Here is a 54,795-nt window from a genome sequence, read left to right as displayed (position 1 = left end):
GCGCCCGACTCGAGCAGGCGCATGGCCTCGGTGAAGTCGGCCGGCAGATAGGTCGCGCTGCCCTGGATGCGCAGCTGGGCGTCCTGGATCAGCGGCAGCGGGATCGTCACGTCCGCGGGCGGCACCCCCACGACCACGACCGTTCCGCCCTTCATCACCATGGCCATTGCCTGGTCGCTGGTCGACTGCTCGGCGACGCAGTCGAAGGCCACGTCGGCGCTCTCACCCAGGGCGTCGCGCACGTCGTCGGCGGCCGACGGCGAGGTCGCGTCGATCGCCGCGTCCGCGCCGAAGCTCAGCGCCCGCTCCCGGGAGGCGGCCGACCGCGCGGTCATCACCACGCGGGTGGCCCCGCCGGCCCGCGCGGCCTGCACCATCAGGATGCCGATGGTGCCGGCCCCGAGGATGGCCACGGCCTTGTCGCGTACGCCGCCGGCCAGCCCGATGGCGTGCACCGGCGTCCCCAGCGGCTCGATGAAGGCCGCCGTGCGCCAGTCGAGCCCGTCGGGGATCACGTGGAGGCGCCGCTGGTCGATCGTGAACAGGTCGGCCATGCCGCCCTGGTCGTGGGCGCAGCCGAAGAAGCGCAGGCGCTCGCAGATGTTCTGCCGGCCGGCCCGGCACTGCTTGCAGGCCCAGCAGGGCAGGAACGGCTCGAGGGTGACCCGCTGACCGACCGTCACCGCGGTCACCGACGGCCCGACCGCCTCGACCGTGCCGCAGACCTCGTGCCCGGGCGCGTACGGCAGCTCGATGAACGGGTGCGAGCCGGCCAGCGCGTGCGTGTCCGACCCGCAGACCCCGGCCACCGCCGTCCGCACCAGCACCTCGCCCGGCCCCGGTCGCGGCACCTCGGCCGCCACCACCGAAACCGCGCCACCCGAAACGCCGCCACCCGAAACGATCACCCGCTGCATGGTCACGCCCAGACCCTAGACCCCGTACGCCGTCGGGGGTCATGCTGCGGGAATGCTGTCCTATGCCTCGGGTGTGTCGGAGCTGCCCCTGCTCGGCGAGACGATCGGCGCCAATCTGGAACGCACGGTCGCGCGCTTCGGCGAGCGGGAGGCGCTGGTCGACGTGGCGGCCGGCCGCCGCTGGACCTACGCGGAGCTCGACGCCGACGTGAACCGGCTGGCCCGGGGTCTGCTCGCGCGCGGCATCGGAAAGGGCGACCGGGTCGGCATCTGGGCGCCGAACTGCGCCGAGTGGGTCATCACCCAGTACGCCACCGCGAAGATCGGCGCGATCCTGGTCAACGTCAACCCGGCCTATCGGACGCACGAGCTGCGCTACGTCGTCGAGCAGTCGGGCCTCAAGCTGCTGGTGAGCGCCGAGTCGTTCAAGACCAGCGACTACCGGGGGATGGTCACCTCGATCGGATTCGCCGAGGTCGCCTATCTCGGCACGCCGGGATTCACCGAGCTGTTCCTCGACGGGGACGACCCGGACATGTCGGATCTGGCGTTCGACGACCCGATCAACATCCAGTACACGTCGGGCACGACCGGCTTCCCCAAGGGCGCGACCCTCTCGCACCACAACATCCTCAACAACGGCTACTTCGTCGGCGAGCTGATCAACTACACCGAGCACGACCGCGTCTGCCTGCCGGTCCCGCTCTACCACTGCTTCGGCATGGTGATGGGCAATCTCGCGGCCACCTCGCACGGCGCCTGCATCGTGCTGCCCGCTCCCGGCTTCGACCCGGCGGCCACGCTGGCCGCCGTGGCCGCCGAACGGATCACCTCGCTCTACGGCGTGCCGACGATGTTCATCGCCGAACTCGGCCTGCCCGGCTTCGCCGACTACGACCTGTCGACGCTGCGCACCGGCATCATGGCCGGCTCACCGTGCCCGGTCGAGGTGATGAAGCGCGTGGTCGCCGAGATGAACATGGGCGAGGTGGCGATCTGCTACGGGATGACCGAGACGTCGCCGGTGTCGACGATGACCCGCCCCGACGACACCCTGGCCCGCCGCACCGAGACCGTCGGCCGGGTGATGCCGCATCTGGAGTCCAAGGTGGTCGACCCGGACACCGGCCGGCCCGTGCCGCACGGCGAGCCGGGCGAGCTGTGCACCCGCGGCTACTCGGTGATGCTGGGCTACTGGAACCAGGCGGACGCGACAGCCGAGGCGATCGACGCGGCCCGCTGGATGCACACCGGCGACCTGGCCACGATGGACGCCGAGGGCTACGTCAACATCGTCGGGCGGATCAAGGACCTGGTGATCCGGGGCGGCGAGAACGTCTATCCGCGAGAGGTCGAGGAGTTCCTCTACACCCACCCCGACATCGCCGACGTGCAGGTCATCGGCGTGCCCGACGCCAAGTACGGCGAGGAGCTGATGGCCTGGGTCGTCATGCGCCCCGGCGCGGCACCGCTGACCGCCGACGACGTCCGCGCCTTCTGCGCCGGCGAGCTCACCCATTACAAGGTGCCGCGTTACGTGCATGTCGTCGACGACTTCCCGATGACGGTGACCGGCAAGGTGCGCAAGGTCGAGATGCGCGAGCAGGCGGTCGGCCTCCTCGGCCTGCAGGACGTCGCGGCCACCCGCAACGCCTGAGCGTCAGCGGCGATAGATCGTCATGGAGTGGCCGACCTGGTCGATCGGGGTGCTGGTGTCGAGCAGGCGCTTGAGCTGGTTCTGGGCCTGGGCGACCCGGGAGTCCGAGACCACCAGCAGGCCGCGCACCTGGGCGACCGGCACGGTCAGCGGGTCGCGGGCCTCGATGCCGTAGTAGGCCGGCACGCCCGCGCCCTTGTAGACCAGCCAGATCTGTTCACCCGGGTACTTCGTGCGCAGGCGGTCGGCCAGGCGGGGCAGGTCCTGGCCCCAGTCGACGTTCGAGTCGTGCAGGTTGTTGTGGGTGTTGGCGGTGCCGCCGAAGGCCTCGTTCGAGTAGGGCAGGTAGTACGGGAACGTCCTCAGCGAGCTGACCGCGACAAAGGCGACCAGCGCGGCCGTCGGGATCCAGGCCCAGCGCCACCGCAGGAGCACCACCGCTCCGGCCGCGACGGCGAGCAGCATCGGCGCGAAGATGACGTAGCGGGTGCCGTAGTCGCGGGCGCCCGACATGGCCACCAGGAACAGCACGCCGGCCGGCAGCAGCAGGTACAGCGCGGCGATCCACTTCTTGAGCAGCAGGGTGACCGCGCCGGCCAGCCACAGCAGCAGCATCCCGATCGGCGTCTTGATCAGCAGCGCGACGGGCAGGTAGTACCACTTCGCGCCGCGGTAGGCCTCGCCGAGCAGGAACCCGTTGAACGTGCGCGACTCGAACTCGAACTGCATCAGCACGCCGTCGCGGTATGCCCGCGGGAACGGCAGCAGGTCGACAGCGAGGCCCTTCAGCCCGCCGGGGTGGGCCAGGCCGGCCGGAGCCGTCCACCGCAACCGCGGATCGATGGCCAGGTAGACGAGCCACACCACCGCCACCGCGATCAGCCCCATGCCGGCCGCGCCGAGCAGGCGAAATCCCAGCCCGCGCCCGGTGGCCCCCGACCGCAGGAGGCCCAGGGAAGAATGTGAACCCCGAGGAGCCGTCCCGCCCCCGGCCGAAACCGCGCCGGCGGAAGGCGACGCGGCGGGCATGCTGGATGTGGGCGATGCCGAGGGCGCGCTGGATGTGGGCGACGCGGCGGGCACGTCGGAAGCGGGCGGTGCGGCCGGTGGGCCCGACGATAGAGCCGGGGCTGGGACTCGTGCGGATGAGCGGCGGCCGGCGACCGGCGCGAGCAGGGCCAGGAGCAGGGCCATCGGGACGACGGCGAGCGTGTTCATCCGCGTTGCGAGGGCCGCGCCCAGGGCCAGACCGGCCAGCGCCAGATACAGACGTGGCCGCTCGCGGGCCCGCCACAACATCCAGAAGGTCACCAGTACGAACCCGGCCGCGGGCACGTCCAGCGTGGCCAGCGAGCCGTGTGCGATCACGTCGGGTGAGAAGGCGTACAGGGTCAGGGCGACCAGCCCGGCCCACGGCCCGGCGAGGTCGCGCGCGAAGAACAGGACCGCCAGCCCGAACAGCAGCGTGAGCAGGATGATCGGCAGCCGGGCGGCCAGCATGAGCTCGGACGGGTTGTTGCCGCTCTCGTAGAGCAGCTGCCGCCCCAGGGTCGTCTGGTCGGCCCCCGCCGGCTCGTCCAGGCGCGGGCTGGTGAAGGCCAGGCCGGCCGCCATCGCCAGCTTGGCCAGCGGCGGATGCTCGGGGTTGAGGGCCAGGCTGTGCTGCTGGCGGTAGACCTCGGCGGCGGCCACGTAGACCGGCTCGTCGATGGTCGGCGACTGCTGCACGGCCGTGGTGACCATGGCGAACGCCATCTGCCCCAGCAGCAGCGCCACAGCGAGCGGATAGAGCAGGCGCCGTCGGAGCATCGCGCCAATCTATCCGGCGAATTCTCCGGGGGGCTCGGCGGCCGGGTCGGCGTGCTTGTCCCGCTCGGCGGCGCGCAGCTCGACCCGGCGGATCTTGCCGGAGATCGTCTTGGGCAGGTCGGCGAACGCGAGGCGGCGGATCCTCGCGTACGGCGGCATGTGCTCCCGGGCGTACGCGAAAAAGGTCTCGGCCGTCGCGGCGTCGGCCGGTCAGCCCTCGGCCGGCACGACGTAGGCCTTGGGCACGGCCAGGCGCAGCGGGTCGGGCGAGGGCACCACGGTCACCCCGGCGTACGCCCGGGCCCGCAGCCAGGTGGCGACCCGGGCCCGCAGCCAGGTGGCGACCCGGGCCGACCGCCGCGACATCTCGGCGAACGAGAACCGCTGATCGGAGCCCTGAGCCTCCTCGCTAGATGCTCATGGTCCTGGTCGCCACGAGGCCACGGCCAAGATCCCCGGTGACGGTGGCCATCGCCAGGTCGCCACCGTCCTCGGCCATCGGGTGGGCCAGGGCGAGGTGGGTGGCGCTCTCCTCGTAGCCCCGCACCGCGTAGACCCTGGCGCAGACGTCGCTGGGCAGGGCCACCTGGCCGGTCACCCCGGCGGCGGCCTCGAAGTGCAGGTGCGGCCACCGGCCGCCGGACGCGCCGGGGAAGATCGTCGTGAAGGTGACCCAGCCGTTGTCGTCGGTGCCCTGGACGCCCCGCAGATAGTTCTGCCCGGTCAGGCCGGGGGAGTGCAGCGAGTACGCCCCGTCGCGGTCGGCGTGCCACAGGTAGACGGCGTGGCCGCTCAACGGGCGGCCGGAGTTCGCGCTGACCAGGCGCAGGCGGACCGTCAGCGGTACGCCGCGGGCGACCCCGGTGGCCGTGCCGAAGCTGCGGCGCAGGTCGGGGCGCACGATGCCCGACCGGGTGAGACGGTCGGTGCCGCCGCCGGTCAGGCTGGCCACCGTGACGCCGTTGACCAGGCCCATCATGCGGCGCCGGCGCAGCGCCGCGAAGTCCCGGGCCAGTTCGCCGGGCTGCTGCTTCTGCTGAATTTCCACCTGCACGGTCATACGGCCCCCTCCGCCGACGGTCAGGGGTCCATTACGCCGTCGCCGGGTTGCGGCCCGGGTGGTCCAACGGTTGCCAACCGGGTGCAGACACGGCCCTGGTTCGTTACAGAGTCGTGCGGTTACCAAGCGCGACGCGAACTAGTACTGTCCGTTTCATGGGCGATGATCGATCTTCGGGACGTCTGTCCACGATGGACGCTCTGCAGTACGACGACGAGGAGCTGCCCGCCCGCGACCTCAAGGGGCGCGTCGGGCTGGGCGTGGGCGTCGTCGCCTTCGCGGTGGCCGTGCTGGTGCTCTGGCAGGTCTTCCGTCCCCTCGCCCGCGGCAGCCAGTACTACCTGATCATCTTTCTGGCCGGCACGCTTCCGCTGGTCTTCCTGGCCTACCGATCGCGGCTGTTCCAGCGGGAGAGCCGCGACGCGCAGCGGGAGAGCCGCGACGCGCAGCGGGAGAGCCGCGACCGGCCGACCGTGCCCGACTGGATCCTGGCGGTCACCGCCCTAATCGTCTGCCTCTATCCGCTGAGCCCGATCGGTGGCGGCTACGACGGCTTCCTCGACCGTCAGGGGCTGCTCGAACCGGCCGACATCGCCTTCGGCGCGGTGCTGCTGCTCCTGGTCGTCGAGGCCTGCCGGCGGACGACCGGGTGGGTGCTGCCGGTGGTCTGCCTGGCCTTCCTGGCGTACGGGTACTACGGCGGGCTGCTGCCGCAGGAGTGGTCCGTCGCCCACGCCGGCCTCGACTTCGCCCAGATCGTCGACGCGCTCTACAACTCGGGCAGCGGGTTCTACGGCACGCCGCTGGACGTCGCGGCCACGTACATCGTGCTGTTCACCATCTACGGCGCCGTGCTCGACCTGTCCGGCGCGAGCCGCTTCTTCGTCGACCTGTCGGTGGCCGCCTTCCGCAAGTCGCGCAGCGCGGCCGGGCGGACAGCGGTCGCGGCCGGCTTCCTGCTGGGCACCGTCTCGGGCTCGGGCACGGCCACCGCGGTCAGCGTCGGCGCGGTCACCTGGCCCCTGCTGCGCCGGGCCGGCTACCCGGCCGAGCAGGCGGGCGGCATGCTGGCCGCGGCCGGCGTCGGCGCGATCCTGTCCCCGCCCACCCTGGGCGCGGCCGCGTTCATCGTCGCCGAGTATCTGGACGTCTCCTACCTGACCGTCCTGGGCTGGGCGATGATCCCGACGGTTCTCTACTACCTCGGCATCCTGCTCGCCGTCGAGATCGACGTCCGCCGTTTCCGGGTGCGCGGGCTCGACGCGCCGCCGGTCAGCACGCTGCGGCTGCTGGGCCGCTTCGGCTACCACTTCTCGTCGCTGGTGCTGATCGTCGTCCTGCTGGCGCTGGGCCAGAGCGCCACCCGGGCCGTCGTCTACGCCACGCTGCTGGCCTTCGCGCTGTCGTTCCTCGACCGGCGGTCCTGGCTGACCCCGCACCGGCTGTTCACCGCGCTCAGCGCCGGCGTCCGCAGCGTGCTGCCGGTCGTCGCGGTCTGCGCCGCCGCCGGCATCATCACCGCCACCACGACCAAGACCGGTCTCGGCGCCCAGCTGGCGTCGCTGCTGGTGCGCGGGGCCCAGGCGGTCACCTCGAACCCGACGGCGGTGCTGGCGCTGACCGTCGTCCTCGCGGCCGTGGCGCTGGCCATCCTCGGGCTGGCCGTCCCGGTCACCGCGAGCTTCATCATCGGCTGGGTCATCATCGGCCCGGCGTTGCTGGCCCTGGGCGTCCCGGCCCCGGCCGCGGCGATGTTCGTCTTCTACTACTCGGTGCTCTCCGAGGTCACCCCGCCCACGGCCCTGGCCGCCGTCGGGGCGAGCGCGATCACCGGCGGGCGCACGATCCCGACGATGTGGCAGGCCCTCAAGTACGCCCTTCCGGCGTTCCTGGCCCCGATCGCGTTCGTGCTCACGCCGTCGGGGTCGTACCTGCTCGCCCGGGGGCCCTTCGTCGACGTCGTCTGGGCCACCGCGGCCGCGATGGCCGGGGTGGCCGCCCTCGCGGTCGCCACGGGCGGCTGGGTGCTGGGCATCGGACGCGCGGGCACCGGCAGCCGGGTGCTGGCCGCGCTGGCCGGGCTGCTGCTGCTCTACCTCGAGCCGCTGACGATCGGCCTCGGCGTCGCCCTGCTGCTGGCCGCCGTGGGCTGGGCCGCCGCCGACCGTAGGCACCCCGACCCGCCGCCGTCCGATGCGGCGCCGCCCTCCGCTTCGACCGAGGACGACCCGGACTCCGGACCGGGCCGCCGGCCCGGCCGCGACACCACGCACACCGAAGAACGGGGTTGATATGAGACGCATGGCCATGACCGCCGGGCTCGCTCTCGCCCTCACCGGGGCGCTGACGGCCTGCGGCGGACGGCAGGACGCCGCCTCCACGGACGCGGGGGGCGAGGTGACCTGCGACGTCGCCGCCGAGACCCGGCTCGGCATCGCCACCGGCAACGCGACCGGCGTGTACTTCGCGCTCGGCAACGCGTACGCCGAGCAGCTCGGGGAGGCCGGCGGCAAGGTCCAGGCGACCGCCTCCGAGACCGGCGCGTCGGTCCAGAACATCCAGCAGCTCGTGGCCGGCAGCTACGGCATCGCCTTCTCGCTGGCCGACACCGCCGCCGACGCGATCAACGGGACCGGCAGCTTCGACAGCAAGCAGCCGATCGCCGCCCTGGCCCGCATCCACACCAACTACACCCAGGTGATCGTCCGCAAGGCCGCCGGCATCAAGGACGTCGCCGGCATGAAGGGCAAGCGGGTCTCCACCGGCTCGCCCAAGTCCGGCACCGAGGTCATCGCCAACCGGCTGCTGACGGCGGCCGGCCTCGACCCGGCCCAGGACGTCAGCGCCCAGAAGCTCGACCTCACCAAGACGGTCGACGGGATGAAGGAGGGCTCGATCGATGCCCTCTTCTGGTCGGGCGGCCTGCCCACGCCCGGCATCACCGACCTGCTCACCACCTCTGGCGATCAGGTCGAGTTCCTCGACGTCACCCCGTTGCTGCCGGAGCTGCAGAAGATCAACCCGGTGTACGAGGCCGGCGCCATCCCGGCCGCCACCTACAAGCTGGCCGGCGACACCCCGACGATCGTCGTCCCCAACCTGCTGCTGGTGAAGGACGACCTCGATGCCAACGTCGCCTGCGTGCTGACCAGGACGCTCTTCGACCGCAAGCCGCAACTCGAACAGGCCAACGCCGCGGCCAAGGAGATCAGCCTCGACCAGGCCCGCAAGTCCGATCCCGTGCCGCTGCACCGCGGCTCGGTCAAGGCCCTCGACGACCTCGGCGCCCCGAAATAACCGCTGGACACGCCGCCCGTTCCGGGGGAAGCTGACCTCATGATCTTCTCCCGGAAGGGCGCGTGCGCCCTCGCGCTTTGATCGCGCCCGCGCGGCGACAGGCCGCGCTTCGTCAGGAGCTGTGGGATCGGGCGGCGGCCGTACGCCGCGAATGGCTCGAGGTGGCGCTCTCCACCAAGCCCGCCGACCACAGCAGCACCGAAGAGACAATCACTTCGCTGTACGCCCGTCACGGCCGCCCGCGCCCGGAGTTCGTCCGGGTCCCGTCGCCCCGCGCGGCCCTCCCGTACCTCGAAGGTCTGCCCATCCACGACGACCTGCGGTCCTGGCTGGGCGACCGCCGGCCACCCGGCCGTTTCCCCCTGGCCGGTGACATCGCGGCGGGCCTGTCCCGCCTGCGGTCCGCTCTCGAGGCCGACCACGCCGAGCCGCCCGCCGATCGTCCGCCGCCGAACGCCGCAAGGGCGAAGCGTGGCCCGTCCTGCCGCCCGGCCCGGCCCTCGACTCCGGGCTGCCGTTCCACGAATTGCTCACGCAGGGCGTACGGAATGCGCTCTTCCGCAGTCTGGCCGGTCTCTATCTGCCGGTGCGGGCCGCGCTCGGCCCCGTGCCGGTGGGTTGGTACGGCCATCAGGACGCCCATTGGGTCGCCCACATCGACGCCATCCGGCAAACGGTGACACCCCGCCTGAGCCGCGAGCGCGAATTCGCCGAGTGGTCGGCGCTCACCCGGTCGGCCGGCTGGTGGTGGCCCGGCGAGCACCGCTGCGTCCTGGTCGACCGGCCGGTGATCCTGCGGACCGAGCCCGTGCCGGGCGCCTGGCACGAGGAGATCCGTCCCGTCCACATCGCCTACGCCGACGGCTGGTCGGTGACGCCGGCCGCCTGACGCTACGACAGCGAGGTGCGGGCCTCGGCCAGCACCTCGCACTGTCGCCGCCAGCCGTCACCGGCCAGACCGATCACCACGTGGCTCGCGCCGGCGCTCTCGTACTCCGCGAAGCGGCCGGCGATCTGCGTGGCGCCGCCGGTGATCGGCAGAAGCTCGGCCTGCGCGGGCTCCTTCCCGTACGCCCGGATCAGGTTCGTGGTCATCTCGGCCGCATCCGGCAGGCCGGGCCCGTCGCCCAGGGCCCCGGCCGCCCCGATGGTGATCGCCGGGACCGGGCGCCGGAACCGGGCGGCCAGCTCGGCCAGGCGGGTGGCGCCGGCGGTCAGCTCGGCCGGTGTGATGAGCGACGGGAACCAGGCGTCGCCGTACCGCGCGGCCCGGCGGACGGCCAGGTTGCCGATCCACAGTGGCGGGACGGGCACGGCCGGGGCCAGCGTCACCCGGGGGCGGCCCTCCTCGTCGGGCAGCTCGACCTCGTCGCCGCCGAGCAGGGACGGCAGGAGCTCGAGCGCGGTGTCGGTGCGGGCGGCCCGCTCGGCATAGGGCACGCCGGCGGCCGCCCACTGGGCTTCGCCACCGCCGGAGCCGATGCCGAGGATTAGGCGACCGGCCGACACGTGCTGGAGACTCGCCACCTGCTTGGCCGCCCAGGCCAGCGGGCGGATCGCCGGGATGAAGACACTCGCCCCGACCCGGATCCGGCTGGTGGCGGCGGCCGCCGCGGCCAGCGCCACCGCGCAGTCCAGCGACGGCATGCCCGTGGCCAGGTGGTCACCGTGCCAGACACTGTCGAGCCCGAGCTCCTCCGCGTGGCGGGCCGCCGCCGGCAGATCGAGTCCTTCGCGCTGTTGCGCCGCCACCGAAGGCAGAATGACACCGATGTCCACGACGACTCCCCAGCTGTACGCCACGCTGACTTTCGGTGAGTCTCCAAGGTGAACCGAGCTTCAAGTCAAGCCCTCGGAATCGCGCTGGTAAAAGGGATTGCCGCCCTGCTCGGGCCGACACATCAGTCGTCGTCGCGGACCAGGCAGAAGGGGTGACCGGCCGGGTCGAGCAGGACCCGGACGTGCGGCTGCGGCTGGTGGCCGGCCAGGTCGGCGCCCAGCGCCCGCGCCTCGGCCACGGCGGAGTCGAGGTCGGCGACCTGGAAATCGAAGTGCATCATCGGCCGTTGGTGGCCCTCCGACGGGGGCCAGACCGGCCGTTCGTAGTCGGTCGCCTGCTGGAACACGACGAAGGCGGAGCCGTCCGCGGCGGTGGCCAGGACGGTGGTGCCCGGCTCCTCGTGGACGACCGGCCAGCCGATCAGCTCGGAGTAGAACCGGGCCAGCGCGGCGGGGTCGGGCGCCTCGACGGCCATGCCCCACCACATCCCTTTGATCCTCGACTGCATCAGCACACCGTAGAACGGGAAGTGGACGATCCACTTCCGGAACCGACGACACCATCCGTCCGGACGTTGAACTTTCTGGTTCAGTTTCGTAAGGTGAACCACGTGGTTCAGCATGAGGGATTGGATCGGGTCTTCGCGTCGCTTGCCGACGCGACCCGGCGCGGCGTGCTGGTGCGACTGGGGGCGGGGCCGGCGACCATCGGGGAGCTCGCCGAGCCGGCCGGCATGACCCTGACCGGCATGAAGAAACACGTCCAGGTGCTCGAGGACGCCGGTCTGGTGGTCACCGAGAAGGTCGGCCGCACCCGGCAGTGCCGCCTCGCCCCGGCGCCGCTCGACGACGCGCTGGCCTGGATCAGCTTCTACCAACGCCTCTGGGCCCGTCGCCTCGACGGCCTCGACGCCTACTTCACGCTGCGCCGCGGCGCGGACGACACCGACCGGAGCAAGGAGCAGGGGACATGACACTGGACATGCGGGTCACGCGGGAGCTGCCGGCCACGCCCGAGGAGGTGTTCGACGCCTACACCGACGCCGAGAAACAGAAGATCTGGTTCAGCATCCTCGACGACGAGCCGGGCATCGTCGAGATCGAGGTCGACCTGCGGGTGGGCGGCCGGCAGACCGCCGTGTGGGGGTCCGACCGGGACACCCTCTTCCGGGAGACCCAGACCTTCCTCGAGATCGACCGGCCCCGCCGGCTGGTCACCGAGTCGACCGGTTCGGGGCCCGACGGCCAGGAGATGACCACCCGCATCGAGGTCACCTTCGAGGAGAAGGGCGACGGCACGCTCATGACGGTCACACAGAGCGGCTTCCCCGTCCCCGAGATCCGCGACTTCTTCGTCGGCGAGGTCTGGCAGGGCGCCTTCGCCCGCATCGAGGCCTATCTGAAGCGCGGAACCGATGCGTAGCCGGCCGGCGATCATCGCCCTGGCCTGCGTGGCCGCCGTGATCGTCAACCTCGTCGTGTACGGGGTGGGCCGCGCGGCCGGCGGCAGCTTCCGCTTCACCACCGGGGGCGTCGTCAACGAGGTCGACGCCGTCACGGTGGCCGGTTTCAGTGCCGTGCCTCTGCTGGTCGGGCTGGTCCTCGTGGCGGTGCTCGCGCGGCTCGGCCCGTGGGTCGCCCGGGTAGCGGCGATCGTCGCCCCCGTGCTGGCGGTCGTGACGATCCTCGTGATGACGCTGCCCGCCGATCTCGACGGGACGAGCACGATCGCGCTGGCGCTGTGCCACCTGACCCTCGCGCCGATCAGCTTCCTGGCGATCCGGGCCCTCGGCCGGCGTGCCGCGATCGGCAATTCCGCCGAGGCCGCCACCCGGGCCCCGGCCCATCAGGGGAGGGGCTGACGGCGTCGGGTTGTCCACCGGGGGCGAAGCTTCGGCCGGCGCCGAACCGTTGCGCCGCACACTGGACACATGGCCACCGCCGGAGACCTCGCCGCCCTCGCCGGGCTGCTCGCGGACGAGACGCGGGCGGCCGTCTGCCTGGCGTTGCTCGACGGGCGGGCCTGGACGGCGGGCGAGCTGGCCCGGCACGCCGGGGTCGCGCCGTCCACCGCCACCGAGCACCTGCACCGGCTCGTCGCCGGCGGGCTGCTGGTCGAGCGGCGGCAGGGCCGGCACCGGTACGTGCAGCTGGCCGACGAGTCGGCGGCCCAGCTCATCGAGGACCTGGCCGCGCGGCTGGAGCCCCGCCCGGCGCCGGTCACCGGCCTGCGGGCCGTCACCGCGAGCGCGGCCCTGCGGCGGGGCCGCACCTGCTACGACCATCTGGCCGGGCGGCTCGGGGTGGCCGTCACCGAGGCGATGGCCGGGGCGGGGATGCTCGACGTGGACGGCGGGTTCGCGCTCACCCCGTACGGGAGAACGGTGTTGACCTCGGTGACCGGGGCCGAGCTGCGGCCGGGGCGGCGGCCGCTGGCCCGCGGCTGCCTCGACTGGACCGAGCGGCGGCAGCACCTGGCCGGGGTGGCCGGGGCGCGCCTGTGCGAGGCGGCCCTCACGCGGCGCTGGGTCACCCGGATCGGCTCGGGCCGGGCCGTGCGGCTCACCCCCGGCGGCGAGAGCGCGCTGCGGGACCTCATCGGTCTGGACGCGGCACAGCTGTAGGGCGGTACGGGCTAGGCGGGCGGCTCGGCCGCGACCAGACCGGCCGCGAGCAGCCCGACCGCCGCGTGCAGGCCCGCGCGGGGAGCGTCGGCCCAGTGCGGGGTGATCGGGGGGAGGGCGGCCGAGAGCGGGAACGATTCGGGGATCGCCGCTGCCCGGGCGCGCCACTGCTCGAGATCGTTCTCGGTCAGACGCCGGTAGGCCGCCGCGGTCTGCGCGGTCGCGCGCGTCGTCGCGTACAGCATGGTCACCGCGGGCGCCCGCGACCCGGCCGGCACCGCGAAGCGCTCGAAGATCCCCAGCAGCGCCTCCAGCCAGTCCTGCTCGTGTGGCCCCTGGCTGGCCTGCGACCAGGGCCGCTCGGTCAGCCACGGATGAGCCAGATACACCTCGAAGAGCGCCGTGGCCCACGCCCGCAAAGCCTCCGCCAGCCCGCTCGGTGACAGATCGAGAACGGGCATGGCCGTCGCCTGGTCCTGCATCAGCGCGAGCAGGTTCTCCTTGGTTCCGACGTACGGATAGAGCGCCATCGCCGTCTTGCCGAAGCGCGCGGCCACGGCCCGCGTCGACACCGCCTCGAGCCCGGAGGCGTCCGCGATCTCGATGCCGGCGGCGAGGATCTCGTCGAGGTCGAGTTGCTGTCTCGGCCCGCGGCGGGGCGTGGGCAGCGTCGCCCCACGATGCCGCCAGAGCCGCCTGAGGTGGTCGTCCATAACTCCTGACAGTGTATAGTGTTTTGCATGCCGACTGCTCGACTCCACGACGGTTCCACCATCGACGTCCAGGTCCACGGCACCGGTCCGGCCATCCTCCTCCCGGTCAGCACGGTGATCGCCGACGGCGCGCAGGCCGAGGCGATGCGGGCCTGGGGCGGCGACCCCGCTCTCGGCCACACCCTCGCGTCCGGCCTGGCCGAGGCCGGCTTCCGGGCCGTCACGGCCGACTACGAGGGCCACCGCAACGACCACCCGGCGCCCCTGACCCTCACCGCCGACGCGGCCACGGCCGACCTGCTGGCCATCGCCGACGCCGCCGGCGCCGACCGGTTCGCCTACTACGGCTACTCGTGGCTCGCCCTGTGCGGACTGCAGCTGGCCCTGCGCACCGACCGGCTCACCGCGCTGGCCATGGGCGGCTTCCCGCCGCTCGGCGGCCCCTACGAGGCGATGCTCGCGGTCACCCGCTCGGCCCACCGGATGGCGATCGACCCGCCGCCCCCGCCGACCGGCGAGCCCGTCCCGGGCGACTGGGATTCCGTCGCGTTCACCCAGACGCCCGGCCAGACCCGCCAGTTCGTGACCCTGTACGAGTCGCTTCGCGCATTCGACGACACCGCCGTGCGTCTCGACGTGCCCCGGCTGGCCTTCGCCGGCGAGGACGACAACATCCGGTACGGCCCGGCGTGGGACAACGCCTACGTCGCCCTCGCCGAGCCGCTCCGGGCCAACCGTGCGCGGCTGCGGACGTACGGCTGGGAAGTGGAATTGATTCCGGAGGCCGACCACCTGGCCGCGATGCAGGCGGCCGTCGTCCTGCCGTTGCTCGTCCCGTGGCTCAGGTCGTCACTTTGAGCCAGCCGCCGTCCACATAATGGGTCGAGCCGACCGAATAGGCGGCACGCTCGGAACAGAGGAAGACGAAGAAGTCCGCCACCTCCTCGGGGGTGGCGAACCGTCCGATCGGCGCGTTGTCCTGGGCGATCCCCTCCAGGTACTGCTCCCACGTCTGATCGGTGCCGGCGGTCAACGCCTTCGCGGTCTTGATCCAGTCCCCGGTCATGACCAGGCCGGGGTTCACCGTGTTGACCCGGATGTTGTCCCCGATCAGCTCGTTCGCCAGGCACTTCGAGAACATCACGAGCGCGGCCTTGGTGACGTTGTAGATCGGCTCGTAGCCGAGCGGCTGGGTGGCGCAGATCGACGCGTTGTGCAAGATCACCCCGCCACCCCGGGCCTTCATGCCCGGCGCTATCTCGCGGGCCAGCCGGACGGCCGCCATCACGTGCAGCTCCCAGTACTCCTGCCAGCGCGAGTCGGGCGCGGTCAGGATCTTCTCGTCGCTGCCGGTGCCGGCGTTGTTGATGAGGATGTCCGCGCCGCCGAGCTCGCCGACGGCCGCGGCCACCCGCGCCGCGCCGTCGGGCCGGGTCAGGTCGGCGGCGACGGTCACCACCCGGACGTCGGGGATCGAGGACGCGACGGCCCGCAGGCGATCCTCGTCGCGGCCGCACAACACGAGGTGCACGCCCTCGGCGGCCAGCCCGCGCGCGACAGCCTCGCCTATTCCGGCGTTACTGCCAGTGACGACCGCCACCTTATCGGTGAGACGCAGATCCATTTACCGCTCCGTTCACGCATTCGTCCGCTCGGGTACCTCACGCACATTCGCACGACGGCGGGAGGCCGCGGTGTTCGGTAAGGGAAAGACAGTCGCCGACCAGTTGGTCGAGGTGCTCGTCCAGGCCGGGGTGAGCAGGATCTACGGGCTGGTGGGGGACAGCCTCAACGCCCTGTCCGACTCGATCCGGCGCAACGACGCCATCGAGTGGGTCCACGTGCACAACGAGGAGGCCGCGGCGTTCGCGGCCGCGGCCGAGGCCCAGCTCACCGGCAAGCTCGCGGTCTGCGCGGGCAGCTGCGGGCCGGGCAACACCCACCTGATCCAGGGGGTCTTCGACGCGCAGCGCTCGGGCGCTCCCGTGCTGGCGATCGCCTCGCACATCATCTCCAGCGAGATCGGCGGCGGCTTCTTCCAGGAGACCGACCCCAAGCAGTTGTTCGGCCAGGCCAGCCACTGGGCCGAGATGGTCTCGTCGGCCGGGCAGATGCCCCGGATGGCGCGCATGAGCATCCAGCAGGCGGTCGGCAAGCGGGGCGCGGCGGTGCTGATCATGCCGGGCGACGTGCTCGCCGCGGACGCGACGAACGACACCGGCGTGGGGCACGCGGTGGCCGGCCCGGTGCTCGGCCCGCCGTCCGACTACGTGCTCGAGGACCTGGCCGAACGGATCAACGCGGCCGGGACGGTGGCGATCTTCGGTGGGATCGGCTGCGCCGGCGCCCGCGGCGAGGTGCTGGAACTGGCCGAGGTGCTGGGCGCGCCGGTCGGGCACACGCTGCCGGGCAAGGACGTGCTGCAGTACGACAACCCGTACGACGTCGGCATGTCGGGCCTGCTGGGCTATGGCGCCTGTTATGAGGCGAGCCACGAGGCCGACCTGCTCCTGCTGCTCGGCACCGACTTCCCGTACCGGCAGTTCCTGCCGCAGAAGAACACGATCCAGATCGACATCGACCCGGCCCGCCTGGGCCGCCGGACGGCGCTCGACCTCGGGGTGGCCGGCGACGTCCGGGCGACGCTGCGGGCGCTGCTGCCCAAGCTGGAGCGCAAGGACCACAAGTTCCTCAACCGCATGCTCAAGAAGCACGTCGACGAGCTCGAGCGGGTCGTCGGCGCCTACACCAGGAACGTCGAGAACCTGGTGCCGATCCATCCCGAGTACGTGGCTTCGGTGCTCGACGAGGAAGCGGCCGGCGACGCGGTCTTCACCGCCGACACCGGCATGTGCACGAGCTGGGCGGCCCGCTACATCACGCCGAACGGGCGTCGCCGCCTGCTCGGCTCGTTCGTGCACGGCACGATGGCCAACGCGCTGCCGCACGCCCTGGGCGCGGCGAAGCTCGACCCCGGCCGCCAGGTGGTCTCGATGTCCGGCGACGGGGGCCTGGCCATGCTGCTCGGCGAGCTGCTCACTGCCAAGCTGCACGACCTGCCGGTCAAGGTGGTCGTCTTCAACAACTCCAGCCTCGGCATGGTCCGCCTCGAGATGCTCGTGGCCGGCGACCCACCGTACGAGACCGACCACGACCACGTCGACTTCGCGGCGATCGCGCGGGCCGCCGGCCTGCACGCGATCCGGGTCGAGAAGCCGGACGAGGTGCGGGGCGCGCTGCGCTCGGTGCTCGACCACGACGGCCCGGCGCTGCTCGACGTCGTCACCGACCCGAGCGCCCTGGAGATCCCGCCGCACATCACCAAGGAGGAGGCGGCCGGGTTCGCGCTCGCCGCCGGAAGGTCGGTGCTCTCCGGCGGCGTCGGTCAGATGTTGCACCTGGCCCGCACGAACCTGCGCAACATCCCCCGTTAGCGGCGGGCGGCGCGGAGATCGGCGCCGACGTCGTGCAGGTGGCTCAGGGCCTGCCGGTACGAGTCGGTCAGGCCGGTCATCTCGTACGGGACGCCGATCTCCGCGCAGTACTGCCGCACGATCGGCTGGGCCCGGCGCAGGTTCGGCGTGGGCATGGCCGGGAACAGGTGGTGCTCGATCTGGTAGTTGAGCCCGCCCAGGGCCGCGTCGACGAACCGGCCGCCGCGCACGTTGCGCGAGGTCAGCACCTGCTTGCGCAGGAAGTCCTCGTCGCCGGTGGGGTGCGGCATGCCCTTGTGGTTGGGGGCGAACGTCAGTCCCAGGTAGACACCGAAAATCGCCTGGTGCACCACGAGGAACGCCAGCGCCTGCAGCGGGCTCAGCACCAGCAGCAGCGCGGCGGCGTAGGCGATGAAGTGCAGGCCGATCAGGACGGCCTCGGTCCGGCGGCGCTTCTCGACGATCCACCGCACGCTGTCCCGCTTGAGCGACAGGCCCAGCAGGGTCAGCAGCGGGAAGAAGAAGTACGCCTGGTAGCGCGCCAGGAACCCGTGACCGGCCGCCGCCTCCCGCGACCAGACCAGCACGCCCGGCCCGACGTCCGGGTCGAGGTCGTCGTGGTTGGGGTTGGCGTGGTGCTTGGTGTGCTTGTCCATCCAGTAGCCGTAGGACATGCCGATCGCGACGTTGCCGGCGATCAGCCCGGCCCGGCCGCTCGGCTTGTTGGTGCGGAACACCTGCCGGTGGGCGAGGTCGTGGGCGACCAGCGCGGTCTGCGCGAACACCACCGCGAGGAAGGCGGCCACGGCCAGCGTCCACCACGACGCACCGACCACGAAGAACGCGCCCCAGCCGAGGATCAGCGCGCCGCCGACCAGGCTCAGCCGGGCCACGTAGTACGCCGGACGCCGGCGCAGCAGCCCCGCCGCGTTGATCCGTCGCCCCAGCTCAGCGAAGTCGCTCCCGGCCGTCGCGCGCGGCCGCTCTGTCGTTGTCGTCATGCCCTCCAGCCAACCGTGCCGGCCGCTCGAGGTCAGGAGTGCCAGAACCCGTCTGGTGGTAGGGCTAGCACTACTGAGTTGCGAGCGCCGGTGGGCCACGATGAGAGGCGTGGAGACAAGAGACTGGCTACGTGAAGGGCTCCGGGCGGTGGCGTCCGGCATTCTGGCGGTCGCCCTCGCCGTCCTCAACTTCCCGCTCTTCGTGCTCTTCGTGGTGTCGCTGGTGCTGACCCCGGTGCTCGGGATCGGCCTCATGCTGCTGCCGGCGGTGACCGCGCTGATCCGGCTGCGCGCCGACCTGGCCCGGCGGGTCGCGGGCTGGCATGGCGTGCCCATCGCGCGGCCCTACCGCCCCAAACCCGCCGGCCTCGCGCCGATCGGCTGGGGCCACTGCAAATGGATCCTCACCGACCCGGCGACCTGGCGGGACTTCGCCTGGCTGCTGCCCGGGGCGATCGCCGGGCTGGCCATCGGCATCGTCACGCTGGCCCTGCCGGCGTACGGGGTCGAGGGCATCGTCCTGCTGCCGCTCTGGATGTATCTGGGCGGCGAGTGGTCCGGCTACGGCGTCAACTGGCCGATCGAGAGCGTCGGCGAGGGCTTCCTCTCGCTGCCCCAGGGCGCGGCCATCCTCGCGCTCGGCCTGGCCGTCGCGCCCTACCTGCGCCGCTTCGACGCGCTGTTCGGCCGGCTCTTCCTGGCCCCGACCCGCGCCGCCGAGCTGCGGCTGCGGGTCACCCAGCTCACCGTCACCCGGGCCGACACGGTCGACGCCCAGGCCGCCGAGCTGCGGCGCATCGAGCGTGACCTGCACGACGGCGCCCAGACCCGGCTGGTGTCGCTCGGCATGACCATCGGCCTGGCCGAGGAGTTGGTCGACCGTGATCCGGCCACGGTCCGCAAACTTCTCGCCGAGGCCCGCGAGACCAGCTCGACCGCGCTGATCGAGCTGCGCCATCTCGTCCGCGGCATCCACCCGCCGGTGCTGGCCGAGCGCGGCCTCGACGGCGCGGTGCGCGCCCTCGCCCTGACGTTGCGCATCCCGACCACTGTGGACTCGGACGTCACCGGACGCCTCGAGACGCCGGTCGAGTCGGCCGCCTACTTCGCGGTCGCCGAGACCCTGACGAATGTGCAACGGCACAGCGGCGCCACCTTCGCCTACGTCAGCATGCATCACACCGGTGGCGTGCTGCGCCTCGAGATCGGGGACGACGGCCGGGGCGGGGCCGACCCGAAACGTGGCACGGGCCTGGCCGGAATGGAACGCCGCCTCGCCGCCTTCGATGGCACGATGACCATGTCCAGCCCGCCGGGTGGACCGACCATCGTCACCATGGAGCTGCCGTGCGCGTCGTCATCGCCGAGGACCATGCTCTCCTCCGGGACGGACTGACCCGCATCCTCGAGGCGTTCGCCTTCGACGTCGTCGCGGTCGTCGACCGTGGCCCCGACGTGCTGCCGACCCTGCTCGAGTACAAGCCCGACGTTGCCGTCCTCGACGTGCGGCTGCCGCCCACGTTCACCGACGAGGGCCTGCAGGCGGCGATCGCGGCCCGCCGTCAGGCGCCCGGCCTGCCGATCCTGGTGCTCTCCCAGCACGTCGAGGCGCTCTACGCCCGCGAGTTGCTCTCCGACCGCCGCGGCGGGGTCGGCTATCTGCTCAAGGACCGGGTCTCCGACGTGGCGCAGTTCGTCGACGCGGTGCGGCAGGTGGCCGGGGGCGGCACGATGATGGACCCCGAGGTGGTGGCCCGGCTGCTCGACCGCAGCCGGCCGCTCGACGTCCTCACCGCCCGCGAGCGCGAGGTGCTCGGCGAGATGGCCGCGGGCCGTTCCAACGCGGCGATCGCGGGGCGCCTCTTCGTCACGGAGAAGGCGGTCAGCAAGCACATCAACAACATCTTCACCAAGCTCGGCCTGCCGCCGTCGGAGGACGACAACCGGCGTGTGCTGGCCGTGCTCGCCTACCTGGACAGCTGAGGCAGGACAGCGCCGGCGATCAGGTCCACGTGGTCCAGATCGTCCATCTCGGTCAGCCGCAGGTGCACCCGGGTCGCGCCGATCTCGCGCATCTCGCCGATGCGCTGCACGAGCTGGTCGGGCGAGCCGACCACCGGGTCCTCCGGCGGCAGCGCGCTCTTGACGTGCAGCGGGGCGGCGCGGCGGGCGGCCTCGGCGTCGGTACGCCCGATCGCCACCACGATGCCCGCGGAATACGTGAGCTTCCGGCCGGTCTTCGCGGCCGCCGCGCGTACGCGATCGAACGCGGCCGCCGTCTGGGGAACGGTCTTGAACGGCATGTTGAACTCGTCGGCGTAGCGGGCCGCGAGCTCGGGCGTCCGGCGCGGGCCCCTGCCTCCGACGATGATCGGGGGGTGCGGCCGCTGGACCGGACGCGGCAGCGCGTGCGCGTCCACGAGGTGGTAGTGCTGTCCCTCGTACGTGTACGTATGGCCCTCCGGGGTGCCCCAAAGTCCCGTGAGGATCTCGAGCTGCTCCTCGAGACGGTCGAAGCGCTCACCCAGGGCGGGGAAGGGGATGCCGTACGCGGTGTGCTCGCGCTCGACCCACCCGGCGCCCAGCCCCAGCTCGACCCGGCCGCCGCTCATCTGGTCGACCTGCGCCACGATGATCGACAGTGGACCGGGCAGCCGGAACGTCGCCGAGTTGACCAGCGTGCCGATCCGCAGCGTACGGGTCTCCCGGGCCAGTCCGGCCAGCGTGATCCAGGCGTCCGTCGGCCCGGGCAGTCCCGGCTCGGGGGTCAGCGCCCGGTAGTGGTCGGCTCGCAGCAGGCCCTCGAAACCGGCGTCCTCAGTCTGCCGGGCGAACCTCAATTGGGTGTCGTACGTCGCACCACGGTGCGGCTCGATGAACAGACAAACGCGCATGGTCGTCCCTCATAAGCCGAGCTGGGCGCATACCCGGCTCATCATGATCGATGGTGTGGGATACGTCTACTTCGGCTTTTGAGACGAACCTGTCATCGATGCATGTGCCAGTTTGCCCTACGATCCCCGTCGGGACACCACTGCCCCACGTTCGGCCACTCACGGCCCCGGTGCGCCATTTGCCGGGTTGCCGACTTCTCCATCGACCGGACCAGGTCGGGAAGGATCACGGTGTACAGAAGGACCCTCGTACGTTCCGTTGTCGCCGGCGCGCTCGCTCTCACCATGAGCGCCGCCGCCGGGTGCAGCGACGACTCGGCTGACAACGACGGTGGCAGCGGCGGCACCTCGCTCGAAAAGATCACTTACCTGACCTCGTTCGGCACCTTCGGCCGCGACTCGTACGCGTACGTCGCGCTCGACAAGGGCTACTTCAAGGACGCCGGCTTCGAGGTCGACGTCAAGCCGGGCAAGGGCTCCGGCGAGAACATCAAGTCGATCGTGTCCGGCCAGGCCCAGTTCACGCCGATCGACCTGACCGGTGGCCTGATCGCCGCCGGTGGCGAGGACAAGACCAGCGGCTTCACCGCCGTGGCGGCCATCCAGCAGCGCACGATGGCCGCGATCATCGCGCTCGAAGGCAGCGGCATCAACGCCCCCAAGGACCTCGAGGGCAAGACGCTGACCGACCAGCCCGGTTCGGTCGTGCGCACGCTGTTCCCGACCTACGCCAAGCTGGCCAACGTCGACCCCAACAAGGTCAAGTTCCAGAACGGCCAGGCCCAGGAGCTGATCGGCCTGCTCGCGTCCGGCCGGACGCAGGGCATCGGCCAGTTCGTGGTCGGCAAGCCCACCGTCGAGACCGTGGCCAAGGGCAAGAAGGCCGTCGTCCTGCCCTACAGCGACTACCTCCAGGACCTGTACGGCAACGTCCTGATCACGTCGTCCAAGTACGCCACGGACAACCCGGAGAAGGTCCGGAAGTTCACCGAGGCGCTGCTCAAGGGTCTCGCCGATTCCATCGCGAACCCGGCCGAGGCCGGCACGATCACGCAGAAGTACGTGCAGACGGCCAAGCCCGAGGGCGTCGCCGCCGAGCTCACCCTGATGGGCCCGTACGTGAAGTCGGCCGCCGCCGGCATCCCGGTCGGCGCGCTCGACGCCGAGCGGGTCGCCCGGAGCATCGCGATCCTGCAGGGTTCCGGTCAGATCGAGCCCGGCCTCAAGCCCGAGCAGGTCATCACCTTCGACCTGACTCCCAAGGCCTGATCCTGTCTACGCGGGGTGCGTCGGACGACCGGCGCACCCCAACGCCTGAGGAGCACCCCGGTGCAAGAGACGCTGACACCCCCGACGGAGGCCGCCGTGGCCCGTCCCGCCCGCCCCGCCCGGCGGTGGTCACCGGCCGTGGTGGCCTGGCCGGTGCTCGGCATCGTCGCCACCATCGCGGTGTGGTGGGCCGTCGTCGAGATCTTCGACATCCAGCCGATCATCCTGCCGTCCCCGGTCGACGTCTACGAGGGCTTCCGGACGTACCCCGAGCTGCTGCTGCAGACGACGTGGGACACGCTGCGGGTGACCCTGATCGGCTTCGGCCTGTCGGTGATCATCGGCGTGGGCCTGGGCACGGCGATCGCCGCGTGGAAGCCGTTCGAGCGCGCCTTCGGCCCGTTGCTGGTGGCGCTGAACGCCGTACCGAAGGTCGCCATCGCCCCGCTGATGATCGCCTGGTTCGGCTTCGGCACGAAACCCGTGCTGGCCATGGCGTTCCTGCTCTGCTTCTTCCCGATCGTGCTGTCCACCGCGACCGGCCTGGCCAGCACCCCGGCCGACCTGGCCGAGCTGGCCCGCTCGCTCGACGCGACCCGCACCCAGACGTTCCTGCGCGTCCGCGTGCCGGCCGCCCTGCCCCAGATCTTCGTCGGCCTCAAGCTGGCCATGCCCCTGGCCGTCATCGGCGTGGCCGTGGGCGAGATGCAGTCCGGCGGCGTCGACGAGGGCCTGGGCACGATCATCGTCCAGACCGCCGGCCAGGGCGACACGGCGACGGCCTTCGCCGCCCTGACCCTGATGGCCGTCGTCAGCATCATCCTGTATTACGCCCTGGTCCTGATCGAGCGCCTCGCGCTCCCGTGGGTCCGCGGCACTACCGCCTGATTTGCTTCTCATGCGCGTCGCCCTGGGGCTCTTGGCCGGTGTGGTGTTCGGCACGGCGACCTCCGTCGTCAACAACGTGCCGGGCCTGCTGGGCGAAGTGGGGCAGGCCCATACCGAGGACAGCGCGGCGACCTGGACGGCGATCTTCGTCAGCCTGATCCTCGATTCCGGCTGGGCCTGGGCCGCGCTGGCCTTCGTCCTCGGCTGGGTGACCGGCACCCACCCGCGCCCGAGGGTTGCCCTGGTCGTCGCCGCGGTCACCGCGGCCGGCGGACTCCTGGCCGCAACCCTGGCCTACTACGCCACGGACGTGCTGTTCGGCATCGACGCGTACGCGCGGATAGTCAGCTACTGGCTGGTGCGGGCGGTCGTGTTCGGTCTGGCCCTGGGCGTCGCCGGCGCGCTGGCCCGACGCCCGGGCCTGACCGGGTTGCTGGCCCTGCTCACCATCCCCGCCGGTGCGGCGGCCAACCTGATCGTGTTCCCGCTGCGGAACGGTCTGCCCGGCGAGAGCTCGGCCGCCGGCTGGGCCGAGGCAGCGGTCTGGTCTCTGGCCGCGGCCGGTGTCGTTCTCGCCGTCCTCCGCTACGCCCGCAATCGACACAGCGGGTGCGGAGCCGCCGGACTGGCCGGTCGGCGGGCTGAGCTCCCGATGAAAGGAACCTCCACGGACTGACCCCGGACGGCCGCGTCGCCGACGCCGGCTGAGGGCGCTGCCCGCCGGGTCTCGAGGAGCCGGCGGGCAGCGGGACAGACGGGCGGATCAGTGCTGGTGGGTCAGTTTGGCCACGCGGCCCTTTTCGCCGGAGGACCAGCAGGCGCCGGGGACGCACTCGACGGCGTCGAAGCTGCCGGTGTCGAAACGCTTCCAGGTGCGGCCGGCGTCGTACGAGACGTCGCTGCCGGTGGGGCCCACGGCCAGGGCGGTGCCGCCGCGGCCGGTCCAGGCCGAGCCGGAGCGGTATTCGCCCGGGACGGTGCGGGCGACGGTCCACGTACGGCCGCGCAGGTAGGCCGCTCCGTCGGGGGCGGCGGTGGGGGTCACGTAGTCGCCGCCCACGGCGATGGCGGCGCCGTCGCGGCGTACGGCCAGGCTGTAGATGCCGGCGCTCGGCCCGCTCGGAACCGGGGTGGCGGTCACCGACCAGGTGCGGCCGCCGTCGCGGGACGTGAAGACCCGGGACTGGGCGCCGCCGCCGGTGGCGAACATCGCCTTGTCGCCCGCCGAGACCAGGCACGTGCCGCTCGCGGCGAAGGCGAACTCGCCGGTCAGCGCGGCGGGCATGCCGGCCGGGGGCAGCACGTTCCAGGAGCGGCCGCCGTCGCGGGTCGCGAGGATGCGGAACTTGCCGTCCACCGGGTCGGACAGCGCCAGCCCGCGCTTGCGGTCGAGGAACGTCATGCAGTCGTAGAACGCGGCCGGGTCGTCGTTGCGGAAGGTCTCGCTCCAGGTACGGCCGCCGTCCGACGTGGCGTACACGCGGCTGTCGGGACCGTTGCCGATCGTCAGGGCCACCGCGTGGCGGGCGTCGAACGCCTCGATGTCGCGGAACTCCAGCTCGGCCGCGGCCGCCGGGCCGACCGACGCCCAGGTGCGGCCGCCGTCGACCGTCCGCAGAACGGTGCCGGCCGAGCCGGCTACCCAGGCCACCCGTGCGCTGACCGGGGCCAGGCCGCGGAACCGGGCCTCGGTGCCGGTCCGGGTCAGCTGCCAGCCCGGCGAGCCGCCACCGGCCTGGGCGGGAGCGGGCAGGAGCAGGGCCGCGAGGGCGCCCACGGCTGCCATCGACAACTTTCGCTGCAAGGTCATGGGGCGGAACTTACCGCCCGCGCCGGGGAACCGAAACCGGAGCGGATCGTGTGGGCCACGGCACCGAAACCGGAGACGAGGCCTGCGCGAAACGAGCAGATACCAGAATGTGGGACATGGAGTCTCCTGCCGTCACCGTCGCGATCACCCGGCGCGCCGACCCGTCCCGGAACGCCGAGATGATCGCGTGGGTCAACGCCGGCACCACGCTGGCCGAGGACTTTCCGGGCTTTCTGGGCACCGGCTGGGTGCGGCCCGATCAGCGGTCGGACGAATGGCACATGCTCTACCGCTTCGCCGACGAGATCTCGCTGCGCAACTGGGAGGAGTCGCCGCAGCGCCGCTGGTGGCTGTCGTCGGCCGAGGGCTTCGTCGAGCACACCCGTACCGAACGCCGGACCGGGATCGAGGGCTGGTTCGACCCGCCGAGCGATCGCGAGGTCAGCGAGAGCGTCCCCCGGGCGCCGGCCCGGTGGAAGCAGGCCGTGACCATCTGGCTGGGCTTCTTCCCGGTCAGCCTGCTGGCCGCCGTGACCCTCAACCACCTGCTGGCCGACCTGCACGTCGTGCTCCGCACGCTGATCAGCACGCTCTGCCTGACGCCGATCATGACCTATCTGGTGCTGCCCCGGGTGACCCGCCTGCTCCAGCCCTGGCTCCGCCGCTGACGCCGGGAGGGGGCGCCGCGACCGTCGCGACGCCCCCCGCCTGATCAACGTGCCCGGTACGCGAACCAGATCAGCGTCATCCGGATGCTCTGACCGAGGGTGAAGCGGTCGAGGCACGGGTCGTCGCCGTAGCTCATGAAGTTGTGCACGGGGTCACGGCCCGGGGCGGGACACGTGTCGTCGGACTCGTTGCACTGGAAGATGTTGTCGCCGTCGGCCTGGTAAGGCGTGTCGAAGACTGCGTCACCGGGAGCCATGCAGCCGTTCTCGAAGGTGTGGTAGAGACCGAACCAGTGGCCGGCCTCGTGGGTCAGCGTGTCGCCCTCGTTGTAGGGCGCCGCCGAGCCGCCGGGCAGGCTCTCGTTGAGGATCACGACGCCGTCCTGGATCAGCGTCGCGTCGTTCGGGTAGTACGCGTACCCGAGGAGGCCGTCGGCCAGCCCCGCGATGTAGATGTTGAGGTCGTCGAAGCCGCCCTTGTGCAGCGCGGCCTTGGCCTCCTGGTCGTCCGACGGGTCCACGTCCGGGTCGGACCAGTCGTACCAGTCGTCGTTGGCCGTGTAGTCGATCGACTTGGTCTTGAACCGGAAGATCGTCCGGGCGTCGAACGGCGACGTCCGGCCACCGTAGGCGGCGTTGAGCACGGCGATCTGGTCGGCGATCTGCTGCCGTGTCACACCCCCGGTGCCGTCGGACCGGGTGATGACGTGCACCCGCACGTCGACGGTGATCGGTCCCTTCGGCACCTTCGACGTCCAGGTGAGCCCCTTCGACCGCAGCCTCTCGGTCAGCTGCTTCTCGGTCCGCGTCGCCTCGCTGCGGGTCAGGTCGTTGGGGTCGGACCCGCCCGGCCGGTTGCCGCGGACGCGCTCGTTGGACACCGGGGTGCACTCGGCGACCGACGACACCCCCGGGGCCGCCGCCGCGGCGGACCCGGTGACCGGGATGCTGATCAGCGCCGCCCCCAGGATGCCGATCGCGGCCATGCTGACTCGCCTTCGTTGCATGAGGTTCCTCCTCGTTGACATCGGCGAATGTGTCACGCTCCTCGGAACGTCTCACACAATGACGTTCGCCGATGCCGTCCGAGCGGTCCGAGGTGGGCGACACCCGGCCGATCCGGTGTCGAGTGAGGTGTCGAGTCAGTTGTCGAGCAGCGCGCGCAGGCGCAGCGTGTCGCCGACCGTCCAGCCCGGTGGGGGAGCCAGCGCGGCCCAGCCGTCGACCGCGCCGGACTTGTAGACGTGGCCGTGCCCGATGGGCGCCTTGTTGGCGAAGAGCAGGTCGACCGTGGTCTGCCAGAAGGTGATCACCGGGTACCAGTGCATGGCCGGCGTGACGTCCGGGCCCCGCCCGCCGCGCAGCCACTGGGGCTGGCGCCAGAGCAGGCTGGGGCTCCACCACACGACCGGGTCGGACGAGTTCTGCATGTAGACCACGCGCGGCGACCCGGCCAGGTCGCGCAGCTCGTGGGCCTCGGACGAGAACTCCACCGGCAGCCCGGGGTAGGCGGGGTCCCACACCGGCGATCCCGGCGCCCGGTCGGCCGTGAGCTGCTGGTGGATCGGGTTGGCGAACATCGGGCCCTCGAGCAGGATGCCGTCCGCCCCGTCGACCATTGCGGCCGCCGTACCGAAGGTCTTCTCGGTCCCGTACGTGCCCAGGCTCTCGCCGAAGATCAGCAGCTTGGGCCGGTCGGCCGCGGGCATCGCCGCCCACCGCTCGCGCACCGCGCCGATCAGCGCCGAGGCGGCGTCGACCACCTTGGTCCGGTCGACCGCGAACGAGATCCAGCTCGGCAGATAGCTGTACTGCATCGACATGAGCGCGGTGTTCCCGGCGTACATGTATTCCAGCGAGCTCGGCACGTCGTTGTCGACCCAGCCGGTGCCGGTCGGCGTGAAGACCGCGATCACCGACCGGTCCCAGGCCCGGGTGCGGTCCATCTCCCGTACGACCAGAGCGGCGCGCTCCTGCACCGAGTCGGCCGACGACAGGCCGGCGTAGATGCGGATCGGGTCGAGCGCGGCCCGGCCGGCGAAGGCGCCGAGCCGGTCGGCCGGGGGCGCCTTGGTCACGAAGTTGCGACCCTGCCGGCCCAGCGAGTCCCAGCTCACCAGCGACTGCCGGCTGCCCGAGCGCAGGGCCGAGCCCGGCTGGACGACCCCGTTGCCGGTCCCGCTGTCGGTGATCGCGGCGGACCGGTCGGCGCTGGTGAACAGGTTGCTGACCAGGATGCCGTCGAAGGCGGTGTAGCTGATCAGGGTCACCACCACGAAGCCCGCGCAGTAGGCCGCCGACTCGGGCACGAGCCGGCCGAAGAGCCGGGCGAAACCGTGCGCGGCCAGCCTCAGGCAGCGGGCCAGCAGCAACAGCAGGGCGAAGGTGAGCAGGCTGATCCCGACCGTACGGATCAGGTCGTACTCCTGCTGCGGGGGCAGGCCGAGACGGACGCGCAGCTCCCGCTGCCACCGGGTGCCCAGCCAGAGGAAGAGCAGGATCAGCGGCGGGACCAGCACGAGGAGCACGCGCCAGGCGATCCGCTCGATCCGGCGCGAAGGCCACCACCGCAGCCGCACCACCGCCCCGATCGCGGTGCCGCCCGCGTACCCGAAAGCGGCGGTCAGCCCGGCCACGACGCCCTGCAGGAACCAGGGCCGGGGCAGCAGGGAAGGGGTGTAGGTGAGGCAGTAGAAGACGGCGCAGAGGCCGAAGCCGGTGACGCTCAGCCCGCAGCGGACGACCCGGCGGCGCGGTACGGCGGTCGGCGCCGAGGACAGGATCCGGCGCTGGGTGGGTATCCGGACCCGTGGGGGCGCCGGCAACACCACTCTGCGCATCGGCTCCCCCGCCTCGTCGCCACCACCGCCGGTGGGGTGATGCGTGCGCCACCGACGGTTATGTGGACCCCGATGGCAGGATCTTCCGTTCGCGCCCGGGTGGCAAGCGAAGTCGCACCATCTGGGCGCGTTCGGTAGCCATTGTCCGTTCTCGGGTTCGCCGATCGGCCGGCACTTTTCTTTCAGTGGCGCCCGTGGCTGCCGATCGAAGAGGTCATGCGGCTGCGCAACTGGATCGCCGTAGTGGTCGGCGTCGTGCTGCTGGCCGCTGCGGGAACAATCGGCTTCCTGGTCAACCGGTCGGCCCTCAAGGCGGCCGACGAGGTCCACCTGGCCGACTCGAGGGCGCTCGCCGTCAACAACGGCACCCTCGTCGGGCGCCTGCAGTGGCTCTCGGCCGGCGAGCTGGGCGAGTTCCTCACCGGCAACCCGCTGCATCTGGGTCGCGACAACGCCGCCGACCGGGAGCGGCTGCGCGTCTTCGCGGCCAAGAGCGACACCTTCGGGTACGGGGCTCTGCTGCTCGGCCTCGACGGCCGGGTGCTGACCAGCTCGCGTCCCACCGGGCTGCCCGCGGCCGGGCACGCCGGCTGGAAACCTCTGTTCACGCAACTGACCGGCGGCGCGAAGGCCGGGTTCTCGTCGATCATGATGGTGGACGGCACCTACCTCGAGGCCGTCGGCGTGCCCGTCGTGGTCGGGGGAGCTCCGGCGGCCATCCTGGTCGGCCTCAACAGCGTGGCGACGACCCAGCTCCAGCAGTACACCGTCACGCTCAGCTCGGACGTGCACCAGACAGCGGTCGTCGACAGCACCGGGACGATCGCCGCCACCAACCGGACCCGGCAGCTCGGCACCCCGATCGACCCGGCCATCCGCCGGGCGCTGGCCGCCGAGCCGGCCGGCGGGTTCGTCGAGTACACCACCGTCGCCGGCACCCGGATGATCGCGGTCACCGTCGGCGGCCTGCCCGGCGGCTGGTCCTACGTCCGCACCCAGACGAAGAAGTCGTTCGACGGCGCCGTGCACGCCAAGAGCCAGACGCTGAACCTGACGCTCGGCGCGATGATGCTGATCGGCGCGCTCGCGATGTCGGTGCTGGGCTACCGCTCCCAGGTCCAGCGCCGCCGGGCCGACGAGCGCTTCCAGGCCCTCTTCCAGCACGCCCCCGACCTGGTCTCGGTGCTCGGCGCCGACGGCACCATCGACTACTCGAGCCCGAGCGCGGCGGCCGTGCTCGGCTATCCGGAAGGGGTCCTGGTCGGCACCAGCGTCTTCGACCTCGTGCACCCGGACGACCAGCAGCACATGCGCGACAACTTCGCTCGGCTGCTAACCCACCGTGACGAGCTGCTGCGCCTGCAGTGCCGGGTGCGTTCGGCCACCGGCGAGTACCGCTGGTTCGAGTTCACCGCGTCCAACCAGATGGCCAACACGGCGCTGCACGGCATCGTCATCAACGCCCGCGACATCTCCGAGAACCGCGCCTACCAGGAGCGGCTGGCCCACGAGGCCGAGCACGACTCGCTCACCGGCCTGCCCAACCGCCGCCGCATGCAGGACGCGCTGGGCAGCTCGTTGCGCGAGCAGCCGGTCGCCGTGCTCTTCGTCGACCTCGACGGGTTCAAGCCGATCAACGACGCGCACGGGCACGAAGCCGGCGACGACCTGCTGCGCCAGGTCGCCTCGCGGCTGTCGGCCTGCGTCCGGGAACAGGACGTGCTGGCCCGCGTCGGCGGCGACGAGTTCGTCATCCTGATGCCCGGCGTGATCGCGCCGGGCGACAGCGAGGCCATGTGCCTGCGCATCCGGGACGCCGTCTCGGCGCCGTTCGTCGTGGCCGGCACGCCGGTGCGGATCGGCGCCAGCGTCGGCGTGCACCTGGCCGCCGGTTCCACCGACCCGGACGAGGCCCTGCGGGCCGCCGACCATGCCATGTACGCCGTCAAGCACTCCCGCGGTCATCCACAGGCGCCGGGCGGGAGGCACCGCGCCGAGGACTGAGAGGGCACACTGAAGGCCTCAGTCCCCTCAGCGAAGAACGGCGGTGCCGGCGGTGGCCTCCAAGATCCTTTCGCGTCGTGATCTCGACTTCCTGCTGTACGAGTGGCTCGACGTCGAGGCGCTCACCGCCCGGGAAAGGTTCGCCGAGCACTCCCGCGACACGTTCGACGCGTTCCTCGACGTCTCCGCCGAGATCGCCGAGCGCGACTTCGCCCCGCACAACCGGCGCTCCGACCTCGAGGAGCCGACCTTCGACGGCGTACGGGTCCGGATGAACCCCGAGGTGGCCGCGGCCCTCAAGGTCTTCAACGACACCGGGCTGCTCAGCGCCACGATGGACTCCTCGGTGGGCGGGCTGCAGATGCCGCACGTCGTCGCCCGGGCCTGTTTCGCATGGTTCCAGGCGGCCAACATCGCCACCTCGTCGTACTCGCTGCTGACCGCCGGCAACGCCAACCTGCTGCTCACCCATGGGACGGCCGAGCAGATCGACCGGTTCGTGCGGCCCATGCTCGACGGCCGCTTCACCGGCACCATGTGCCTTTCCGAGCCGCAGGCCGGGTCGTCGCTCAGCGATGTGCTGACCCGGGCCACTCCGGCTGGCGACGGCAGCTACCGGGTCGACGGCTCCAAGATGTGGATCTCGGGTGGCGACCACGAGCTGAGCGAGACGATCGTGCACCTCGTGCTGGCCCGGGCCGCGGGCGCGCCGGCCGGCGTCAAGGGGCTGTCGCTGTTCATCGTGCCCAAGCACCACGTCGGGGCGGACGGCACGGTCGGCGAGCGCAACGGGGTGGCGCTGTCCGGGCTCAACCACAAGATGGGCTACCGCGGCACGACCAACGCCGTGCTCTCCTTCGACGACGCCACCGGCTATCTCGTCGGCGAGGAAGGCAAGGGCCTGGCCTACATGTTCCAGATGATGAACGAGGCGCGCATCGGGGTGGGCGCGGGCGCGGTCGCGCTGGGCTACACGGGCTATCTGCACGCGCTCGACTACGCGCGGGAACGCGCCCAGGGTCGCCCGGTGGCCGGCAAGGACCCGTCGGCGCCGCCCGTGCCGATCGTCCGGCATCCCGACGTCCGGCGCATGCTGCTGTCCTCCAAGACGTACGTCGAGGGTGGCCTGGCCCTGATCCTCTACGCGGCCAAGCTGCTCGACGAGCCCTCCGACGAGAACGACCTGCTGCTCGACGTGCTGACGCCGATCGTCAAGGCGTGGCCGTCGCAGTGGTGCCGCCTGGCCAACGACCACGCCATCCAGATCCACGGCGGCTACGGCTACACCCGCGAATATCCGGTCGAGCAGTTCTACCGCGACAACCGGCTCAACTCGATCCACGAGGGCACCGACGGCATCCAGGGCCTCGACCTGCTGGGCCGCAAGATGGTGATGCGCGGCGGGGCCGGCCTGCAGCTGCTGATCGGCCGCATCCTGACCACGGCCGTGGCGGCGCCGCCCGAGCTGGGCCGGCCGGTCATCGCCCTGTGCGACCGCCTGGCCACGACCACCCGCAAGCTGTGGGCCGGCGGCGACCCGACCGCGGCGCTGGCCAACTCCACGGCCTACCTCGAAGCCACCGGCCACCTGGTGATCGCCTGGCTGTGGCTCTCGCAGCTGGCCGCCGCCGACGGCCGGGAGGGCGCGTTCTACGAGGGCAAGCGCCTGGCCGCGCGCTACTTCATCACCCACGAGCTGCCCCGCGTGGTTCCGCTGCTCGACCTCCTCGACTCGGGCGACACCCTGTTGGCCGACCTCGACGACGCCCACCTGGGGTAGCGCCTGTTCAGCGCCACCCCGGGCCCGGGACAGGCGCTATGTTGATCGCATGGCCTCTTCGAGCAAGAGCCCGGCGACCGAGGTGGAGGCCGGCGACTTCACCGTGCGGGTGTCGAACCCCGGCCGCGTCTACTTCCCGGAGCTCGGCCTGACCAAGCTCGACCTGGTCAACTACTACCTGGCGGTCGGTGACGGCATCGTGCGGGCGCTGCGCGAGCGCCCGTGCATGCTGCACCGTTTCCCCGACGGCCTGGCCGGTGAGAAGGTCCACCAGAAACGCGTGCCGCACGGGGCCCCGCCCTGGCTCGAGACGGTGCGGGTGAAGTTCCCCCGCTACAACCGCCACGCCGACGAGCTCTGCGTGACCAAGACGGCCGACGTCATCTGGGCCGTGCAGATGTCGACGGTCGAGTTCCACCCGTGGAACTCGCGCCGGGCCGACACCGAGAAACCCGACGAGTGGCGCATCGACCTCGACCCGATGCCCGACTGCCCGTACGACCGGGTCCGCCGGGTCGCCGCCGTCACCAACGAGGTCCTCGACGACCTGGGTATCACCGGCTACCCCAAGACCTCGGGCGGGCGCGGCCTGCACATCTATGTGCGCATCGAGCCGTCGTGGGGCTTCTCCGACGTACGCCGGGCCGCCCTGGCCTTCGCCCGCGAGGTCGAGCGGCGGGCCCCCGACGACGTGACCACCACGTGGTGGCGCAAGGACCGCGACCCCCAGCTCGTGTTCGTCGACTACAACCAGAACGCGCGCGACCACACGATCGCCAGTGCCTACTCGGTCCGGGGCGTCCCCACCGCCACGGTGTCGACCCCCATCGCCTGGTCCGAGATCCCCGACGCCGACCCGCGCGACTTCACGATCCTGACCGTCCCACCCCGGTTCGCCGAGCTGGGCGACCTGCACGCCACGATCGACGACGAACACCACTCCCTGGCCACCCTGCTGGAGTGGGCCGACCGGGACGAGAAGGCCGGCCTGGCCGGCCCGGCCGACGCCGACACCACAGACTGAAAAGCCGTATGCTGAAAGCCGGTCGAGGCCACTCGAGAGGAGGCCGCCGTGACCACCAGCCCTGATGACGCAGCAATTCCTCCGCGTCGCGCCCGCCGGACGGTCGACGAGTTGATCCGGGCAAAGAACGCCCGCCCGATCCTGTCCCTGGCCGATCTGGACGCGATGGCGGCCGACATCTTCGAGTCGGACAAGGAACTCGACGAGTTCCTCGAGTTCACCCACGCCGAACGCCAGCGCGACCTGGCTTGATCACATGCGGGCCGTGATCTCCGATACCGACGTCGCCTCATTGATCATCAAGAAACGCCTTCCTCCGACGCTTGCCACGAGACTGCTCGGCACCCAGCCGCTCATCACCTTCGTCACCCGAGCGGAACTCATCAAGTGGGCTGAAGTGCGCGACTGGGGGACAAGTAATCGACGAATGCTCGACGGGTGGCTTGCGGCGATACCCATGCTCGTCGGAGACGAGGACGTCGCCGATACCTTCGGCCATCTCGCCGCGACCGCTATGCGCCGGGGACGTCCCCGTCCGACGAACGATTCGTGGATCGCAGCCTGTTGCCTCGCTCATGGACTGTCGCTCGCGACTCTGAACATCAAAGACTTCGAGGACTTCAGGCTCTACCACAACCTCGAGATCATCACGAAGTAGAGCCATACTCCGGATCCGGTTGCCGCGCCGCGGGTCGAAAGTCGGCGCGGTAGGGCAACCATGCCGGTCGTCGCCTCCGTTTGGGTCGTAGGCGACGCGAGAGGCACGGGGTGGGAATCGACTATCGGGAGTACGTCGGCGCGCGGCTGGATCGTTTCCGGCGGACGGCATTTCTCATGTGCGGGGATTGGCATCTGGCCGACGACCTGGTCTCCACGGCGCTGATCAAGTTGCTGCGGCACTGGCGGCGGGTGTCCGAGATGGATGATCCCGACGCGTACGTGCGCCGGGTGCTGTTGCGATGCCTGCTCGACGAGCGGCGCCGGCCGTGGCGGCGGGAGGAGTCGTGGGACGCGCTCCCCGAACTCCGCACCGAGAGCGTGGACGGGCCGGTGACCGAGCGGATGGCGGTGCTCTCGGCGCTCGACGGACTGGCGCCGCGGCAGCGGGCCGTGATCGTGCTGCGCTTCTTCTGTGACCTGTCGGTCGAGCAGGCGGCCGCCGAGCTCGACTGCTCACCCGGAACCGTCAAGAGCCAGACCGCCCGGGCTCTGCGGACCATGCGCGTCGCTCTGCGCGACGAGGAAGAGGAGAGCCGTCATGGATGATCTGCCGGCCCTGTTGCGCGCGGCCAGCGACGGCGCCCCGCCCACCGGCATCGACCTGGACGACCTGATCGTCGGGCACCGGCGTCGTCGCCGGGCGCGATGGACCGCGGCCTCCGCCGGGGCCGCGGTGCTGATCATCGCGGGGCTCTCGCTGACGCTGACAAATCGGACCGCGGGATCGACCTGGCCGGCCGAACCGGCTCCGGTTGCCACCGGGTCTGCCGGGGCGTCGTGCACGTACTCGTCCCTTCCGTCCTTCCCGGCCGATCGGAACAGCCCGCCGATCAACGGCCCCTTGCCCGAGGAGCCGCAGGTGGCCGCCCAGCGTCTGGCCACGGCGCTGGCGGCGCTGTTGCCGGAGCAGGCCCGTCCGGGCGGCCGGCCGGGCTGTGCGGGAACGGTGATCTTCCAGGAGCCGAAGGCCGGCGACTTCCGGGCGGTCGCGTGGGCCGGCGCCGGCCGGGACGAGTACTCGCTGGCCTTCAAGATCAGCACCGTCGGGACGGACACCGTGCCGCGCTGCCTGAACGGCGACCACGCGAGTTGCACCCGCAGCGAACGGCCGGGTGGCGCCGTGGTGATGGCCGACCTCATCGGCGCCGATACCCCGAGTCCGCAGCGCAGCGTGACCGTCTATCGTCCCGACGGCACGTCCGTCCTGGTCGTCGCGATCGGGCGCCTGGCCGCGCTGCCCTCGGCCGACCGGCTCGCCACGATCGGCTCCGCTCCGCAGCTCACGCTCTATCCCTGATTCGTCCCGCGCGAGATCCGACGACGACGTGAACATGGACATGGTTGCGATCGGGACGCGTGCGGCCCGGCGCCCTTGGCACCGGGTGACGGCTTCGTGGTGGCGATTTGGGGTCGCTCCGGACCAGCGGAGTGGGTAAGCATGTCGTATGCGGGTTTTCCGGGACGGGTACGGGGTTCCGCATTTGCGGGCCGACACGGTCGATGAGCTGGCGTTTCTGCAGGGGCGGGTGACCGCCCGTGATCGCCGGCAGCAGATCGAGGTCGAGCGCCGCAAGTCGGAGGGGCTGCTGTCCGAGCTGATCGGGCCGGACGGGCTGGGCTGGGACCGGTTCGCGCGGCGGGCGCGGATCGAGGACACGGCGCGGCGGGCCTTCGCGGGCCTCGACGGGCGGACGCGGGAGTGGCTCCGGGCGTACGCCGAAGGGGTCCGGGCCGAAGGCCTCGTCTGGCACCCCTGGTCGTCGCTGGGGGTGTTCCTCGCGCGGCACATCATGTTCGCCAGCTTTCCGAGCAAGATGTGGAACGCGCACGTCGAGCGCACGCTCGGGCCGGAGGCGCTGCGGTGGTTCTCGTCCGAGGCCGCGGCCAGTTCGGGCAGCAACGCCTGGGCTGTTCCGGGGATCGTGGCCGGCGACCCGCACCGGTTGATCGAGCTGCCGGGGGTCTACCAGCAGATCCGGCTGTCCTGTCAGGAGTTCGACGTCGCCGGGCTCACCTTCGCGGGCGTGCCGGGCGTGCAACATTTCGGGCACACCGGCGGGGTGGCGTGGGCGGTCACCAACGCGATGGCCGACTACCAGGACCTCTTCGTCGAGGAGCTGCGCCGGACGGCGTCGGGGGTCGAGGCCCGGGGTCCGCGCGGGTGGGAGCCGGCCGAGGTGCACACCGAGACCATTCCCGTACGGGGTGGGGGCAGTGAACTGATCGAGGTTGTCGAGACGGCTCGCGGGCCGATCGTCGACGGCACGCTGAGTCTGCGCACGCCCACCCGGGCCGGGCTCGACCTCGGGTTCGGCGCATTGCTGCCGCTCCTGCACGCGTCCACGGTGGACGATGTCGCGGCCGCGCTCGAGGGCTGGGTGGAGCCGGTCAACAGCATCCTCACGGCCGACACCACCGGGCGGGTCCTGCAGCTCACGGTGGGCCGGGTTCCGCTGCGCGACCGGCGGAACGAGCGGGTGCCCGTGCCGGCCTGGGATCAGACGTACGCCTGGCGGGACGGGTACGTGCCGATGACCCGCGTCGAGGTGACGGGCATCGCCGTGAACGCCAACGACCGGCGGCCGGACACCGAGGCGTACGGGAACGCCTTCGCCTCCAAGGCCCGCGCCGACCGCATCCGGGAGCTGATCGACGAGGGCGTGCCCGCTCAGCGCATCCACATGGACACCCCGATGCGGGCGGACAGTGTCAAGGCCGGGCGGGTCGCGGCCTGGCGGTTCGCCGTCGCCCGGCGGCTGCACGAGCATCCGGCCCTCAAGCCGTTGATGGAGCCGTCCGGGTTCGACCCGCTCTTCGACAGCTGGACGAACCCGCGCGTCCGGATCGGCTCGGCGCTCGACGGTGTGCTGGCCGGGCTGGGGCTCACCGCGGCCGAGGTGGTCGACCCGGCCACGGTCGAGTCGGGCCGCTGGGGCGCCCGGCACCTGCTCGATCCCGTACGCCTGCCCGGCTCGACCGTCGAAATCCCGCGCACCGAGCTCTCGGGCGAACGCGATTCGGTGCTCTGCCTGAACAGCATCCCGGGCGTGACCGATCTGTGCTCACGCGGCCCGGTCGCCCGCTATGTGTGGGACATCGCCGACCGGCAGCGCAGCCGCTGGGTCGTGCCGTTCGGCGCGTCCGGCGACCCCGGCTCGCCACACTTCCTCGACCAGCTGCCCCGGTGGGCCGCCGGCGAGTTGATCCCGCTGGTCACGGACTGGTCCCAGCTGATCGAGGAACCCTTGGGGCGTATCTGATGGATCACGTGGGAGTGAGGCGCGACCTGGGCCACGCCGCAGCCCCGCGTGATCCATCAGATACGCCCTAAGATAAGCCCCATGAAGTTTCGCGCGGAGTTGCAGCGTACGGGCGGTACGACCACCGGTTTCGCGGTGCCCGACGAGGTCGTCGCCGAGCTGGACGGCGGTGGCCGGCCCAAGGTCGTCGCCGTGGTCAACGGCTTCACCTTCCGGTCGGCGATCGCCAAGATGGGCGGCCGGTACTGGCTGGGCGTCAGCTCCGAGCGCCGTGAGGCGGCCGGCGTGAGCGGCGGCGAGACGTACGACGTCGAGGTCGAGCTGGACACCGCGCCGCGCGAGCTCGAGGTGCCCGACGACCTGCGCGCCGCGCTCGACGCCGAGCCCGCGGCCCGCGACTTCTGGGCCACGCTGTCCTTCTCCAACCAGCGCTACCACGTCGACCAGCTCACCGCGGCCAAGACGCCCGAGACGCGGGCGCGGCGCCTGGCCAAGTCGCTCACGCTGCTCACCGAGGGCAAGGCCCGCTAACCGGCAGGACGGTAGGCGACCTCGGGGTCGAGCAGTCGCGTCCAGGCCGGTCGCCACTGCGGGCCCCGGCCTTGCATCTCCTCGAGCAGGTTGGTGCGCCACGGGCCGGAGACGCCGTCGTCGGCCCACCACCTGGGCCACGAGTCGTAGCGGCGCTCGACCAGGATCTCGGTCGCGGTGGTCTGCACGCGCAGGAACAACCACCGCCCGTACCGGGGGTCGGCCTCGGCCCGCCGCACCTCGCGCAGCAGGGCGCTGATCTCCTGGAAGGTCCCGAAGCGGGGCTCGCCCGGCCGGTCGGCCGGCGGGTGCTTGCCGGCCTGCACGCTCAGGCTGGTCGCGTCGGCGTAGGCGAGGATCGTGCACCGGCCGTCCTGCTGCGGCGACCGCTCGCGCATCCAGGCCGCCAGCGACTCCAGCTCGGCCGTGACCGGCGGTTCGGGCCGGTTCAGCTCGGCCGCGTCCTGCATCGCGGCCCACACGAGGCGGTCGTGCTCGCCCTGGCTGAGCCGGCGCACCCGGCGCATCGGCGGGCGTTCCCCGGGGGCGATGCGCGGCGGCCGGGTGCCGGCCGTGACGCCGCCCTGCCCGGCCGCGAACAACGCGGCGCGCAGGTCGAGGGTGGGTTCGGTGAGCCGGCCGAGCAGCCGCTCGAAGGACGTACCGGAGATCTGGCCGCGCACCGCCGCGGTCAGCAGGTCCTCGCTCGCGCTGCGCACGTCGTCGCGCTCCGCGGGTGTCCGCAGTTCGTGCCGGCCCCACTCGGTGACGACCTCGGCCAGTTCGCGCAGCGTGTTCTCGTTGCTCAGCACCGGAGCGACGACGGTGGCCAGGCCGTCGCCCACCCCGTCGCGGTATCGGGTGCGCGACCAGCGACCCTCGGCGTGCCAGACGACGAACCCGAGCCGGTCGTCCTCGGCCAGCGGGGTCAGGTCGTCCCACGGCAGCCACCCGGGCGCGCCGGTGAGCAGGTCGATCGGCGGGTCGGCGTGGATGGTGGCGCTGTGGTCGCGGTCGAAGCCGTACAGCACCGCCCGGGCGCCGTCGACCAGCGCGAGCCGGGCCCAGCTGCCCCCGTGGTCGTCGTGGTGCGCCCCGCGCTCGTCGACGTACCAGACATCGGCGTACCCGATGCCGGTCAGCGCGGCGGAGAGCGTCGTCCAGCGCGTCCAGAGCAGTCCGGGCGCAGGCAGGTCCACGTCGGTGAGCATCCGTCCACTGTGCCAAACGGCGCCGCGCAGCCGTCACCCCCCTCGCGGCGTACGCGCTTGACCTGCGCTAAAACGCCCGGAGCGGACGGTTGCCGTTGGGGGGCACATCGTTGCGGACCGGTGGCAGCCGGTCAGCCGCCCGGGGATCCCGGCGAAGGGAGAGGGGTCACCACGACCCCGACCCGAGAACAGGATCATGCTTACCCACGCCCTCGGCCTTGTCGCCGCCGCGCTGTCCGTTTCCCTCTCCTGGCCCCAGGTCTACAAGTCGTGCGTCCAGCGGCGCACGAACGGCCTGTCCGCCACGGCCTGCTCCCTCGGCGTGGCTATGCCGCTCGGATGGATCACCTACGGCCTGCTGGCCGGTCAGCGCATCCAGGTGCTGACCAACGTGGCAACCGGCCTGACCGGCCTGGCCATCCTGATCGCCCTGCTGGCCACCCAGCCGCGACTGCGGACGCGCGCGGCGCTGCGGGTCAGCGCGGGCAGCGCCGGCGGGGTCATCACGGCCGCCCTGATCAGCCTGGGCCTGGCCGCCCTGCCCGGGGTCAGCGGTCACACGGCCGCGGGGCTGCTCGGCACCCTGCTGGCCGCCGTCTCCTTCGTCTCGGCCGTCCCGCAGCCGCTCGCCCTGCTGCGCGACCGCCACCAGGACCTGTCCGGCCTGTCGCCGCTGCGCTGGCGGATGGCCGCCGCGGCGTGCGCCTCCTGGATGGCGTACGGGATCCTGACCGGTCAGCCGGCGGTCTGGGCGTCCTCGAGCGTGGGTCTGGTCAGCGCGGCCATCGTGTGCGTCGTGCTGCACGTGCGCCGTGAGCGCGCGGTTGTCGAGCACAGCTGGATCAGCGAGCACGCCTGGGTCCCCGAGCACACCTGGGTCACCAGGCCGGTCTGGCGGGACACGGTCACCACCCGCAACCTCGCGATGGCCGGCGTCTGAACTTTCCGGACCGATCGACCGCGACCCGGTGCACTCCTGTGGGGGTGTGCCGGGTTTCGCCGTATTCGCAAGATCACCGTGCGGCTGCCGCTGGACTACGCCAAGCCCCGGGGCGCCACCACCGAGATCGCCGTGCTGCGGGTCAAGGCCAGGAATCAGGCCCAGCGCATCGGCAGCCTGTTCGTCAACCCCGGCGGGCCGGGCGGGTCGTCGACGGCGTTCGCGCTCGCGGCGCCCGACTTCCTGAGCGACGCCCTGCTCGAGCGCTTCGACGTCGTCGGCGTCGACCCCCGCGGTATCGGCGCCAGTGAGCAGGTGCGCTGCTTCCCGTCCGTGCGGGCCCAGACCGAGGTCCTCGACCGATCCGATCTCGTTGCCCGACGGCGCCGGTGGCACGATCGAGGTGACGTACGCGGTCTTCGTCAGCGCCGTTCTGGGCAATCTCTACAGCACCGAGGCGGGCGCCGGGGTGACGCAACTGGCCGCCGAGATCGCCGCGGTGCATGGAGGGCGGCTCGACCGCCGCGCTGCTCGACCGGGTCGACGCGGTCAAGGCGTCCCGGGCGTACGACTTCCCGTACGACAACGGGCTCGACGCCGGGAGCACGGTGATCTGCACCGACGGCAAGCACCCGGCCCGCGCCGAGTCCTGGCCGGCCGCCGTGGACCGCCGCGACCGTGAGGCCCCGTACTTCGGCCGCTCGTGGGGCTGGATCGACAGCCAGTGTGCCAACCAGACCTGGACCGTGCGCGACAAGAACGCGTACACCGGGCCCTTCACCAAGCGCACCGCCGACCCGTTCCTGATCGTCGGCAACTACTGGGATCCGGCGACCAGCTACCAGGGTGCGGTGTCCTCGGATCGGCTGGCGCCGAACGCCCGCCTGCTCTCCAGCAACAACTGGGGGCACACGGCGTACGGCTCGGGGGTCTGCGCCACCACGGCGATCGACACCTATCTGCTGACCGGCCGGGCGCCGAAGGACGGCACGACCTGTACCGACGCGGCGCAACCGTTCACCGAGCCGCTGCCGTCGTCGCCGGCTGCGGCCACCAAGGCCGCCACCGGCAAGCAGCGGCCGCCGGTGGTGTCGCCGCGTCCGATCTCGATTCTGGGCTGATGACCGGTGGGGCGGTCACTGGCCGCCCCACCGTTTTTCACGGATGGCGGAAGCCTCCGTCCGAAGGCTTCCAGTCGGCGCTGTCGCGTGTGTCCGCGGTCCGGCCGGCGATCGAGAAGGCGAGGATGACCAGGAAGAAGAGAGTGAGTGCGATAGCCATGAGATGAGCATCGTCGCGACCTTCCGAACACGACAGTGGCAGTGATGCCATACACCTTCAAAATCCTGCCAAGCGGCCGTATGCTCCATCACATGCTGCGTAACGTGGCCGTCATCGTCCTTCCCGACGTCGCCGTCTTCGAGCTCGGGGTCCTGTGCGAGCTGTTCGGCTACGACCGCACGGCCGACGGGCTTCCCGCTTACGACTTCGCCGTCTGCTCGGTCGACGGCCGGGCGGTGCCCAGCCGGGCCGGGTTCGACATCTCCGTACGGCATGATCTGAGCCGCACCGAGGACGCCGACCTGGTCGTGGTCGCCCCGTACGACAATCCCGCCTTCGAACCGCCCGCCTCGGTGCTGTCCGCGCTGCGCCGGGCCCACGAGCGGGGCGCGTGGGTGATGAGCGTGTGCACGGGCGCGTTCGCCCTCGGCGCGGCCGGGCTGCTCGACGGCCGCCGCTGCACCACCCACTGGTTGCACGCGGCCCGCCTGGCCCGGCTCCACCCGGCCGCGATCGTCGACCCCGACGTGCTCTACGTCCAGGACGGGCGCATCCTGACCAGCGCCGGCACGGCCGCCAGCATCGACGCCGGGCTGCACCTGATCCGCCAGGAGCACAGCACGGCGGTGGCCAGGATGCTCGCCCGGCGGATGGTGGTGCCGGCGCACCGCGAGGGCGGCCAGGCGCAATACATCGAGACGCCGCTCAAGGCGATCGAGTGCGAGACCCTCCAGCCCGTGCTGAGCGCCGTGCTGGCCACTCTCGACCAGCCGCACAGCGTCGAGACCATGGCCGAGCTGGCCCACATGGCGCCGCGGACGTTCGCCCGCAAGTTCCGCGAGGAAACCGGCACCACACCGCACGACTGGTTGATCAGCCAGCGCATGCTGCTCGCCCGCAACCTGCTGGAGGACTCCGATCTGGGGGTCGATGCGATCGCCGAGCGCACCGGCTTCGGCAGCGCGGCGACGCTGCGGCACCACTTCGCGCAGCGCCTGTCGACGACGCCGCAGGGCTACCGCGGAACGTTCCGGTCGGCCCAGCCGGTCTAGGGCGGCGTTCCGGTCGTCACAGCCGGTGTGAGGCCCCGGGATGCCGGGCACAAGGCTGACCATGGCGAAGACTCCCGGCCCCACTGTGTTCGTGCTCTTCGGGGCGACCGGTGACCTGGCCCGGCGGATGGTGCTGCCGGCCTTCTACACGCTCGCGATCCAGGGCCTGCTGCCCGACGACTGGCTCCTGGTCGGCAACGGACGCGGCGACGTCTCCCACGAGGACTTCCGCGGCCATGTGCGCGAGGCGCTCGAGGAGTTCGGGCCGGCCCCCGGCGACGGGCCGTGGAAGTCCTTCGCCGACCGGCTGCGCTTCGCCGGTGGCGGCTTCAACACCGACGACCCGGGCAGCCTGCTCGACGTCATCGAGTCGGCCCGCGCCGAGCTGGGCGGCTCGCCGCAGCTGGTGCACTACCTGGCGATCCCGCCGGTCGCGTTCGAGGAGACGACCAAGGCGCTCGGCGAACACGATCTGGCCCAGGACGCGCGGGTCGTCTACGAGAAGCCGTTCGGCACCTCGCCGGAGGCGTTCCGCTCGCTCAACCGGCTCGTGCACCGGGTCTTCCAGGAGGAGCAGGTCTATCGGATCGACCACTTCCTCGGCAAGGAAGCGACCCAGAACCTGCACGTGACCCGCTTCGCCAACGAGGCGTTCGCCGCCCTGTGGAGCCGTGAGCACATCGAGAGCGTGCAGATCGACGTGCCCGAGACGCTCGGGGTCGAGCAGCGGGCCGGGTTCTACGACGCCACCGGCGCGGTGCTCGACATGCTCGTGACGCACCTGTTCCAGGTGGCCGCCGAGGTCGCGATGGAGCCCCCGGCCAGCCTGGGGGCGGCCGACCTGCAGTCCGCCCGGGAGCGCGTGATCCGCTCGTTCCGGCCGCTCGACCCGGCCGACGTCGTGCTCGGTCAGTACACCGGCTACAAGTCGATCAAGGGCATCAAGCGGGGCACGACCACCGACACGTACGTGGCGGCGAAGCTCTGGATCGACAACGCGCGCTGGCGTGGCGTGCCGTTCCTGCTGCGCACAGGCAAGCGGATGGCCGACAGCCGGCAGGTGGTGAGCCTGGTGCTCAAGACGCCGCCCACGCCCCTGCCGGATCTGCCGCCGCAGAGCAACGTGCTGACGTTCGACCTGGCCGGTGACGGCAAGATCGACCTCTCGCTGCTGGTGAAGCGGCCCGGGGTGGCGCTCGACGTGGAAGCCGGCTCGGTGCGGCTGCCCCTGGAGGCCCTGCCGGACTCCGAACCGCTGCCGCCGTACGCCCGCCTGATCAACGACGTGCTGCTGGGGGACCGGTCGCTGTTCACCCGGCCGGACGGCCTGAGCGCGACGTGGAAGACGGTGGCGCCGCTGCTCGACAACCGGCCCAAGCCCGTCGCCTACGCCCAGGGTTCGTGGGGCCCGACCGCGGCCCGCAAGCTGGCCGCCCCGTCCCGCTGGCTCCTGGGTCAGTGACCCTCACCGGCCGCCGGCTCGCTGCTGGAGCCGCCGGTTCCCCGCGGCGGCGGCCGCGCTGAGCCGTTTTACGAAGGCGGTCACCCGGCGGAGCTCGTCGGCGTCGGTCGTCCGCAGGACCTCGGCGATCTCCGTACCGGCCGCCGCCACGAACTGCCGCGCCTGCTCACGGGCGCCCGGTTCGGGCCACAGGGTGACGCGGCGGCGGTCGGTGTGCTCCCGGCTGCGCCGGATGTGACCCGCGGTCTCGAGCCGGTTCAGCAACACCGTGGTCGCGCCCGACGTCATGCCGATCTGGCGGGCGAGGTCGGCCGGTGACAACGGCTTGTCCTCCTCCGCGGCCCAGACGATGTGGCTGAGCGCTTGCGCATCCGAGCCGGGCAGGCCCATCCACGCCGCCAGATGCTGGTTGAGCTCCGCGAAGCCGATGGCCCAGTCGCGAAGCCGCTGGATCGCGGCGGTCTGCTCGGGCGACCAGTCGGCCGTCAACGGATCAGCGGTCATGATGTCCCTTCACTGTGAACTAGCTTCGCTGTGTAGTAGCTTTACTGTAAAGCTAATTTGGTCGGCCAGAGGAGCGATACGGGACATGCCTACACCACACGCGGTGATCTCCGGAGCGAGCATCACCGGGCTCTCGGCCGCCTTCTGGCTGCGCCGGACCGGCTGGGAGGTGACCGTGATCGAGCGCGCGCCGAGCTTCCGCGACGGCGGTCAGAACGTCGACGTGCGCGGCGTCGCCAGGGAGGTCCTCACCCGGATGGGACTGTTCGACGCGGTCAAGGCGCAGAACACCACCGAGACCGGGACCGTTCTGGTCGACGCGGCGGGCAAGGTCCGGGCCGAGCTGCCGTCGACCGGCCCGGACGCGGCCACGGCCGAGCTGGAGGTGCTCCGCGGCGACTTCGCCCGCACGATCCTCGACAACCTGCCGGACGGGGTCACCTTCGTCTACGGCGACACGATCGACGACGTGACCGACGGCCCCGACGAGGTCGTGATCAGCACCTCGTCCGGCCGCTCTCTGCGGGCCGACCTGCTGGTCATCGCCGAGGGAGTCCGCTCCACCACCCGGGATCGGGTCTTCGGCGCCGCGGTCGACCGCCGCGAGCTGGGCATCACCATGGTCTACGGCACGATCCCGCGTACGCCGGACGACGACGATCGGTGGCGGTGGTACAACACCGTCGGCGGGCGCCAGATCCACCTGCGGCCGGACAACCACGGCACCATCCGCGCGGTCCTCTCCTACAGCCGCGGCGAGGACCTCACCCGTCTCGACCGGCCCGGCGCCCTGGCCGTGGTCAGGAACCGCTACCGGGACGCGGGCTGGGCGGCGCCCCGGATCCTGGACGCGTTCGACACGTCCGGCGACGTCTATCTCGACCAGCTCACCCAGATCCGCGTGGGCACCTGGCACCGCGGCCGGGTCGTGCTGGCCGGTGACGCCGCCTGGTGCGTCACCCCGCTCGGCGGTGGAGGCTCGTCCCTGGCCCTGATCAGCGGGTACGTCCTCGCCGCCTACCTCGCCCAGCACCCGGACGACCTCCGGTCGGCGCTGGCGGCGTACGACAAATGGATGCGCCCGCTGGTCGACGGCGTCCAGAAACTTCCTCCGGGACTCGAGTACATCGCCTATCCGCGCACCCGGTTCGGGCTGGCCGTGCGGGCTCTGTTCGACAAGGTGCTCACCTCGTCACTGTTCGCGCCGCTCGCGGCCAAGCTCACCCAGGTCGCCGACACCGATCAGAGGCTGCCCGAGATCACGGTCCGGTCCTGACCGGCTCGCCGTCGTCACGGCCTCGACCGCCTGCGCGACGGAGGTGACCGTCCGGGCCGTCGCCGGGGCCGGCGGGCGGTTCACCATGATGACCGGCAGGCCGCGCTCGCGGGCGGCCACCAGCTTGGCGTCGGGGCCGCCGCTGTCCTTGCTCACCAGCACGTCGATCCGGTGCGCGGCGAGCAACCGGCGCTCGCCCTCGAGGGTGAAGGGCCCGCGATCGAGCAGCACCTCTAGCCGGTGCGGCCGGGGCGGATCGGGCGGTTCCACCGAGCGCGCCAGGAACCATGCGTCCACCCCGGCGAAGGCGCCGATGCCCTGCCGCCCGGTCGTCAGGAACACCCGGTGGCCGAGCCGGGGGAGCAGGGCGGCGGCTCCGGCCAGGTCCGGTACGCGATGCCAGGCGTCACCGGCCTGCTCGGACCAGCCCGGCCGGCGCAGCACGACCAGCGGCACCCCGGTGACGGCGGCCGCCTCGGCCGCATTGGCGCTGATCGTCGCCGCGAACGGGTGCGTCGCGTCCACCAGGACGTCGATGTCCTGGTCGCGCAGGTAGGCGGCCAGCCCGCCGGCGCCGCCGAACCCACCCACCCGCACGTCGCCGGCCGGCCGCCGGGGTGCGGAGGTCCGCCCGGCCAGCGACGAGATCACGCTGAATCCCGGCAGGGAACCCGCGAGCGCCCGGGCCTCGCTCGTGCCGCCCAGGATGAGGACGCGGGGATCAGGCACCGGACGCGGGCCGGCACCGGTCGGCCGAGTACAGGTGGCTGTCGGGGAACTGGGACGCGGTGAGGGCCGCGCCGACGACGATGACCGCGGTGCGACGGATGCCGGCCTCCTTGACCCGGACCGCGATGTCGCCCAGCGTGCCCCGGACGATCAGCTCGTCCGGGCGGCTGGCCCGGGCGACCACGGCCACCGGGCAGTCGGCGCCATAGCCGGGCAGCAGCTCGGCCACCACGGCGTCGATCCGCTGGACGGCCAGGTGCAGGACCATCGTCGAGCGGCTGGCCGACAGGGTGGCCAGATCCTCGCCGTCGGGCATGGCCGTGGCGCGCTCGGCGGTGCGAGTCAGGATCACGGTCTGGGCCACGCCCGGAACGGTGAACTCGCGCTGCAGCGAAGCGGCCGCGGCGGCGAAGGCGGGCACGCCGGGGACGACGTCGTAGGGCACGCCGGCCGCGTCGAGGCGGCGCATCTGCTCGGCCACGGCGCTGAAGACCGACGGGTCACCCGAGTGCAGCCGCGCGACGTCGTGACCGGCGGCGTGGGCGGCCACCAGCTCGGCGGTGATCTCGTCGAGGGTCAGCCCGGCGGTGTCGACCCGCCGGCTGCCGGGCGGGCACCACTCCAGCAGTTCCGGCGGCACGAGGCTGCCCGCGTACAGGCAGACGGGCGCGGCCGCGATCAGGCGCTGCCCCCGGACGGTGATCAGGTCGGCCGCTCCCGGCCCGGCCCCGATGAAGTGCACCGTCACGGCGTGACCGACCAGATCGTCACCGGCATCATCGTTCTCCATCCTGTGAAGCCGCCCACCGGTGAGCCGCGGCTCACCGACAGCCTGATCAACTCGCCGCCCCGCTTGGCGTAGGCCGCGGCCAGCACGGCCTCGGACTCGACGGTCACCGCGTTGGCGACCAGCCGGCCGCCGGGGCGCAGCGCGGCCAGGCAGGCGTCGAGCACCCCGTCCCGGGTCACGCCGCCGCCGATGAAGACCGCATCCGGGGCCGGCAGATCGGCCAGGACCTCGGGAGCGCGCCCGGAGACGAGGTGTAAGCCCGGAACGCCCAGCGTCGCGGCGTTCGCCCGGATGGAGTCGATGCGGGCCGGTGACGACTCGACTGCGACGGCCCGGCACGACGGGTGGCTGCGCATCCACTCGATCCCGATGCTGCCCGACCCCGCGCCCACGTCCCACAGCAGCTCACCCGGCACGGGGGCCAGCACCGACAGGGTCACCGCGCGCACCTCACGCTTCGTGAGCTGCCCGTCGTTCTCGTACGCCGTGTCCGCGAGCCCGGGCACCAGCGAGGTCGACGGTCCGTCCGGGCCGCAGTCGACCGCGATCACATTGAGCGGGTCGCCGGGCGGATGGTCCCAGGACCGCGCCACGCCGGAGCGGATCCGCTCGGCCGGGCCGCCCAGCTGCTCCAGGACGGTGAGCAGGGCCGATCCGTACCCGGCGGCCGTGACCGTCGCGGCCACCGTCCCCGCGGTCGAGGCGTCGCGGGCCAGCACCAGCAGCCGCCGACCGGGGTTCAGCGCCCGCCGTACCAGAGCCGGGTCGGCCGTCACCAGGCTCAGCACCTCGGTTGTCGCCAGGGGCCAGCCCAGCCGGGCCGCCGCGAGCGCCGCCGACGACGGATGGGGCAGGACGCGGACCCGATCGGCTCCCACCAGCCGCACCAGCGTCGCCCCGATTCCGTGGAACAGGGGATCGCCGCTCGCCAGCACCGCGAGGCCCGTCCCGGCATGCTCCTCGACCAGCGCGCCCAGGGCGGGCAGCAGCGGCGACGGCAACGGCACCCGGCGCGCGGTCACCGACGGCGGGAGCAGGGCCAGCTGGCGGTCGCTGCCCATGATCACCCGGGCCGACGACAGCGCGCCCCGGCTCGTACCGCCGAGCTCGGACCACCCGCCGGCGCCGATGCCGACCACCGTGACCGCAGAGGGGTTGTCGGCGCTCATCCGCCGAACCTACCCAACCGCGTGGACCCGAGAATTTCCGCGTCCGGTTGAGCGAAGGCGCCGCCGGGTGCGTACAACAGCCAGACGGCTCCCCGAGACCGGGTCGTCACGTCGGCCGCGGGGGTGGCAGGCGATCGGACCGACCGCTGAACGGGTGAGGACCATGGCGCAGGGACCGCCGACGTTCGAGACGTTCCAGGACCAGCGCTACGAACCGGACGAGGACGCGCAGTATTTCGCCGGCCTGCGGTCCGCGACCGACGACGACGACCGCTGGCCGGCCGACGGCGCGCCCGCCCAGGGCCGTTACCAGGACGAGAGCTACGAGGACGAGCGCTTCCAGCCGGCGTCGCCGGAGATCTGGCCCGAGGATCCCTACCGCGACGATCCTTACCGCCGCAGCGACATCCTCGTCGAGTCGCAGACCGACCCGACCGGCTGGAAGGCCGCCGGACCGGCCCAGCCGCCCATCCCCGACGACCGTCCGCCGGCCGAGGCCATCTCGGGCAACCGCCTGCTCACGGTCCTGCTGTTCTTCGCGGGCCTGGCCACCAGCATCGCGCTCTGGCTCTTCGAGACCCAGGCCGGCGAGGTCCGCGACACCGCGAGCCTGATGCTCGCGGCCGGGCGCATCACCGGTCTGATCGGCGGTTATCTGCTCTTCATCCAGCTGTTGATGATGAGCCGGGTCAGCTGGCTCGAGGAGTGGGTCGGCGCCCGCGACCTGCTGCGCTGGCACCGCTGGCTCGGCACCTCGCTGACGTTCTTCGTGCTCGCGCACGTCGTCTTCATCGTCTTCGGCTACGCGCTCACGGCCGAGACCGGCGTCGTCGAGCAGGGCTGGACGATCATCACCACGCTGCCCGAGATGCTCAGCGCCACGGCGGCGACGATCATCCTGGTCGTCATCAGCCTGATCTCGATGCGGGCGGCGAAGACCAGGCTCCCGTACGAGCTGTGGCACCTCATTCACCTCACCGGCTACCTGGTCCTGCTGCTCGGCTACGGCCACCAGGTCGCGACCGGCGCCAACCTCAGCGGCCCGTTCGCGTCGATCTTCTGGCCGGCCCTGACCGCGCTGGTCATCTCGGCGCTGGTCTGGGGTCGCCTGGTCGAGCCGCTGTGGCTCAACCTGCGGCACCGGTTCGAGGTCGCCGAGGTCGTGTCCGAGGGCGGCAACACGTTCTCGATCTACATCGACGGCAAGTCCCTCGACAAGCTGCCCGCCCAGGCCGGCCAGTTCATGCGGTGGCGCTTCCTGACCCGCAACGGCTGGTGGCAGTCGCACCCGTTCTCGCTGTCGGCCGCGCCCAACGCCCAGTGGCTGCGGCTCACCGTGACCGCGGTCGGCGGGCACACCTCGCTCCTGGCCCAGATGAAGCCGGGCACGCCGGTGTGGGCCGAGGGACCGTTCGGTGTCTTCACCGCCCAGCGTCGCACCCGGCGCCGAGCCCTGCTGATCGCCGGGGGCAGCGGCATCGCGCCGATCCGGGCCCTGCTCGAGGACATGCCGGCCGACACCATCGTGATCTATCGGGCCGGCCGCCCCGACGAGCTGGTCTTCCGCGGTGAGCTCGAGGAGCTCGCCGAGCAGCGGGACGCCTGGGTCCGCTACATCGTGGGCGGGCGCAACGATCCCGGTCCGCGCCGGCTGTTCACCCCGGAGGGCCTGCTCGGCCTGGTGCCGGACGTGAGCCGCCGCGACGTCTACCTGTGCGGCCCGCCCGGGCTGGTCGAGGCCGCGGTCGGCACGCTGCGCGAGCTCGAAGTCCCGGACAGCCAGCTGCACCTCGACCCGTTCGAGTTCTGATTAGGAGTCTCTCGATGCGACGCAGTACCGCAGCAGCCGTCGGCACCCTCACCGGCGCCGCCCTGATCATCGGGGTGCGACTGAGCGTGACGCCGCCCGAGGCCCCCGCCGTGGCCGCGCCCCCGGCCGAGCTGGCCGGCGGCACACCCGCTCCCAAGCCGTCGTCCAAGAAGCCGGCCGCGTCCGGCGCCAAGACCGAGGGCGCCGCGAACAAGGACGAAAAGAAGGAAGAAAAGCCCAAGAGCGGCCTCAAGGACGGCGTCTTCAAGGGCGGCGCGGCCGCCAACCCGTACGGGAAGATCCAGGTCAGCATCCGGGTCGAGGGCGGCGAGATCACCGACGCGGCGGCCACCTACCCGACCGCCAACGACAGCGCCAAGATCAATCCGCCGGCGATCGCGACCCTCAAGCAGTCGACCCTCGAGGCGCAGAACGCGGACGTCGCGGCGGTCTCCGGCGCCACCTACACCAGCGAGTCCTACGTCAAGTCGCTCCAGGCGGCGCTGGACGCGGCAAAGGCGTAGGGTCACGCTCCGTGCGCCATGTCGAACACGTGATGGGGACGACGGTCAGCATCGAGCTGGGCGAGGACCGGCCCGACGACGAGCTGCGCCGGCTCGTCACGGACGTGTGCGACTGGCTGCACGAGGTGGACGCGCGGTTCAGCACCTATCGGGCCGACAGCGAGGTGTCCCGGTTCGGGCGCGGCGAGCTGCGGCTCGAGGACGCCTCGGCCGACTTCCGGCACGTCCTGGAAGCGTGTGCTGATCTCTGGCGCGATACGGACGGTTACTTCGACGCGTACGCGGCCGGCGCCCTCGACCCCTCCGGCTACGTCAAGGGCTGGTCGGTCGAGGTGGCCGCCGCCCGGCTGCGGGCTGCCGGCTCGCGCGACCACTACATCAACGCGGGCGGCGACATCCGGATGCGCGGCAACCACCCCGACGGCGGGCCGTGGCGGGTCGGCATCCGGCACCCGTGGGAGGCCGACAAGGTCAGCTGGGTGCTGGCGCTGCACGACGGGGCGGTGGCGACCTCGGGAACGTACGAGCGGGGCGATCACGTGATCAACCCGCGGAACGGCCGGCCGGCCGAGGGGCTGCGCTCGGTGACGGTGGTCGGGCCGGACCTGTCGGTGGCCGACGCCTACGCCACCGCGGCGCTCGCGATGGGGGAGGCCGGCATCGCCTGGCTGGCCAAGCGGGCGGCCGACGGATATGACTCGGCGGTGGTGACCGACGACGGCCGGGCGTTCAGCTCGGCCAACCTGCCCGCCGCTGTCTGATACACCCACTTTAGATGGTCATCCGGGCCGGTCGAGGGTCGCGTCGCCCGTCCGTGCGGTTATCCACAACCGGGCGAAACTGGGCAGCACTCATCGACCCGTTTGAGGCAGCATGACCGCGTGGACATACGGGGACCGGCACGATTTCTCTGGTCGTTGGGACGCAGCAACAAGGGCCGGGTGGGTCTCGGCGCGCTCTTCGGATCGTTGTGGTTTCTCAGCCTGGCCTCCGCGCCCTGGCTGATCTCCCGCGCGATCGACCACGGCCTGGCGCCGCGTGAGCCCGGCACGCTGATCGGCTGGGCCGCGGCCGTGCTGGTGGTCGGCGCGGCCAGCGCGGGCCTCGGCATCATGCGCCACCGCAGCATGACCAAGCTGCGCCTGGCCGTCGCCCTGCAGACCGCCGACCTGGTGATGACCCACGCGACCCGGCTGGGCTCGGCGCTGCCCCGGCGCGTCACCGCGGGCGAGGTCGTCACCATCGGCATCTCCGACGTGTGGACGATCGGCCGGGCGATGAACGTCGGCGGGGTCGGCGTCGCGGCCACCCTGGCCATCAGCGTGGTGGCCGTGGTGCTGTTCCGCACCTCCCACATGCTGGCCTTCGTCGTGCTGATCGGCGTGCCCGTGCTGGCGCTGTTCGTCGGCCCGCTGCTGCAACGGGGCCAGCGGGCCGGCCTCGACTACCGCGAGAAGCAGGGCGAGGTGAACGCCCGCCTGGTCGACGTGCTGGGCGGCCTGCGCATCCTCAACGGTCTCGGCGGCAAACAGACCCATCTCGAGCGCTACGACCGGGAGTCCGCCCGGCTGCGCGACCAGGGCTACCGGGTGGGCGGGCCGTTCAGCTGGATCGGCGCGCTCGGCGACGGGCTACCGGTCGTGTTCCTGGCCGTGGTCGTCTGGCTCGCGGCCCGGCTGGCCGCCGACGGCGATCTCTCGGTCGGTGAGCTGGTCGGGGTGTACGGCTACACGGCCATGCTGGTCATCCCGGTGAACGTGCTGATCTTCTGCTCGTTCGACGTGACCCGCGGGCTGGTCTCCGCCCGTCGCGTGGTCGAGTTCCTGCGGCTGCCGGTCGACGACCCGTCCGGCGACCCCGCCCCCGACGGCCCGGCGCTGCTGCACGACCCCACGTCGGGCGTGTTCGTCGAGCCCGGCCGGCTCACCGCGCTGGCCGGCGCCCGCCCGTCCGACGCCGCCGGGGTGATCGACCGGCTCGGGGCGTACGGTCCGACCGACGCCACCTGGGGCGGCCGCCCGCTGGCCCAGGTGGCCCAGCGCGAGGTCCGGTCGCGCATCCTGGTCGCCGAGCCCGACGCCGCCCTGTTCGCCGGGCAACTGCGCGAGGTGGTGGCCGGCCGCGACGACCCCGACGACGACCGCGTCCGCGCGGCGATCACCACCGCCGTCGCCCACGACGTCGCCGCCGAGCTCGACCGCCCGATCGAGTGGGCCGGGCGCAACGTCTCCGGCGGCCAGCGCCAGCGCGTCCGGCTGGCCCGGGCCGTGCACGCCGACCCCGAGATGCTGCTGGCCGCCGAGCCGACCTCGGCCGTCGACGCGCACACCGAGGCGGCCATCGCCGAACGCCTCAGCGCGGCCCGCCGCGGCCGCGGCACGGTCGTGGCCACCACGTCCCCGGTGCTGCTCGACCGGGCCGACGTCGTGCACTACCTGGTCGACGGCCGGGTCGCCGCCTCCGGCACCCACCGCGAGCTGCTGGCCACCACGCCGGGATACCGCGACCTGGTGACCCGCGTCTTCGGGGAGGACGAGTGAACCTGCCGGTTGCCGATCAACGCCAGGTCGGCCGGGCCGCCTGGCGCCTCGTGACGGCCGACCGCCGCTCGGTCGCGGTGATGATGACCCTGAACGGGCTGGCCGCGCTGGCCGCCCTGGGCGGGCCCTGGCTGCTCGGCCGCATCATCGACGAGGTCGCCTCCGGCGGCGGGGCCGAGGCGGTCGACAAACTCGCCGCGGGCGTGCTGGCCTGCGCGGTGGCCCAGACGCTGCTGTCCCGGCAGTCGTTGTCGATCGCCTACCGCTTCGGCGAGCGCACCGCCGCGCGCATCCGCGAGAACTTCCTGCGCCGTTCCCTGGCCCTGCCGGCCGCGGTGATCGAACGGGTGCCGGCCGGCGACCTGGCCGCCCGCGGCACCACCGACGTCGACGCGGTGGCCGGCACGCTGCGCGACATCCTGCCCAACATCTTCATCGGCGTCGTCCAGATCGTCTTCATCATCATCGCGGTGCTGGTGCTCGACCCGCTGCTCGGCATCGTCGGCGTGCTCGGGCTGTCCGGCATCTGGTTCTCCACCCGGTGGTATCTGCGCCGCGCCCGCTCGGCGTACCTCACCGAGGGCGAGGCCAACTCCCGGCTCGCCGACGAGCTGTCGGCCACCACCGCGGGCGCCCGCACCATCGAGGCCTTCGACCTGTCCGCGCGCCGCCTCGAGGTCGGCCGGGACGCGATCGCCCAGACCCGGCGCACCCGCCTGCGGACCCTGGGGTTGCGCAGCGTCTTCTTCCCGTCGGTCGAGATCTCGTACGCCGTGCCCAGCGTGCTGGTGCTGCTGCTGGGCGGCTGGCTGTTCTTCGAGGGCCGCGTGACCCTCGGCACGGTCAGCGCCGCGGTGCTCTACCTGCGCCAGCTGGTCGGCCCGCTCGACATGATCCTGATCTGGATCGAGTCGCTGCAGAGCAGCAGCGCGTCGTTCGCCCGCATCGAGGGCCTGGCCGCGGTCCCGGCCGCGCCGCCGTCCTCGACCACGCTGCCCACGGACGACCGCATCGAGATCACCGAGGTGCGTTACGCGTACGACGAGGGCCGCGACGTGCTCCACGACGTCAACCTGACCGTGCGCCCCGGCGAGCGGCTGGCGATCGTCGGCCTGTCCGGCGCCGGCAAGTCGACGCTGGGCCGCCTGATCGCCGGCGTCGACCGCCCGACGTCCGGCTCGCTGACCGTCGGCGGTGTGCCGGTGGCCGACCTGCCGCCCGACGTGCTGCGCCGCCAGGTCGTCCTCGTGACCCAGGAGCACCACGTCTTCCGCGAGTCCCTGCGCGACAACCTGATGATCACCGCCCCCGACGACGACCTGCGCCGGGCCCTCAAGATGGTCGGCGCCGACTGGGCCGACGACCTCGACCGCGACCTGGGCGACGACCCACCCGACGGCGCCCAGGCGCAACAGCTGGCGCTGGCCCGGGTGGTGCTGGCCGACCCCCACACGGTCATCCTCGACGAGGCCACGGCCTTGCTGGACCCGACCGCCGCCCGCACAGCCGAACGCGCCCTGGCCGCCGT

General features: G+C 72.0%; 55 protein-coding genes (2 of these 55 cut by a window edge). 35 read left to right on the top strand and 20 right to left on the bottom strand.

Features of this window, described 5'->3' with window-relative positions; all coding sequences use genetic code 11:
- On the bottom strand, positions 1-917 hold the 5' portion of the coding sequence (locus HJC40_RS29450; RefSeq protein ID WP_250006141.1) for a zinc-binding dehydrogenase. It extends 127 nt beyond the left edge of the window; 917 of the gene's 1,044 nt are visible here — the first part of the coding sequence; its start codon is at positions 915-917; the stop codon falls past the left edge of the window.
- A gap of 52 nt (positions 918-969) precedes the next feature.
- Here HJC40_RS29450 and HJC40_RS29445 point away from each other — a divergent pair, with 52 nt between their 5' ends.
- Positions 970-2,574: an AMP-binding protein gene (locus HJC40_RS29445; RefSeq protein WP_250005990.1), complete on the top strand. Its 1,605-nt coding sequence runs from the start codon at positions 970-972 to the stop codon at positions 2,572-2,574.
- 3 nt (positions 2,575-2,577) lie between these two features.
- On the opposite strand, the gene HJC40_RS29440 is transcribed toward HJC40_RS29445, so the two are convergent.
- From HJC40_RS29440 to HJC40_RS29425, 4 genes are read right to left on the bottom strand one after another with little or no spacing between them, the layout of a single operon-like run.
- Positions 2,578-4,383 carry a glycosyltransferase family 39 protein gene (locus tag HJC40_RS29440; RefSeq protein ID WP_250005987.1) on the bottom strand — a complete coding sequence of 602 codons (1,806 nt, stop codon included), beginning with the start codon at positions 4,381-4,383 and terminating at the stop codon, positions 2,578-2,580.
- Between the two features lie 9 nt (positions 4,384-4,392).
- The gene (locus HJC40_RS29435) at positions 4,393-4,542 is read right to left on the bottom strand and encodes a hypothetical protein (RefSeq protein WP_250005985.1); all 150 of its coding nucleotides are present in this window, start codon (positions 4,540-4,542) and stop codon (positions 4,393-4,395) included.
- 51 nt (positions 4,543-4,593) lie between these two features.
- Positions 4,594-4,749, bottom strand: a complete 156-nt coding sequence (locus HJC40_RS29430) for a hypothetical protein (RefSeq protein ID WP_250005983.1) — start codon at positions 4,747-4,749, stop codon at positions 4,594-4,596.
- 43 nt (positions 4,750-4,792) lie between these two features.
- On the bottom strand, positions 4,793-5,443 hold the full coding sequence (locus HJC40_RS29425) for an intradiol ring-cleavage dioxygenase (RefSeq protein ID WP_250005981.1): 651 nt from the start codon (positions 5,441-5,443) through the stop codon (positions 4,793-4,795).
- A gap of 155 nt (positions 5,444-5,598) precedes the next feature.
- Between HJC40_RS29425 and HJC40_RS29420 the strand changes: the two genes are divergently transcribed.
- From HJC40_RS29420 to HJC40_RS29410, 3 genes are all read left to right on the top strand, one after another.
- Positions 5,599-7,734: a TRAP transporter fused permease subunit gene (locus HJC40_RS29420; RefSeq protein WP_250005979.1), complete on the top strand. Its 2,136-nt coding sequence runs from the start codon at positions 5,599-5,601 to the stop codon at positions 7,732-7,734.
- 10 nt (positions 7,735-7,744) lie between these two features.
- Positions 7,745-8,740 (top strand): TAXI family TRAP transporter solute-binding subunit, encoded by a 996-nt coding sequence (locus HJC40_RS29415; protein WP_250005977.1) that lies wholly within the window; start codon positions 7,745-7,747, stop codon positions 8,738-8,740.
- A 526-nt stretch (positions 8,741-9,266) separates the two neighbouring features.
- Positions 9,267-9,629, top strand: coding sequence for a DUF6745 domain-containing protein (locus HJC40_RS29410; protein WP_250005975.1), 363 nt, complete (start codon positions 9,267-9,269; stop codon positions 9,627-9,629).
- Between the two features lie 2 nt (positions 9,630-9,631).
- Here HJC40_RS29410 and HJC40_RS29405 read toward each other — a convergent pair whose 3' ends face one another.
- Together HJC40_RS29405 and HJC40_RS29400 are read right to left on the bottom strand one after the other, a co-directional pair.
- The gene (locus HJC40_RS29405) at positions 9,632-10,519 is read right to left on the bottom strand and encodes an LLM class flavin-dependent oxidoreductase (protein ID WP_250005973.1); all 888 of its coding nucleotides are present in this window, start codon (positions 10,517-10,519) and stop codon (positions 9,632-9,634) included.
- A 122-nt stretch (positions 10,520-10,641) separates the two neighbouring features.
- The gene (locus tag HJC40_RS29400; RefSeq protein ID WP_250005972.1) at positions 10,642-11,028 is read right to left on the bottom strand and encodes a VOC family protein; all 387 of its coding nucleotides are present in this window, start codon (positions 11,026-11,028) and stop codon (positions 10,642-10,644) included.
- 102 nt (positions 11,029-11,130) lie between these two features.
- On the opposite strand from HJC40_RS29400, the gene HJC40_RS29395 reads away from it, so the two are divergent.
- From HJC40_RS29395 to HJC40_RS29380, 4 genes are all read left to right on the top strand, one after another.
- The gene (locus HJC40_RS29395) at positions 11,131-11,493 is read left to right on the top strand and encodes a metalloregulator ArsR/SmtB family transcription factor (protein WP_250005971.1); all 363 of its coding nucleotides are present in this window, start codon (positions 11,131-11,133) and stop codon (positions 11,491-11,493) included.
- The gene (locus HJC40_RS29390) at positions 11,490-11,942 is read left to right on the top strand and encodes an SRPBCC domain-containing protein (RefSeq protein WP_250005969.1); all 453 of its coding nucleotides are present in this window, start codon (positions 11,490-11,492) and stop codon (positions 11,940-11,942) included. The genes HJC40_RS29395 and HJC40_RS29390 overlap by 4 nt, the downstream gene beginning before the upstream one ends.
- On the top strand, positions 11,935-12,381 hold the full coding sequence (locus HJC40_RS29385) for a DUF6069 family protein (RefSeq protein WP_250005968.1): 447 nt from the start codon (positions 11,935-11,937) through the stop codon (positions 12,379-12,381). Before HJC40_RS29390 ends, HJC40_RS29385 begins: the two co-directional genes overlap by 8 nt.
- A 69-nt stretch (positions 12,382-12,450) precedes the next feature.
- Positions 12,451-13,143 (top strand): helix-turn-helix transcriptional regulator, encoded by a 693-nt coding sequence (locus HJC40_RS29380; RefSeq protein WP_250005966.1) that lies wholly within the window; start codon positions 12,451-12,453, stop codon positions 13,141-13,143.
- 11 nt (positions 13,144-13,154) lie between these two features.
- Here the strand turns inward: HJC40_RS29380 and HJC40_RS29375 are convergent, their stop codons facing one another.
- On the bottom strand, positions 13,155-13,856 hold the full coding sequence (locus HJC40_RS29375) for a TetR/AcrR family transcriptional regulator (RefSeq protein WP_250005964.1): 702 nt from the start codon (positions 13,854-13,856) through the stop codon (positions 13,155-13,157).
- A gap of 27 nt (positions 13,857-13,883) precedes the next feature.
- On the opposite strand from HJC40_RS29375, the gene HJC40_RS29370 reads away from it, so the two are divergent.
- On the top strand, positions 13,884-14,714 hold the full coding sequence (locus HJC40_RS29370) for an alpha/beta hydrolase (RefSeq protein ID WP_250005963.1): 831 nt from the start codon (positions 13,884-13,886) through the stop codon (positions 14,712-14,714).
- On the opposite strand, the gene HJC40_RS29365 is transcribed toward HJC40_RS29370, so the two are convergent.
- A complete protein-coding gene (locus tag HJC40_RS29365; protein ID WP_250005961.1) occupies positions 14,698-15,480 on the bottom strand; it encodes an SDR family NAD(P)-dependent oxidoreductase in 783 nt (260 codons plus the stop codon). The genes HJC40_RS29370 and HJC40_RS29365 overlap by 17 nt on opposite strands.
- A gap of 70 nt (positions 15,481-15,550) precedes the next feature.
- Between HJC40_RS29365 and HJC40_RS29360 the strand changes: the two genes are divergently transcribed.
- Positions 15,551-17,290: a pyruvate dehydrogenase gene (locus HJC40_RS29360; protein ID WP_250005959.1), complete on the top strand. Its 1,740-nt coding sequence runs from the start codon at positions 15,551-15,553 to the stop codon at positions 17,288-17,290.
- On the opposite strand, the gene HJC40_RS29355 is transcribed toward HJC40_RS29360, so the two are convergent.
- Complete coding sequence (locus HJC40_RS29355) at positions 17,287-18,291, bottom strand: acyl-CoA desaturase (protein WP_250005957.1); 1,005 nt, start codon at positions 18,289-18,291, stop codon at positions 17,287-17,289. The genes HJC40_RS29360 and HJC40_RS29355 overlap by 4 nt on opposite strands.
- A gap of 100 nt (positions 18,292-18,391) precedes the next feature.
- Here HJC40_RS29355 and HJC40_RS29350 point away from each other — a divergent pair, with 100 nt between their 5' ends.
- Together HJC40_RS29350 and HJC40_RS29345 are read left to right on the top strand one after the other, a co-directional pair.
- Positions 18,392-19,687: a sensor domain-containing protein gene (locus HJC40_RS29350; RefSeq protein WP_250005956.1), complete on the top strand. Its 1,296-nt coding sequence runs from the start codon at positions 18,392-18,394 to the stop codon at positions 19,685-19,687.
- Positions 19,639-20,274: a response regulator transcription factor gene (locus HJC40_RS29345; RefSeq protein WP_250005955.1), complete on the top strand. Its 636-nt coding sequence runs from the start codon at positions 19,639-19,641 to the stop codon at positions 20,272-20,274. The genes HJC40_RS29350 and HJC40_RS29345 overlap by 49 nt, the downstream gene beginning before the upstream one ends.
- Here HJC40_RS29345 and HJC40_RS29340 read toward each other — a convergent pair.
- Complete coding sequence (locus HJC40_RS29340) at positions 20,259-21,185, bottom strand: LLM class F420-dependent oxidoreductase (RefSeq protein WP_250005954.1); 927 nt, start codon at positions 21,183-21,185, stop codon at positions 20,259-20,261. The genes HJC40_RS29345 and HJC40_RS29340 overlap by 16 nt on opposite strands.
- 285 nt (positions 21,186-21,470) lie before the next feature.
- Here HJC40_RS29340 and HJC40_RS29335 point away from each other — a divergent pair, with 285 nt between their 5' ends.
- Genes HJC40_RS29335 through HJC40_RS29325 form a run of 3 tightly spaced genes read left to right on the top strand, consistent with a single transcriptional unit; the run spans position 21,471 to position 24,018 of the window.
- On the top strand, positions 21,471-22,454 hold the full coding sequence (locus tag HJC40_RS29335) for an ABC transporter substrate-binding protein (RefSeq protein WP_250006140.1): 984 nt from the start codon (positions 21,471-21,473) through the stop codon (positions 22,452-22,454).
- A 60-nt stretch (positions 22,455-22,514) separates the two neighbouring features.
- Positions 22,515-23,342 (top strand): ABC transporter permease, encoded by an 828-nt coding sequence (locus HJC40_RS29330; RefSeq protein ID WP_250005953.1) that lies wholly within the window; start codon positions 22,515-22,517, stop codon positions 23,340-23,342.
- A gap of 10 nt (positions 23,343-23,352) precedes the next feature.
- Positions 23,353-24,018 (top strand): DUF6518 family protein, encoded by a 666-nt coding sequence (locus tag HJC40_RS29325; protein ID WP_250005952.1) that lies wholly within the window; start codon positions 23,353-23,355, stop codon positions 24,016-24,018.
- A gap of 87 nt (positions 24,019-24,105) precedes the next feature.
- On the opposite strand, the gene HJC40_RS29320 is transcribed toward HJC40_RS29325, so the two are convergent.
- Positions 24,106-25,152 carry an oxidoreductase gene (locus HJC40_RS29320; protein ID WP_250005951.1) on the bottom strand — a complete coding sequence of 349 codons (1,047 nt, stop codon included), beginning with the start codon at positions 25,150-25,152 and terminating at the stop codon, positions 24,106-24,108.
- A 116-nt stretch (positions 25,153-25,268) separates the two neighbouring features.
- On the opposite strand from HJC40_RS29320, the gene HJC40_RS29315 reads away from it, so the two are divergent.
- On the top strand, positions 25,269-25,820 hold the full coding sequence (locus HJC40_RS29315) for an antibiotic biosynthesis monooxygenase (protein WP_250005950.1): 552 nt from the start codon (positions 25,269-25,271) through the stop codon (positions 25,818-25,820).
- 44 nt (positions 25,821-25,864) lie between these two features.
- Here HJC40_RS29315 and HJC40_RS29310 read toward each other — a convergent pair whose 3' ends face one another.
- The gene (locus HJC40_RS29310; protein WP_250005948.1) at positions 25,865-26,827 is read right to left on the bottom strand and encodes a zinc metalloprotease; all 963 of its coding nucleotides are present in this window, start codon (positions 26,825-26,827) and stop codon (positions 25,865-25,867) included.
- Between the two features lie 135 nt (positions 26,828-26,962).
- Positions 26,963-28,660, bottom strand: coding sequence for an alpha/beta-hydrolase family protein (locus HJC40_RS29305; protein ID WP_250005946.1), 1,698 nt, complete (start codon positions 28,658-28,660; stop codon positions 26,963-26,965).
- 216 nt (positions 28,661-28,876) lie between these two features.
- Here HJC40_RS29305 and HJC40_RS29300 point away from each other — a divergent pair, with 216 nt between their 5' ends.
- The 9 genes from HJC40_RS29300 (at position 28,877) to HJC40_RS29260 (ending at position 37,979) form a co-directional block, all read left to right on the top strand.
- Positions 28,877-30,664 (top strand): sensor domain-containing diguanylate cyclase, encoded by a 1,788-nt coding sequence (locus HJC40_RS29300; RefSeq protein WP_250005944.1) that lies wholly within the window; start codon positions 28,877-28,879, stop codon positions 30,662-30,664.
- A gap of 52 nt (positions 30,665-30,716) precedes the next feature.
- On the top strand, positions 30,717-32,444 hold the full coding sequence (locus HJC40_RS29295; protein ID WP_250005942.1) for an acyl-CoA dehydrogenase: 1,728 nt from the start codon (positions 30,717-30,719) through the stop codon (positions 32,442-32,444).
- Positions 32,445-32,493: 49 nt separating this feature from the next.
- Positions 32,494-33,468: a non-homologous end-joining DNA ligase gene (gene ligD / locus HJC40_RS29290; protein WP_250005941.1), complete on the top strand. Its 975-nt coding sequence runs from the start codon at positions 32,494-32,496 to the stop codon at positions 33,466-33,468.
- A gap of 48 nt (positions 33,469-33,516) precedes the next feature.
- Complete coding sequence (locus tag HJC40_RS29285; protein WP_250005939.1) at positions 33,517-33,720, top strand: hypothetical protein; 204 nt, start codon at positions 33,517-33,519, stop codon at positions 33,718-33,720.
- Between the two features lie 4 nt (positions 33,721-33,724).
- Entirely contained in the window at positions 33,725-34,126 is a 402-nt protein-coding gene (locus HJC40_RS29280; protein WP_250005937.1) for a type II toxin-antitoxin system VapC family toxin, read from the top strand.
- Between the two features lie 110 nt (positions 34,127-34,236).
- On the top strand, positions 34,237-34,734 hold the full coding sequence (locus HJC40_RS29275) for a SigE family RNA polymerase sigma factor (protein ID WP_250005935.1): 498 nt from the start codon (positions 34,237-34,239) through the stop codon (positions 34,732-34,734).
- Positions 34,727-35,485, top strand: coding sequence for a hypothetical protein (locus tag HJC40_RS29270; RefSeq protein WP_250005933.1), 759 nt, complete (start codon positions 34,727-34,729; stop codon positions 35,483-35,485). The genes HJC40_RS29275 and HJC40_RS29270 overlap by 8 nt, the downstream gene beginning before the upstream one ends.
- Positions 35,486-35,633: 148 nt before the next feature.
- Positions 35,634-37,448: a penicillin acylase family protein gene (locus HJC40_RS29265; RefSeq protein ID WP_250005931.1), complete on the top strand. Its 1,815-nt coding sequence runs from the start codon at positions 35,634-35,636 to the stop codon at positions 37,446-37,448.
- An 81-nt stretch (positions 37,449-37,529) separates the two neighbouring features.
- The gene (locus HJC40_RS29260) at positions 37,530-37,979 is read left to right on the top strand and encodes a YdeI/OmpD-associated family protein (protein WP_250005929.1); all 450 of its coding nucleotides are present in this window, start codon (positions 37,530-37,532) and stop codon (positions 37,977-37,979) included.
- Here the strand turns inward: HJC40_RS29260 and HJC40_RS29255 are convergent.
- Positions 37,976-39,190 (bottom strand): hypothetical protein, encoded by a 1,215-nt coding sequence (locus HJC40_RS29255; RefSeq protein WP_250005927.1) that lies wholly within the window; start codon positions 39,188-39,190, stop codon positions 37,976-37,978. The two genes, HJC40_RS29260 and HJC40_RS29255, sit on opposite strands and share 4 nt — an antisense overlap.
- A gap of 196 nt (positions 39,191-39,386) precedes the next feature.
- On the opposite strand from HJC40_RS29255, the gene HJC40_RS29250 reads away from it, so the two are divergent.
- Together HJC40_RS29250 and HJC40_RS29245 are read left to right on the top strand one after the other, a co-directional pair.
- Positions 39,387-40,130: a SemiSWEET transporter gene (locus HJC40_RS29250; protein ID WP_250005925.1), complete on the top strand. Its 744-nt coding sequence runs from the start codon at positions 39,387-39,389 to the stop codon at positions 40,128-40,130.
- Positions 40,131-40,633: 503 nt separating this feature from the next.
- On the top strand, positions 40,634-41,251 hold the full coding sequence (locus tag HJC40_RS29245; RefSeq protein ID WP_250005923.1) for an alpha/beta hydrolase: 618 nt from the start codon (positions 40,634-40,636) through the stop codon (positions 41,249-41,251).
- Between the two features lie 37 nt (positions 41,252-41,288).
- Here HJC40_RS29245 and HJC40_RS45570 read toward each other — a convergent pair whose 3' ends face one another.
- Positions 41,289-41,411, bottom strand: a complete 123-nt coding sequence (locus HJC40_RS45570) for a hypothetical protein (protein WP_284043887.1) — start codon at positions 41,409-41,411, stop codon at positions 41,289-41,291.
- A 92-nt stretch (positions 41,412-41,503) separates the two neighbouring features.
- On the opposite strand from HJC40_RS45570, the gene HJC40_RS29240 reads away from it, so the two are divergent.
- Together HJC40_RS29240 and HJC40_RS29235 are read left to right on the top strand one after the other, a co-directional pair.
- Positions 41,504-42,463, top strand: coding sequence for a GlxA family transcriptional regulator (locus HJC40_RS29240; protein WP_250005921.1), 960 nt, complete (start codon positions 41,504-41,506; stop codon positions 42,461-42,463).
- A gap of 61 nt (positions 42,464-42,524) precedes the next feature.
- Positions 42,525-43,925: a glucose-6-phosphate dehydrogenase (NADP(+)) gene (locus HJC40_RS29235; protein WP_250005919.1), complete on the top strand. Its 1,401-nt coding sequence runs from the start codon at positions 42,525-42,527 to the stop codon at positions 43,923-43,925.
- Positions 43,926-43,928: 3 nt separating this feature from the next.
- On the opposite strand, the gene HJC40_RS29230 is transcribed toward HJC40_RS29235, so the two are convergent.
- Positions 43,929-44,429, bottom strand: a complete 501-nt coding sequence (locus HJC40_RS29230; protein WP_250005917.1) for a MarR family winged helix-turn-helix transcriptional regulator — start codon at positions 44,427-44,429, stop codon at positions 43,929-43,931.
- 85 nt (positions 44,430-44,514) lie between these two features.
- Between HJC40_RS29230 and HJC40_RS29225 the strand changes: the two genes are divergently transcribed.
- Complete coding sequence (locus tag HJC40_RS29225; protein WP_250005916.1) at positions 44,515-45,705, top strand: FAD-dependent monooxygenase; 1,191 nt, start codon at positions 44,515-44,517, stop codon at positions 45,703-45,705.
- Here the strand turns inward: HJC40_RS29225 and HJC40_RS29220 are convergent.
- The 3 genes from HJC40_RS29220 to cbiE are packed head-to-tail and all read right to left on the bottom strand — an operon-like array spanning position 45,622 to position 48,393.
- On the bottom strand, positions 45,622-46,434 hold the full coding sequence (locus HJC40_RS29220) for a cobalt-precorrin-6A reductase (RefSeq protein WP_250005913.1): 813 nt from the start codon (positions 46,432-46,434) through the stop codon (positions 45,622-45,624). The two genes, HJC40_RS29225 and HJC40_RS29220, sit on opposite strands and share 84 nt — an antisense overlap.
- Complete coding sequence (gene cobM / locus HJC40_RS29215) at positions 46,427-47,182, bottom strand: precorrin-4 C(11)-methyltransferase (RefSeq protein WP_308200960.1); 756 nt, start codon at positions 47,180-47,182, stop codon at positions 46,427-46,429. The genes HJC40_RS29220 and cobM overlap by 8 nt, the downstream gene beginning before the upstream one ends.
- Positions 47,179-48,393, bottom strand: a complete 1,215-nt coding sequence (gene cbiE, locus HJC40_RS29210) for a precorrin-6y C5,15-methyltransferase (decarboxylating) subunit CbiE (RefSeq protein ID WP_250005910.1) — start codon at positions 48,391-48,393, stop codon at positions 47,179-47,181. The genes cobM and cbiE overlap by 4 nt, the downstream gene beginning before the upstream one ends.
- A gap of 163 nt (positions 48,394-48,556) precedes the next feature.
- Here cbiE and HJC40_RS29205 point away from each other — a divergent pair, with 163 nt between their 5' ends.
- The 5 genes from HJC40_RS29205 to HJC40_RS29185 form a co-directional block, all read left to right on the top strand.
- The gene (locus HJC40_RS29205) at positions 48,557-50,203 is read left to right on the top strand and encodes a ferric reductase-like transmembrane domain-containing protein (RefSeq protein ID WP_250005908.1); all 1,647 of its coding nucleotides are present in this window, start codon (positions 48,557-48,559) and stop codon (positions 50,201-50,203) included.
- Positions 50,204-50,217: 14 nt separating this feature from the next.
- Entirely contained in the window at positions 50,218-50,727 is a 510-nt protein-coding gene (locus HJC40_RS29200; protein WP_250005906.1) for an FMN-binding protein, read from the top strand.
- Positions 50,728-50,759: 32 nt separating this feature from the next.
- A complete protein-coding gene (locus HJC40_RS29195) occupies positions 50,760-51,488 on the top strand; it encodes an FAD:protein FMN transferase (RefSeq protein ID WP_250006139.1) in 729 nt (242 codons plus the stop codon).
- A gap of 180 nt (positions 51,489-51,668) precedes the next feature.
- Positions 51,669-53,267 (top strand): ABC transporter ATP-binding protein, encoded by a 1,599-nt coding sequence (locus HJC40_RS29190; RefSeq protein WP_250006138.1) that lies wholly within the window; start codon positions 51,669-51,671, stop codon positions 53,265-53,267.
- On the top strand, positions 53,264-54,795 hold the 5' portion of the coding sequence (locus HJC40_RS29185; protein WP_250005905.1) for an ABC transporter ATP-binding protein. 175 nt of this gene lie beyond the right edge of the window; 1,532 of the gene's 1,707 nt are visible here — the first part of the coding sequence; the start codon lies at positions 53,264-53,266; its stop codon lies beyond the right edge, outside the window. Before HJC40_RS29190 ends, HJC40_RS29185 begins: the two co-directional genes overlap by 4 nt.

It is taken from the genome of Actinoplanes sp. M2I2 (assembly GCF_023544445.1).
Classification (GTDB): domain Bacteria; phylum Actinomycetota; class Actinomycetes; order Mycobacteriales; family Micromonosporaceae; genus Actinoplanes.
This window is presented reverse-complemented; position numbering and strand designations above follow the sequence as displayed.

What these genes read in the sequence shown, in the direction of transcription:
- HJC40_RS29445 (WP_250005990.1), top strand. Translation starts at nt 970, where the DNA reads ATGCTGTCCTATGCCTCGGGTGTGTCGGAGCTGCCCCTGCTCGGCGAG.
- HJC40_RS29440 (WP_250005987.1), bottom strand. Translation starts at nt 4,383, where the DNA reads ATGCTCCGACGGCGCCTGCTCTATCCGCTCGCTGTGGCGCTGCTGCTG.
- HJC40_RS29435 (WP_250005985.1), bottom strand. Translation starts at nt 4,542, where the DNA reads ATGCCGCCGTACGCGAGGATCCGCCGCCTCGCGTTCGCCGACCTGCCC.
- HJC40_RS29430 (WP_250005983.1), bottom strand. Translation starts at nt 4,749, where the DNA reads ATGTCGCGGCGGTCGGCCCGGGTCGCCACCTGGCTGCGGGCCCGGGTC.
- HJC40_RS29425 (WP_250005981.1), bottom strand. Translation starts at nt 5,443, where the DNA reads ATGACCGTGCAGGTGGAAATTCAGCAGAAGCAGCAGCCCGGCGAACTG.
- HJC40_RS29420 (WP_250005979.1), top strand. Translation starts at nt 5,599, where the DNA reads ATGGGCGATGATCGATCTTCGGGACGTCTGTCCACGATGGACGCTCTG.
- HJC40_RS29415 (WP_250005977.1), top strand. Translation starts at nt 7,745, where the DNA reads ATGGCCATGACCGCCGGGCTCGCTCTCGCCCTCACCGGGGCGCTGACG.
- HJC40_RS29400 (WP_250005972.1), bottom strand. Translation starts at nt 11,028, where the DNA reads ATGCAGTCGAGGATCAAAGGGATGTGGTGGGGCATGGCCGTCGAGGCG.
- HJC40_RS29390 (WP_250005969.1), top strand. Translation starts at nt 11,490, where the DNA reads ATGACACTGGACATGCGGGTCACGCGGGAGCTGCCGGCCACGCCCGAG.
- HJC40_RS29385 (WP_250005968.1), top strand. Translation starts at nt 11,935, where the DNA reads ATGCGTAGCCGGCCGGCGATCATCGCCCTGGCCTGCGTGGCCGCCGTG.
- HJC40_RS29380 (WP_250005966.1), top strand. Translation starts at nt 12,451, where the DNA reads ATGGCCACCGCCGGAGACCTCGCCGCCCTCGCCGGGCTGCTCGCGGAC.
- HJC40_RS29375 (WP_250005964.1), bottom strand. Translation starts at nt 13,856, where the DNA reads ATGGACGACCACCTCAGGCGGCTCTGGCGGCATCGTGGGGCGACGCTG.
- HJC40_RS29370 (WP_250005963.1), top strand. Translation starts at nt 13,884, where the DNA reads ATGCCGACTGCTCGACTCCACGACGGTTCCACCATCGACGTCCAGGTC.
- HJC40_RS29365 (WP_250005961.1), bottom strand. Translation starts at nt 15,480, where the DNA reads ATGGATCTGCGTCTCACCGATAAGGTGGCGGTCGTCACTGGCAGTAAC.
- HJC40_RS29355 (WP_250005957.1), bottom strand. Translation starts at nt 18,291, where the DNA reads ATGACGACAACGACAGAGCGGCCGCGCGCGACGGCCGGGAGCGACTTC.
- HJC40_RS29350 (WP_250005956.1), top strand. Translation starts at nt 18,392, where the DNA reads ATGAGAGGCGTGGAGACAAGAGACTGGCTACGTGAAGGGCTCCGGGCG.
- HJC40_RS29340 (WP_250005954.1), bottom strand. Translation starts at nt 21,185, where the DNA reads ATGCGCGTTTGTCTGTTCATCGAGCCGCACCGTGGTGCGACGTACGAC.
- HJC40_RS29335 (WP_250006140.1), top strand. Translation starts at nt 21,471, where the DNA reads ATGAGCGCCGCCGCCGGGTGCAGCGACGACTCGGCTGACAACGACGGT.
- HJC40_RS29325 (WP_250005952.1), top strand. Translation starts at nt 23,353, where the DNA reads ATGCGCGTCGCCCTGGGGCTCTTGGCCGGTGTGGTGTTCGGCACGGCG.
- HJC40_RS29320 (WP_250005951.1), bottom strand. Translation starts at nt 25,152, where the DNA reads ATGACCTTGCAGCGAAAGTTGTCGATGGCAGCCGTGGGCGCCCTCGCG.
- HJC40_RS29315 (WP_250005950.1), top strand. Translation starts at nt 25,269, where the DNA reads ATGGAGTCTCCTGCCGTCACCGTCGCGATCACCCGGCGCGCCGACCCG.
- HJC40_RS29310 (WP_250005948.1), bottom strand. Translation starts at nt 26,827, where the DNA reads ATGCAACGAAGGCGAGTCAGCATGGCCGCGATCGGCATCCTGGGGGCG.
- HJC40_RS29305 (WP_250005946.1), bottom strand. Translation starts at nt 28,660, where the DNA reads ATGCGCAGAGTGGTGTTGCCGGCGCCCCCACGGGTCCGGATACCCACC.
- HJC40_RS29300 (WP_250005944.1), top strand. Translation starts at nt 28,877, where the DNA reads ATGCGGCTGCGCAACTGGATCGCCGTAGTGGTCGGCGTCGTGCTGCTG.
- ligD (WP_250005941.1), top strand. Translation starts at nt 32,494, where the DNA reads ATGGCCTCTTCGAGCAAGAGCCCGGCGACCGAGGTGGAGGCCGGCGAC.
- HJC40_RS29280 (WP_250005937.1), top strand. Translation starts at nt 33,725, where the DNA reads ATGCGGGCCGTGATCTCCGATACCGACGTCGCCTCATTGATCATCAAG.
- HJC40_RS29270 (WP_250005933.1), top strand. Translation starts at nt 34,727, where the DNA reads ATGGATGATCTGCCGGCCCTGTTGCGCGCGGCCAGCGACGGCGCCCCG.
- HJC40_RS29265 (WP_250005931.1), top strand. Translation starts at nt 35,634, where the DNA reads ATGCGGGTTTTCCGGGACGGGTACGGGGTTCCGCATTTGCGGGCCGAC.
- HJC40_RS29260 (WP_250005929.1), top strand. Translation starts at nt 37,530, where the DNA reads ATGAAGTTTCGCGCGGAGTTGCAGCGTACGGGCGGTACGACCACCGGT.
- HJC40_RS29255 (WP_250005927.1), bottom strand. Translation starts at nt 39,190, where the DNA reads ATGCTCACCGACGTGGACCTGCCTGCGCCCGGACTGCTCTGGACGCGC.
- HJC40_RS29250 (WP_250005925.1), top strand. Translation starts at nt 39,387, where the DNA reads ATGCTTACCCACGCCCTCGGCCTTGTCGCCGCCGCGCTGTCCGTTTCC.
- HJC40_RS29245 (WP_250005923.1), top strand. Translation starts at nt 40,634, where the DNA reads ATGGAGGGCGGCTCGACCGCCGCGCTGCTCGACCGGGTCGACGCGGTC.
- HJC40_RS45570 (WP_284043887.1), bottom strand. Translation starts at nt 41,411, where the DNA reads ATGGCTATCGCACTCACTCTCTTCTTCCTGGTCATCCTCGCCTTCTCG.
- HJC40_RS29240 (WP_250005921.1), top strand. Translation starts at nt 41,504, where the DNA reads ATGCTGCGTAACGTGGCCGTCATCGTCCTTCCCGACGTCGCCGTCTTC.
- HJC40_RS29235 (WP_250005919.1), top strand. Translation starts at nt 42,525, where the DNA reads ATGGCGAAGACTCCCGGCCCCACTGTGTTCGTGCTCTTCGGGGCGACC.
- HJC40_RS29230 (WP_250005917.1), bottom strand. Translation starts at nt 44,429, where the DNA reads ATGACCGCTGATCCGTTGACGGCCGACTGGTCGCCCGAGCAGACCGCC.
- HJC40_RS29225 (WP_250005916.1), top strand. Translation starts at nt 44,515, where the DNA reads ATGCCTACACCACACGCGGTGATCTCCGGAGCGAGCATCACCGGGCTC.
- cbiE (WP_250005910.1), bottom strand. Translation starts at nt 48,393, where the DNA reads ATGAGCGCCGACAACCCCTCTGCGGTCACGGTGGTCGGCATCGGCGCC.
- HJC40_RS29205 (WP_250005908.1), top strand. Translation starts at nt 48,557, where the DNA reads ATGGCGCAGGGACCGCCGACGTTCGAGACGTTCCAGGACCAGCGCTAC.
- HJC40_RS29200 (WP_250005906.1), top strand. Translation starts at nt 50,218, where the DNA reads ATGCGACGCAGTACCGCAGCAGCCGTCGGCACCCTCACCGGCGCCGCC.
- HJC40_RS29195 (WP_250006139.1), top strand. Translation starts at nt 50,760, where the DNA reads ATGGGGACGACGGTCAGCATCGAGCTGGGCGAGGACCGGCCCGACGAC.